This is a genomic window from Pseudomonas sp. GM50, assembly GCF_000282375.1.
GTDB lineage: Bacteria > Pseudomonadota > Gammaproteobacteria > Pseudomonadales > Pseudomonadaceae > Aquipseudomonas.
Map to the genome: position 1 here is coordinate 1 of NZ_AKJK01000059.1, position 57,671 is coordinate 57,671.

General features: G+C 57.1%; 51 protein-coding genes. 22 read left to right on the forward strand and 29 right to left on the reverse strand.

Translation table 11 applies throughout. The features are described 5' to 3' along the window. Positions 1–369: 369 nt before the first annotated feature. The 5 genes from PMI30_RS15015 (at position 370) to PMI30_RS14995 (ending at position 5,345) form a co-directional block, all read left to right on the forward strand. Positions 370–1,491 carry a beta-ketoacyl-ACP synthase III gene (locus PMI30_RS15015; RefSeq protein ID WP_008009866.1) on the forward strand — a complete coding sequence of 374 codons (1,122 nt, stop codon included), beginning with the start codon at positions 370–372 and terminating at the stop codon, positions 1,489–1,491. Positions 1,492–1,650: 159 nt separating this feature from the next. Continuing rightward, positions 1,651–2,265 (forward strand): RNA polymerase sigma factor, encoded by a 615-nt coding sequence (locus tag PMI30_RS15010; protein WP_008009867.1) that lies wholly within the window; start codon positions 1,651–1,653, stop codon positions 2,263–2,265. Beyond that, positions 2,259–2,495: an anti-sigma factor family protein gene (locus PMI30_RS15005; RefSeq protein ID WP_007898731.1), complete on the forward strand. Its 237-nt coding sequence runs from the start codon at positions 2,259–2,261 to the stop codon at positions 2,493–2,495. Before PMI30_RS15010 ends, PMI30_RS15005 begins: the two co-directional genes overlap by 7 nt. Before the next feature lie 232 nt (positions 2,496–2,727). Next, a complete protein-coding gene (locus PMI30_RS15000; RefSeq protein ID WP_008009868.1) occupies positions 2,728–4,071 on the forward strand; it encodes an OprO/OprP family phosphate-selective porin in 1,344 nt (447 codons plus the stop codon). Positions 4,072–4,220: 149 nt separating this feature from the next. Next, on the forward strand, positions 4,221–5,345 hold the full coding sequence (locus PMI30_RS14995; protein WP_007898733.1) for a GNAT family N-acetyltransferase: 1,125 nt from the start codon (positions 4,221–4,223) through the stop codon (positions 5,343–5,345). 20 nt (positions 5,346–5,365) lie between these two features. On the opposite strand, the gene aqpZ is transcribed toward PMI30_RS14995, so the two are convergent. The 3 genes from aqpZ to PMI30_RS14980 form a co-directional block, all read right to left on the reverse strand. Then, positions 5,366–6,064, reverse strand: a complete 699-nt coding sequence (gene aqpZ, locus PMI30_RS14990; protein ID WP_008009869.1) for an aquaporin Z — start codon at positions 6,062–6,064, stop codon at positions 5,366–5,368. Positions 6,065–6,411: 347 nt separating this feature from the next. Continuing rightward, complete coding sequence (locus tag PMI30_RS14985; protein ID WP_008009870.1) at positions 6,412–7,017, reverse strand: pyridoxamine 5'-phosphate oxidase family protein; 606 nt, start codon at positions 7,015–7,017, stop codon at positions 6,412–6,414. Between the two features lie 18 nt (positions 7,018–7,035). Then, positions 7,036–7,521: a GNAT family N-acetyltransferase gene (locus tag PMI30_RS14980; RefSeq protein WP_008009871.1), complete on the reverse strand. Its 486-nt coding sequence runs from the start codon at positions 7,519–7,521 to the stop codon at positions 7,036–7,038. A 140-nt stretch (positions 7,522–7,661) separates the two neighbouring features. On the opposite strand from PMI30_RS14980, the gene PMI30_RS14975 reads away from it, so the two are divergent. The 3 genes from PMI30_RS14975 (at position 7,662) to PMI30_RS14965 (ending at position 9,844) form a co-directional block, all read left to right on the forward strand. Beyond that, positions 7,662–8,087 carry a YybH family protein gene (locus tag PMI30_RS14975; protein WP_007898742.1) on the forward strand — a complete coding sequence of 142 codons (426 nt, stop codon included), beginning with the start codon at positions 7,662–7,664 and terminating at the stop codon, positions 8,085–8,087. 100 nt (positions 8,088–8,187) lie between these two features. Then, the gene (locus PMI30_RS14970) at positions 8,188–8,532 is read left to right on the forward strand and encodes a YciI family protein (protein ID WP_008009872.1); all 345 of its coding nucleotides are present in this window, start codon (positions 8,188–8,190) and stop codon (positions 8,530–8,532) included. Between the two features lie 76 nt (positions 8,533–8,608). Then, positions 8,609–9,844, forward strand: coding sequence for an RNA polymerase sigma factor (locus PMI30_RS14965; protein WP_008009873.1), 1,236 nt, complete (start codon positions 8,609–8,611; stop codon positions 9,842–9,844). A 123-nt stretch (positions 9,845–9,967) separates the two neighbouring features. Here the strand turns inward: PMI30_RS14965 and PMI30_RS14960 are convergent, their stop codons facing one another. After that, positions 9,968–10,822 carry a LysR family transcriptional regulator gene (locus PMI30_RS14960; RefSeq protein WP_008009874.1) on the reverse strand — a complete coding sequence of 285 codons (855 nt, stop codon included), beginning with the start codon at positions 10,820–10,822 and terminating at the stop codon, positions 9,968–9,970. Between the two features lie 89 nt (positions 10,823–10,911). Between PMI30_RS14960 and PMI30_RS14955 the strand changes: the two genes are divergently transcribed. Continuing rightward, positions 10,912–11,349 (forward strand): multidrug/biocide efflux PACE transporter, encoded by a 438-nt coding sequence (locus PMI30_RS14955; RefSeq protein WP_007898746.1) that lies wholly within the window; start codon positions 10,912–10,914, stop codon positions 11,347–11,349. A 154-nt stretch (positions 11,350–11,503) separates the two neighbouring features. On the opposite strand, the gene PMI30_RS14950 is transcribed toward PMI30_RS14955, so the two are convergent. From PMI30_RS14950 to PMI30_RS14935, 4 genes are all read right to left on the reverse strand, one after another. Further along, on the reverse strand, positions 11,504–12,226 hold the full coding sequence (locus tag PMI30_RS14950; RefSeq protein ID WP_007898747.1) for a TylF/MycF/NovP-related O-methyltransferase: 723 nt from the start codon (positions 12,224–12,226) through the stop codon (positions 11,504–11,506). Then, the gene (locus PMI30_RS14945) at positions 12,223–13,089 is read right to left on the reverse strand and encodes a hypothetical protein (protein WP_008009875.1); all 867 of its coding nucleotides are present in this window, start codon (positions 13,087–13,089) and stop codon (positions 12,223–12,225) included. The genes PMI30_RS14950 and PMI30_RS14945 overlap by 4 nt, the downstream gene beginning before the upstream one ends. 248 nt (positions 13,090–13,337) lie before the next feature. Beyond that, complete coding sequence (locus PMI30_RS14940; protein WP_008009876.1) at positions 13,338–14,954, reverse strand: inorganic phosphate transporter; 1,617 nt, start codon at positions 14,952–14,954, stop codon at positions 13,338–13,340. 279 nt (positions 14,955–15,233) lie between these two features. Continuing rightward, complete coding sequence (locus PMI30_RS14935) at positions 15,234–16,256, reverse strand: transporter (protein ID WP_007898751.1); 1,023 nt, start codon at positions 16,254–16,256, stop codon at positions 15,234–15,236. 275 nt (positions 16,257–16,531) lie between these two features. Between PMI30_RS14935 and PMI30_RS14930 the strand changes: the two genes are divergently transcribed. After that, positions 16,532–18,157 (forward strand): methyl-accepting chemotaxis protein, encoded by a 1,626-nt coding sequence (locus PMI30_RS14930; RefSeq protein WP_008009877.1) that lies wholly within the window; start codon positions 16,532–16,534, stop codon positions 18,155–18,157. 110 nt (positions 18,158–18,267) lie between these two features. Then, a complete protein-coding gene (locus PMI30_RS14925) occupies positions 18,268–18,705 on the forward strand; it encodes a hypothetical protein (protein ID WP_008009878.1) in 438 nt (145 codons plus the stop codon). Here the strand turns inward: PMI30_RS14925 and PMI30_RS14920 are convergent. The 3 genes from PMI30_RS14920 to PMI30_RS14910 all read right to left on the reverse strand — a co-directional run bounded on the left by PMI30_RS14920 (position 18,702) and on the right by PMI30_RS14910 (position 21,678). After that, entirely contained in the window at positions 18,702–19,880 is a 1,179-nt protein-coding gene (locus PMI30_RS14920; RefSeq protein ID WP_008009879.1) for a GAF domain-containing sensor histidine kinase, read from the reverse strand. The two genes, PMI30_RS14925 and PMI30_RS14920, sit on opposite strands and share 4 nt — an antisense overlap. Before the next feature lie 160 nt (positions 19,881–20,040). Then, entirely contained in the window at positions 20,041–20,346 is a 306-nt protein-coding gene (locus tag PMI30_RS14915) for a PepSY domain-containing protein (RefSeq protein ID WP_008009882.1), read from the reverse strand. 204 nt (positions 20,347–20,550) lie between these two features. Next, the gene (locus PMI30_RS14910; RefSeq protein WP_008009884.1) at positions 20,551–21,678 is read right to left on the reverse strand and encodes a glycerophosphodiester phosphodiesterase; all 1,128 of its coding nucleotides are present in this window, start codon (positions 21,676–21,678) and stop codon (positions 20,551–20,553) included. Positions 21,679–21,913: 235 nt separating this feature from the next. On the opposite strand from PMI30_RS14910, the gene PMI30_RS14905 reads away from it, so the two are divergent. After that, positions 21,914–22,240, forward strand: coding sequence for a DUF2025 family protein (locus tag PMI30_RS14905; protein WP_008009886.1), 327 nt, complete (start codon positions 21,914–21,916; stop codon positions 22,238–22,240). 144 nt (positions 22,241–22,384) lie between these two features. Here the strand turns inward: PMI30_RS14905 and PMI30_RS14900 are convergent, their stop codons facing one another. Beyond that, positions 22,385–23,101, reverse strand: coding sequence for a CTP synthase C-terminal region-related (seleno)protein (locus PMI30_RS14900; protein WP_008009888.1), 717 nt, complete (start codon positions 23,099–23,101; stop codon positions 22,385–22,387). A 15-nt stretch (positions 23,102–23,116) separates the two neighbouring features. Here PMI30_RS14900 and PMI30_RS14895 point away from each other — a divergent pair, with 15 nt between their 5' ends. Beyond that, on the forward strand, positions 23,117–24,058 hold the full coding sequence (locus tag PMI30_RS14895; RefSeq protein ID WP_008009890.1) for a LysR family transcriptional regulator: 942 nt from the start codon (positions 23,117–23,119) through the stop codon (positions 24,056–24,058). A gap of 6 nt (positions 24,059–24,064) precedes the next feature. On the opposite strand, the gene PMI30_RS14890 is transcribed toward PMI30_RS14895, so the two are convergent. After that, complete coding sequence (locus tag PMI30_RS14890; protein ID WP_008009891.1) at positions 24,065–24,610, reverse strand: DUF1003 domain-containing protein; 546 nt, start codon at positions 24,608–24,610, stop codon at positions 24,065–24,067. Positions 24,611–24,751: 141 nt separating this feature from the next. Continuing rightward, positions 24,752–25,360, reverse strand: coding sequence for a TetR/AcrR family transcriptional regulator (locus PMI30_RS14885; RefSeq protein WP_008009893.1), 609 nt, complete (start codon positions 25,358–25,360; stop codon positions 24,752–24,754). A 215-nt stretch (positions 25,361–25,575) separates the two neighbouring features. Here PMI30_RS14885 and PMI30_RS14880 point away from each other — a divergent pair, with 215 nt between their 5' ends. Both PMI30_RS14880 and PMI30_RS14875 read left to right on the forward strand, forming a co-directional pair. Beyond that, positions 25,576–26,652 (forward strand): MBL fold metallo-hydrolase, encoded by a 1,077-nt coding sequence (locus tag PMI30_RS14880; protein ID WP_008009895.1) that lies wholly within the window; start codon positions 25,576–25,578, stop codon positions 26,650–26,652. A 113-nt stretch (positions 26,653–26,765) separates the two neighbouring features. Beyond that, positions 26,766–28,277 carry an amidase family protein gene (locus tag PMI30_RS14875; protein WP_008009898.1) on the forward strand — a complete coding sequence of 504 codons (1,512 nt, stop codon included), beginning with the start codon at positions 26,766–26,768 and terminating at the stop codon, positions 28,275–28,277. Positions 28,278–28,309: 32 nt separating this feature from the next. On the opposite strand, the gene PMI30_RS14870 is transcribed toward PMI30_RS14875, so the two are convergent. Next, complete coding sequence (locus PMI30_RS14870) at positions 28,310–28,576, reverse strand: helix-turn-helix domain-containing protein (RefSeq protein ID WP_008009899.1); 267 nt, start codon at positions 28,574–28,576, stop codon at positions 28,310–28,312. Positions 28,577–28,627: 51 nt separating this feature from the next. Further along, a complete protein-coding gene (locus tag PMI30_RS14865; RefSeq protein ID WP_007898784.1) occupies positions 28,628–28,945 on the reverse strand; it encodes a helix-turn-helix domain-containing protein in 318 nt (105 codons plus the stop codon). Between the two features lie 338 nt (positions 28,946–29,283). On the opposite strand from PMI30_RS14865, the gene bglX reads away from it, so the two are divergent. Beyond that, positions 29,284–31,512, forward strand: a complete 2,229-nt coding sequence (gene bglX, locus PMI30_RS14860; protein WP_443216303.1) for a beta-glucosidase BglX — start codon at positions 29,284–29,286, stop codon at positions 31,510–31,512. 130 nt (positions 31,513–31,642) lie between these two features. On the opposite strand, the gene PMI30_RS14855 is transcribed toward bglX, so the two are convergent. Next, positions 31,643–32,410, reverse strand: coding sequence for an AraC family transcriptional regulator (locus tag PMI30_RS14855; protein ID WP_008009904.1), 768 nt, complete (start codon positions 32,408–32,410; stop codon positions 31,643–31,645). A 271-nt stretch (positions 32,411–32,681) separates the two neighbouring features. Between PMI30_RS14855 and PMI30_RS14850 the strand changes: the two genes are divergently transcribed. The 4 genes from PMI30_RS14850 (at position 32,682) to PMI30_RS14835 (ending at position 35,675) form a co-directional block, all read left to right on the forward strand. Then, positions 32,682–33,500 carry a sulfite exporter TauE/SafE family protein gene (locus PMI30_RS14850; RefSeq protein ID WP_008009905.1) on the forward strand — a complete coding sequence of 273 codons (819 nt, stop codon included), beginning with the start codon at positions 32,682–32,684 and terminating at the stop codon, positions 33,498–33,500. Between the two features lie 71 nt (positions 33,501–33,571). Next, complete coding sequence (locus PMI30_RS14845; protein WP_007898793.1) at positions 33,572–33,940, forward strand: hypothetical protein; 369 nt, start codon at positions 33,572–33,574, stop codon at positions 33,938–33,940. A 115-nt stretch (positions 33,941–34,055) separates the two neighbouring features. Next, positions 34,056–35,243 (forward strand): hypothetical protein, encoded by a 1,188-nt coding sequence (locus PMI30_RS14840; RefSeq protein ID WP_008009907.1) that lies wholly within the window; start codon positions 34,056–34,058, stop codon positions 35,241–35,243. A 198-nt stretch (positions 35,244–35,441) separates the two neighbouring features. Beyond that, positions 35,442–35,675 carry a hypothetical protein gene (locus PMI30_RS14835; RefSeq protein WP_032835467.1) on the forward strand — a complete coding sequence of 78 codons (234 nt, stop codon included), beginning with the start codon at positions 35,442–35,444 and terminating at the stop codon, positions 35,673–35,675. Positions 35,676–35,736: 61 nt separating this feature from the next. On the opposite strand, the gene PMI30_RS14830 is transcribed toward PMI30_RS14835, so the two are convergent. Then, on the reverse strand, positions 35,737–36,726 hold the full coding sequence (locus PMI30_RS14830) for a hypothetical protein (RefSeq protein WP_008009913.1): 990 nt from the start codon (positions 36,724–36,726) through the stop codon (positions 35,737–35,739). Between the two features lie 191 nt (positions 36,727–36,917). Here PMI30_RS14830 and PMI30_RS14825 point away from each other — a divergent pair, with 191 nt between their 5' ends. Continuing rightward, positions 36,918–38,696 carry a hypothetical protein gene (locus PMI30_RS14825; RefSeq protein WP_008009915.1) on the forward strand — a complete coding sequence of 593 codons (1,779 nt, stop codon included), beginning with the start codon at positions 36,918–36,920 and terminating at the stop codon, positions 38,694–38,696. A 197-nt stretch (positions 38,697–38,893) separates the two neighbouring features. On the opposite strand, the gene PMI30_RS14820 is transcribed toward PMI30_RS14825, so the two are convergent. The 11 genes from PMI30_RS14820 to PMI30_RS14770 all read right to left on the reverse strand — a co-directional run bounded on the left by PMI30_RS14820 (position 38,894) and on the right by PMI30_RS14770 (position 55,232). Then, on the reverse strand, positions 38,894–39,403 hold the full coding sequence (locus PMI30_RS14820; RefSeq protein WP_008009917.1) for a BRO-N domain-containing protein: 510 nt from the start codon (positions 39,401–39,403) through the stop codon (positions 38,894–38,896). A 390-nt stretch (positions 39,404–39,793) separates the two neighbouring features. Continuing rightward, positions 39,794–40,213: a very short patch repair endonuclease gene (locus PMI30_RS14815; protein ID WP_008009919.1), complete on the reverse strand. Its 420-nt coding sequence runs from the start codon at positions 40,211–40,213 to the stop codon at positions 39,794–39,796. Positions 40,214–40,505: 292 nt separating this feature from the next. Beyond that, a complete protein-coding gene (locus tag PMI30_RS14810; protein ID WP_008009921.1) occupies positions 40,506–42,311 on the reverse strand; it encodes an AIPR family protein in 1,806 nt (601 codons plus the stop codon). 1 nt (position 42,312) lies between these two features. Beyond that, entirely contained in the window at positions 42,313–43,317 is a 1,005-nt protein-coding gene (locus tag PMI30_RS14805; protein ID WP_008009923.1) for a PD-(D/E)XK motif protein, read from the reverse strand. After that, on the reverse strand, positions 43,301–46,168 hold the full coding sequence (locus tag PMI30_RS14800; protein ID WP_008009925.1) for a Z1 domain-containing protein: 2,868 nt from the start codon (positions 46,166–46,168) through the stop codon (positions 43,301–43,303). The genes PMI30_RS14805 and PMI30_RS14800 overlap by 17 nt, the downstream gene beginning before the upstream one ends. Further along, positions 46,165–47,631: an ATP-binding protein gene (locus PMI30_RS14795; RefSeq protein WP_008009927.1), complete on the reverse strand. Its 1,467-nt coding sequence runs from the start codon at positions 47,629–47,631 to the stop codon at positions 46,165–46,167. Before PMI30_RS14795 ends, PMI30_RS14800 begins: the two co-directional genes overlap by 4 nt. Before the next feature lie 37 nt (positions 47,632–47,668). Beyond that, entirely contained in the window at positions 47,669–49,903 is a 2,235-nt protein-coding gene (locus PMI30_RS14790; protein ID WP_008009929.1) for a sigma-70 family RNA polymerase sigma factor, read from the reverse strand. A gap of 782 nt (positions 49,904–50,685) precedes the next feature. Further along, a complete protein-coding gene (locus tag PMI30_RS14785; RefSeq protein WP_008009934.1) occupies positions 50,686–52,272 on the reverse strand; it encodes a DNA cytosine methyltransferase in 1,587 nt (528 codons plus the stop codon). Between the two features lie 413 nt (positions 52,273–52,685). After that, entirely contained in the window at positions 52,686–53,936 is a 1,251-nt protein-coding gene (locus tag PMI30_RS14780) for a ribonucleotide-diphosphate reductase subunit beta (protein WP_007905373.1), read from the reverse strand. A 529-nt stretch (positions 53,937–54,465) separates the two neighbouring features. Next, positions 54,466–54,780, reverse strand: coding sequence for a hypothetical protein (locus PMI30_RS14775; protein ID WP_008009937.1), 315 nt, complete (start codon positions 54,778–54,780; stop codon positions 54,466–54,468). Positions 54,781–54,968: 188 nt separating this feature from the next. Further along, the gene (locus tag PMI30_RS14770) at positions 54,969–55,232 is read right to left on the reverse strand and encodes a DUF2790 domain-containing protein (protein ID WP_008009938.1); all 264 of its coding nucleotides are present in this window, start codon (positions 55,230–55,232) and stop codon (positions 54,969–54,971) included. A gap of 381 nt (positions 55,233–55,613) precedes the next feature. Between PMI30_RS14770 and acs the strand changes: the two genes are divergently transcribed. Continuing rightward, complete coding sequence (gene acs / locus PMI30_RS14765) at positions 55,614–57,569, forward strand: acetate--CoA ligase (protein WP_008009941.1); 1,956 nt, start codon at positions 55,614–55,616, stop codon at positions 57,567–57,569. Positions 57,570–57,671 lie beyond the last annotated feature (102 nt).

Genomic DNA, 57,671 nt, shown 5'->3' on the forward strand with positions numbered 1-57,671 from the left:
GGAGCCGTAACCCCTGTGGGAGCGAGCCTTTGTGGCGAGGGGGCTTGCCCCCGTTGGGTGGCGAAGCCGCCCCAAACCTGCGGCCCCGGTGTATCAGGTATACCGAGTGCGTTGGTTTTACGACTGCTGCGCAGCCGAACGGGGGCAAGCCCCCTCGCCACGCTGTTGCTCTTGCAAAAGGCGCCAAAAGCCCACGTTTATGGCAAACTTCGCGCCTATAAACGCCAGCCCCGCGGTTTTGAGCCTTCACGGGCCCGGGCGGATCGGAATAAAGCGATGCCAGGTTTGCGTCCGGACCTGGAATAGACCCTTTGTGTGTTGGTACGTCGGTGCCAGCGCTTTCTGCCTGAACGGATTAGAGAAACGACCATGCATAACGTCGTCATCAGCGGCACCGGCCTGTACACCCCGGCCAACAGCATTTCCAATGAAGAGCTGGTGCAGTCTTTCAACGCTTACGTCGCGCTGTTCAACGCCGACAACGCCGAAGCCATCGCGCGCGGCGAAATCCAGGCATTGACCGAATCCAGCGCAGCGTTTATCGAAAAAGCATCTGGCATCAAAAGCCGCTTTGTCATGGACAAGGACGGCATTCTCGACCCGCAACGCATGGCACCACGCTTGCCCGAGCGCTCGAATGACGAGTGGTCGGTGCTTTGCCAGATGGCCATCGGTGCGGCCGAGCAAGCCTTGCAGCGCGCCGGCAAGACCGCCGCTGACATCGACGGTGTTATCGTCGCCTGCTCCAACCTGCAACGCGCCTATCCGGCCATCGCCATCGAAGTTCAGGAAGCGCTGGGCATCCAGGGTTTCGGTTTTGACATGAACGTCGCCTGTTCCTCGGCGACTTTCGGCATCCAGGCTGCGGCCAACAGTGTGCAACTGGGCCAGGCTCGGGCGATCCTGATGGTCAACCCTGAAGTCTGCACCGGTCACCTGAATTTCCGCGACCGCGACAGCCACTTCATCTTCGGCGACGCCGCCACGGCGGTGATCATCGAGCGTGCGGATCTGGCGACGTCCAAGTACCAGTTCGACGTGGTCAGCACCAAACTGCTGACCAAGTTCTCCAACAACATCCGCAACAACTTCGGCTTCCTCAACCGCGCTGCGGAAGAGGGCATCGGTGCCCCCGACAAACTTTTCGTGCAGGAAGGCCGCAAGGTGTTCCGCGATGTCTGCCCGATGGTCGCCGAGCTGATCGCCACGCACCTGGAAGAAAACCAGCTCAACGTCAGCGACGTGAAGCGCTTCTGGCTGCACCAGGCCAACCTCAGCATGAACCACTTGATCGTCAAGAAGCTGCTGGGCCGCGAAGCCACCGAAGAGGAAGCCCCGGTGATTCTCGACACCTATGCCAACACCAGTTCGGCCGGTTCGGTGATTTCGTTTCACAAGAATCAGGACGATCTGGTCAGCGGTTCGCTGGCGGTACTCAGCTCGTTCGGCGCCGGTTACTCGATTGGCAGCGTGATTCTGCGCAAGCGCTGAATTTGCCTGAAAAGACGCCTGAAAAGATCGCAGCCTGCGGCAGCTCCTACAGGATTGGATTTCAACCCGCTATCGTGGTTGGATACGATCGACATGTAGGAGCTGCCGAAGGCTGCGATCTTTTTCTTGTGTCCCCATTCATTCGGATAAGAGGCATCAATGGCTGCCGCTGACGACGCTCAACTGCTCGAACGCCTGCTGGCGGGCGAGCAGAGGGCTTTCAAGGAACTGGTCAGCACTTACCAGAGCGCCATGCGCGCGGTGGCCTATGCCATCGTCGGCAACCGACACGTCGACGAAGTGGTACAGGATGCCTGGCTGTCGGTGGTGCGCAATCTCGGCGGGTTCGAGGGGCGTTCGAGCCTCAAGACCTGGCTGCTGACCATCACCGCCAACTCGGCGAAGAGCCGCTACAAGCTAAACCGCCGGGAAGTGCTGCTCGATGACCTGCCGTCGCCTCACGGCACGCTCGATGACGATCGTTTTTCATCCACTGATGGTCATTGGCTGGTGGCGCCATACGCCTGGCACCAGGACACGCCAGAGGCCTTGTTGACCGAAAACGAGCTGCGCGAATGTCTGGAGCACACGCTGCTCAGCCTGTCGGAACTGCAAAGCAGTGTTTTGCTGTTACGCGAACGACAAGGGCTGGAGCTGGAAGAGATCTGTAATCTTCTGGAGATCTCGCTCTCCAATGTTCGTGTGCTGCTGCATCGGGCACGGTTGAAGGTCTTTGCGACCGTGGAGCATTTTGAGGAAACCGGCGAATGTTGACCTGCAAGGAACAAGTGGCGCGCTCCAGTGATTATCTCGATGGCCAGTTGAGTTTTCGAGAGCGACTGATGGTGCGGCATCATTTGATGTTCTGCCCCAATTGCCGGCGGTTCATTCGGCAGATGCGGTTGATGCAGGCCACCCTGAAAGTGATGCCCGAGCCGCCTGTTCCTGATCTGGATGCGCTGGCTGAACGGCTTGCCAACGAACATCTGAAGAACAAACCGTAGTTTTCCCGCCCGTAACATCCCCCTTCAGCCGCTCTGGTTTGCGGCTTGCAGCTGATCTTTTGCGGCTGTTTTTCTGTTATTTCAATTCGAAGTAAAAAAGTTCCCCTGTCATAAAATCTTTATCTATCAGCAACCCGGCTGAAATACCCCGCCTCCAAGATTCCCTCCCAACACAAGCGGGCCAGACCCGCGTGTTTCCAAGCTACAGACCACCAATTAGGGGAACTCTTCGATGATCCGTAAGCACTTCGCCGGTTTTGCCGCCAGCGCATTGGCCATGGCAGTAACCGCCCAGGCTTTCGCTGGCACCGTCACCACTGACGGCGCCGATATCGTAGTCAAAACCAAGGGCGGCCTCGAAGTCGCCACCACCGATAAAGAATTCAGCTTCAAACTCGGCGGTCGCTTGCAGGCTGACTACAGCCAGTTCGATGGTGTCTACACCCGAAACGGCGATACCGCCGACGCTGCCTACATCCGTCGTGGCTTCCTGGAGCTGTCTGGTGTGCTGTACACGGATTGGGCTTACACCATCAACTACGACTTCTCCCACAACAGCGGTGATTCCGACAACGGTTACTTCGACGAAGCGTCGTTGGCCTACAACGGCTTCAAACCGGTCTCGATCAAAGTCGGTCGTTTCGACCCGGACTTCGGCCTGGAAAAAGCCACCAGCTCCAAGTGGGTCACTGCGCCAGAACGCAACATGGCGTACGACATGGTCGATTGGGCGAACAGCCACCAGAATGGCCTGGGCCTGCAAGCCTCCAGTACCTTCGCTGATTCGTTCTACGCTTCCGCCGGCGTGTTCAGCAAAGACACCGACGATACCGATGGCAACAGCGTTAAACAGGTCAACGGCCGCTTTGTATTCGCGCCGATGCATGACGCCGGCAACGTGCTGCACTTCGGTGTGAACGTCGCGTCCCGTGATGTCTCCGACACCGCCTTCGATTCGCGTTATCGCACCCGCATGGGCATGCGTGGCGTTGAAACCCTCGGCGGCAACGATGCCGGTACCAACGGCAACCGTCCGGTGCTGGGCGGCAGTTCCACTTCGCCTGCCGGCTCTTATGACCGTGACGACGCTGTCGGCCTGGAAGCCGCATTCGCCATGGGCCCGGCCTCGATCCAGGGTGAATACATCACCCGCAAGACCAAGGCCGATGCCAGCAACGTTGAAGACATCAAGGGTCACGGTTTCTACGTTCAGGGTGCCTACACCCTCACCGGCGAAGCCCGTGGCTATAAAGTCGGCAAGTTTGACGCAATCAAGCCAGCCAACAAGTCCATCGGCGCCTGGGAGCTGTTCTATCGTTACGACAGCCTGACCGTCGAAGACGACAACATCACCACTGCCAGCCTGACCCGCGATGTCGGCGATGCCGAAGCCAAGGTGCACACCCTGGGCGTCAACTGGTACGCCAACGAAGCGGTAAAAATCACTGGCGCCTACCTCAAGGCCAAGACGGACAACGTGACCAATGCCACAGCTGCCAGCGGTACTACCCCAGCACGTCGCACGGGTGATGACAGCGGTGACGGCTTCGTGGTCCGCGCTCAATACGTGTTCTAAATTGCAGTAAACGCTGTAAGAGCTCTTTCTTCATCCGTTAAAGCTCCTCTCGTTTAACCCCGCTTCGGCGGGGTTTTTTTTGTTTCGGGTTAGGCAATCAGATAAGCGATACTCCTCCCATCTGTAGGAAATGATGGTCGGGGATACTGATGCCGCTGCAACGTCTGGAAAGTCTGTCCGAAATCGCGCCGCACACCTGGGACGCGCTGGTGCCGGAAACTCAGCCGTTTCTGCGCCATGCCTTTCTGAGTGCGCTGGAAGACAGCGCCAGCCTCGGCCCGCATTCCGGCTGGCAGCCCGAGCATCTGTTGCATGTTGAAGGCGATCGTCTGATCGCCGCACTGCCCAGTTACCGCAAATGGCATTCCTACGGCGAGTACGTGTTCGACCATGGCTGGGCCGAAGCCTGTGAGCGTGCCGGCATCGACTACTACCCCAAGTTGTTGACGGCGGTGCCGTTCAGCCCGGTCAGCGGGCCGCGATTGCTGGCGGCGACGATCGAGGACGGTTTCGAACTCCTGCAAAGCCTGCCGGGTTACCTTGAGATCGAAGGACTCTCCAGCGCCCATATCAACTTCACCGATCCATTCACCGACGCGGCATTGGCCGAACAACCTGGCTGGTTGCAGCGCATTGGCTGTCAGTATCACTGGCAGAATCGCGGCTATCGGGATTTTCAGGACTTCCTCGACGCCCTCAGTTCGCGCAAGCGCAAGCAAATGCGCAAGGAGCGTGAGCAAGTGGCCGGGCAGGGCATCGACTTCGAATGGCTGGAAGGGCGGCAACTGGATCAGGCGCAGTGGGACTTTGTGTATGCCTGCTACGCCAATACCTACGCGGTGCGTCGGCAAGCGCCGTACCTGACGCGGGAATTTTTCAGTCTGCTGGCCGAGCGCATGCCGGAATCGATTCGTGTGGTTTTGGCCAAACAAGGCTCACGACCGGTGGCCATGGCCTTCAGTCTGGTCGGAGGCGACAGCTTTTACGGTCGTTACTGGGGCTGCCTGGCAGAGTTTGATCGCCTGCATTTCGAGACCTGTTTCTATCAAGGCATGGACTACGCGATTGCCAACGGCTTTCAACGTTTTGACGCCGGCGCTCAGGGCGAGCACAAGTTGATTCGTGGCTTTGAGCCGGTGATCACCCATTCCTGGCATTACCTGCGCCATCCGGGCTTGAAGTCGGCGGTGAAAGACTTCCTTGAGCGCGAACGTGTCGGGGTCATGGGGTATGCAGAAGAAGCGAAAACCGCCTTGCCTTACCGGCAAGGCTGATCTTCGCGTTATGTCCCTTGTCAGCTGTCTTCTTTGCCCAGCCAGCGATACATCACACCGCCGATGACCGCACCCAGAATCGGCGCCAGCCAGAACAGCCACAGTTGTTGAATCGCCCAACCGCCGACAATCAGCGCCGGGCCCGTGCTGCGGGCCGGGTTGACCGAGGTGTTGGTGACCGGAATCGAGATCAGGTGGATCAGGGTCAGCGCCAGGCCGATGGCGATGGGCGCCAGCCCGGCCGGGGCGCGTTTGTCGGTGGAGCCGAGAATGATCAGGATGAACATGGCGGTCATCACCAGTTCACTGACAAACCCCGCCGCCATCGAGTAGCCGCCGGGCGAGTGTTCGCCATAGCCATTGGATGCAAGGCCGCTGGCCAGTTCGAAGCCGGGTTTGCCGCTGGCGATGAAGTACAGCAGAGCCGCTGCGATGATCCCGCCAATCACTTGGGCGATGATGTAGGCGGGCAGTTCTTTGGCCGGGAATCGTCCGCCGACGACCAGCCCGACCGACACCGCAGGGTTGAGATGGCAGCCCGAAATGTGGCCGATGGCGAAGGCCATCGTCAGCACCGTCAAACCGAATGCCAGGGACACTCCCAGCAAACCGATCCCCACGTTTGGAAACGCCGCCGCCAGGACCGCACTGCCGCACCCCCCTAACACCAACCAGAACGTTCCCACCAATTCTGTAGCCGAGCGTTTGAACAAAGACATAGCGAATTTCCCTGTCGAGATAACACTGTCGTTGTGCATCCGGCAGATGGACTACAGAACCATCTCCAGAACCTTGGCTGAGTACAGCAGGGTTTTTATGAAATTCCAGTGACCATAAAAACCGCCAGAGCCTGTGCCTAAAGGGTTATGGCGGTTCGCCGACCTAATATGTGCGGGCTCATGTGGCGAGGGGGCTTGCCCCCGTTCGGCTGCGAAGCAGTCGCAAATCCGGCGTATGCGGTATGCCTGGCAGAACGAGGGGTGCAGGTTTTAGGACTGCTTCGCAGTCCAACGGGGGCAAGCCCCCTCGCCACATGAGTCTGTTCCCACAGTGGCTAGTCATCGTGTCAGTAGAGACTGTCACGCACTCTCGCCGGTGCTTCCCGGTCATACGCTTCGGCATCGAACTGCCCGTCGTTCAGGCGCTTGTGAAACGCCCCGGCGGTCGGCAGGGCAGAGCGTTCGAGGTGTTTGTGCGGGTTCCACAAATCCGAACGCACAATCGCTTTCGAGCAGTGAAAATACGCTGCTTGCACCGTCACCAGCATCACCGTGCGCGCCGGTTTGCCATTGACCGCAAAACTTTCCAGCAACCCGGGATCGGCGCTGATCTGCGCCGTGCCGTTGACCCGCAACGTCTCGCCAATTCCCGGGATGATGAACAGCAGCGATACCCGCGAATCGAGCACGACATTGCGTAGCGTGTCGATGCGGTTGTTGCCCGGTCGATCCGGAATCGCCAGCGTGCGTTCGTCGACGATCCGCACGAAACCCGGCGTATCGCCACGCGGCGAACCGTCCATGCCGTCGGGGCCGACCGAGCTGATAATCACCAGTGGCGAGGCGCGGACCATCGCCTGATAGTCCTCGTTCAGAAACGGGATCTGCTTGCGCACCGCGCGGTCATGGGGCAGGCCGTAGATCGCTTCCAGCGCTTCGATTGAATTCAACATCGTTCATCCCTCTACGAATCAGAAAACCAGCCCCATCCGCCGTTCGTAACCGATCCGGCCCTTGTACGCTTCGCCGCTGTCGACAAAGCCAAATTTGGCATACAGCGCGATGGCCGACTCATTGTCCGCATCCACCGACAACTCCAGCCCTTTGATTTCCGGCCAGGCCTGGCGCGCAACCTCGGGCAGGGCTTGCAGGCAGGCTTTGCCATAGCCTTTGCCCTGGGCGCGGCGATCGACTTGCAGGGCGTGCAGGGTGGCGCTGTGTTCATCGGCCCAGGCCGGCAACACCGGCGGGCGCTTGAGCAGCAGGAAAGCCACCGGAACATCCTCCACCAATAGCGCAAATCCTTTGACGCCAGGGCCTGGCTTGGACAGCAAAGTGTGCAACGCACCATGAATGTCGCCGGAGAATTTGATCTGTTCGGCGTGGATTTCGATGGCCTCGACCTGTTGGCGCTGCAGGGCGTTCAGGCTTTCGTAAGGCACGAGTCGGGCAGTCACTGGAGGGTCCTTTTTCCAACGGAAATGAACCTCGGATTCTAGCGAATTTGCCCCCATGGATTATTTTTATTTCGGCTGTCGATTTGGCATTTCGCCAGACGACTAAGGGTGTCTTCAACAAAAAATCACGGAGAACCATCATGAATGCTCAAACACAAATCCATAACCTGATCGAGAACTACCGCCAGGCGGTCATCGCCAAGGACGTGGAAAAGGTCATGGCCCTGTACGCAGACGACATCGTTTCCTTCGATGCGGTCAAAGCCCTGCAATTCAAGGGCAAGGCGGCCTACCGTGCGCATTGGCAGGAATGCATGGAGATGTGCCCGGGCCCGCACATTTTCGAGTTCCACGAGATCGACATCGTGCCGTCGCAGGAGATCGCTTTCGCGCACTGGCTGGCGCATTGCGGCGGCACCAATGAAAAGGGTGAAACCCAGGCCTGCTGGATGCGCGTCACCGCCTGCTACCGCCAGGAAGCGGGGCTATGGCAGATCGTCCACGAACACTGGTCGGCGCCGTTCGACATGACAAGCGGCGCGGCACTGTTCAACCTGGAACCCTGATCGTCGGGCTGATCGTCGGGAAAGGGCGCCAAAATGCCAATCCGCAGCCATAGTTGATCCGTTCGATCAGGGTACAGTCCCCAAGAAATGGAGAGCCCCCATGAAGTATTTATGCCTGGTCTACAGCAACGAGCACGAATTGCACTCGCTGCCAGAAAGCCCCAATGACGCCGAGTGCATGGCGTACGCCGAGTCGATCCAGGGCAGCGGCCGGATGCTCGCCGCCGAAGCGCTGGAGTCGGTGCAGACCGCGACCACCGTGCGCATGCGCAACGGCAAAATGTCGGTCACCGATGGCCCGTTCGCTGAAACCAAGGAGCAGTTGGCCGGCTTCTACCTGATCGATGCCAAGGACCTCAATGAAGCCATCCAGGTCGCCGGCAACATCCCGGCGGCCCGGGTCGGCTGTGTCGAGGTGCGGCCCGTTCGCCAGCTCAATCCCTGAATAACCATCACGACAGGAGTTCTTTCATGAGTCCGCAACCCGTGCAACGAAAGCCCGCTGAAGGCATGCCGGACTGATGCCTGGCGAGTCAGTACGGGCGCGAGTCGAGCAGGTCTACCGCGAAGACTCGCGGCGGATTCTGGCGACCCTGATCCGTCTGCTCGGCGATTTCGACCTTGCCGAAGAGGCGCTGCACGAGGCGTTCTTCGTCGCGGTCGAACGCTGGCAGCGTGACGGTGTGCCAGACAATCCGCGCACCTGGCTGGTGTCCACCGGGCGTTTCAAGGCCATCGATGTGTTGCGTCGGCGTGCGCGTTTTAATGCGTCCCGGCCGATGTTGATCGCTCAACTGGAAGAGCTGGAGCAGGCTGACTGGAGTGATGAAGATGTGGAAGACGATCGCCTGCGGCTGATCTTTACCTGTTGTCACCCGGCATTGGCGGCGGATGCTCAAGTGCCGTTGACCCTGCGCGAAGTCTGTGACCTGACCACCGAAGAAATCGCCCGGGCCTTTCTCTCGGCGCCGGCCACTATCGCCCAACGCATCGTGCGGGCCAAGGCGAAGATTCGTGACGCGAAAATCCCCTATCAGGTACCCACCCTGACGGAACTGCCTGAACGTCTCGACAGCGTGCTGCGGGTGATTTACCTGGTGTTCAACGAAGGCTACTCGGCGTCTATCGGCAACGAATTGACCCGCGAAGACCTGACGCGCGAAGCGATTCGTCTCGGTCGGTTGTTGATGGAATTGCTACCCGAACCGGAGGTGATGGGGTTGCTGGCACTGATGCTGTTGCATGAGTCCCGGCGCCCGGCCAGGACCTCATCGAGCGGTGAACTGATTGTGCTGGATGAACAGGATCGCTCGTTGTGGGACGCCGAGATGATTGCCGAAGGCTGTGCATTGGTAGAGCGGGCGCTGACGACGCGGCGTTTCGGGCCTTATTGCCTGCAAGCGGCAATTGCGGCAGTGCACGCCGAAGCACCGACGGCGGCGGAGACGGACTGGCCGCAGATTGTTGGTCTGTACGACGTACTGCTGCGTGCCGTGCCGTCGCCGGTGATCGAACTCAACCGCGCCGCGGCGCTGGCCAAGCGCGATGGCCCGCTGGCCGGGTTGATGTTGATCGAAGGGATTCTGGCGCGGGGCGAATTGCTGGATTACCACCTGGCACACTCGGCGCGGGCAGAGTTTTGCCGGCAGTTGGGGAGGGTGGAAGAGGCGCGAGCGGCGTATGAGCGGGCGCTGGAATTGACGCAACAGGTGCCGGAACGGCGGTTTATCGAGGGGCGGCTGCGGGCGTTGGAGTGATGTGATCTTGCGGGCCCCTTCGCGGGCAAGCCTCGCTCCTACAGGATTGAGTTGATCACACCTCTGCGATTCGACCCGAATCTGTAGGAGCGAGGCTTGCCCGCGAAGGGGCCCGCAAGACCTTCACTCCAGCATCTTGCTCAACAACCAACTCCCCGCCGGCCCTGGCGGGTGCAGCCGCGACCACAGCGCATCGACGCACACCGGTTTCGGCCAGCCGCGCATATTCAGCTCCACCAGCGAGCCGGCCCCGAACCGCCCCACCAACCAGCGGGGCAGCGGCGCCCAGCCGAACCCGCCCTGGGCCATTTCCAGCAACATCAGATAACTCGGTGCCGACCAGACGCGCCCCTTCGCCCGGCTTTCGTACGGATTGACGATTGTCGCCAGACGCAACTCGCGGTGCTGTTGCAGCACGTCCTGATCGATTGCGTTCAGCTTCGCCAACGGGTGTGCATGGGACACGAACAGGGCGATTTCCGTGCGCTCGTCCACCGTCGAACTGACCAGATCCGGTGGATAACTGTCCTGCATCTCGGCGAAGGCGACATGCGCTCGACCGCGTTGCACCAGTGCCACCAGGTCATCGCATTCGGCGATCAGGCATTCCAATTCCAGGTCTGGGTAACGCTGCTCGAAAGCACTGAGCGCCGCTTCAAAACGGTCGGACTGATAGGTGTCGGAAATCGCCACGGTCAGCTTCGGCTCGACGCCTTGGGACAGCTGGCTGGCGGTCATTTCCAGGCGGCTGGTGGCGGCCAGAATCTCTTCGGCCCGCTGCAACATGACGTGCCCGGCCGGGGTCAGGCTCGGCTTGCGGCTGCTGCGGTCGAAGAGGACAAGGTTCAGGTCGACTTCCAGGCTGGCCACCGCGGCGCTGATGGTCGACTGACTGCGACCGAGCTTGCGCGCCGCGGCGGAAAACGAACCTTGAGTCGCCGCCTGGACAAACGCCAGCAGCACTTCGTGGGAAGCCATGAGCTATCGCCTTGATCGATGGTTATTGGTTATGAAGTATCGGCGTGATGACGGATCATGGCAACCATAGTCACTCAGGGAGTCTGGCCATGAACGCCAACAAATCCATCACTGAACGAATTTTCCAGGCCATCGGTTTCGAACTGCTGGCGATATTGATCTGTACCCCGCTACTGGCCTGGATCATGGACAAACCCATGCTGGAAATGGGCGCGGTCACCATGGCCATTGCAGCCCTGGCCCTGGCCTGGAACGTGGTCTTCAACGGCCTGTTCGACCGGCTGCTCAAGCGCTTTGCGATTGTGCGTAACGCTTGGGTCCGCGTGGTGCATGCGCTGTTGTTCGAAGGCGGGCTGGTCGCGTTCGGCGTGCCGTTGATTGCCTGGTGGCTGAAGGTCAGCCTGTGGCAGGCGTTCCTGCTGGACATCGGCGTACTGCTGTTTTTCCTGCCGTACACCTACGTCTATCACTGGGGTTACGACGTGGTGCGTGAGCGGTTGATGGTGCGCAGGGCTTGCGAGGTTTAAAAGCAAAGATCGCAGCCTGCTCATCCAATCCACAACCGGACCCGCCTTTTGTAGGAGCGAGGCTTGCCCGCGAAGAACGATAACGCGGTCATTCGGTTAAACCGCGGTGCCTTCTTCGCGGGCAAGCCTCGCTCCTACAAAGGCGGGTTGTGTGTCAGACGTGGAAGTAACCCACGCACGAATCGAACGGCAGGCGCTTGAGTTCGATCTTGTTCAGGTCGAGTACTTCGCGCAGGGCTTTGGTTTCGCCCGGGAAGTTGCGGTAAGCGACTTCGTCGAGTACCACGATCGCGCCTTTTGGCATGTACGGCAGGAAGGTTTCCAGAGCGACTTTGGTCGACTCGTACAGGTCGGTGTCGAGGATCAGCATCGCCACCACCAGGTCCGGGCGGGTCTGGACCCACTCCGGCACAGTCTTGACGATGTCGCCTTTGACCAGCTCGCAGCGCGGGATACGGTTGACCGGGCGCAGCAGGTCGTTGGCGTCGATCATGTCCTGGATCAGCGACTGGTCGGTGTCGGAGAACATGGTCTCGTTGACGTCTGCCGGGTCTTCTTTTTTGTCGATGCTCTGGAAGCCTTCGAAGGTGTCGAAGCCGATAATCGAACGGTTGATCGCGTAGGGTTCCAGGATCATCGACAGGTGCATGTAGAGCATCAACGAGTTGCCCTTGTACACGCCGCACTCAATGATCGCGCCCGGGATTTCGGCGACTTTCTTGAACAGCTCCATGCGCGACAGAGCAGCGGTCACGCCGATGCGGTTGGCGAAGACGAACGGCGCGTCGGCCACGTACTCGGCATCGACCCGTTTCAGGACATTGGCACGGGTTTCGTTGTACTGGGCCTCGGCAGGCGTGATGCGACGCTTGGTCATTGGTCGATTCCTTGGAAATTCGAAAAGTCGTGGGCGTGGAAATAGTCTTTGAAACCGGCGCCGACGTCAGGGCAGGCGCTGTCGACATTGATTGCGCCGCGCTTGTGCTTGAGGTCGTCGAGGTGCATCAGGCGGAAGTCCACGCTGAAGCGGGTTTGTTCGGTGTGATTGGCGACCGTGCCGTGCAGATGCGAGCCGGAGAAGATCAGCATCTCGCCGGTGTTGCCGGCGATGCGCATTTCAGACGCGGTGTTGATCGCCTCCAGCGGCACCGGGTGCACGCGGACTTCCTCTTTGAGGTTGTCCTTGGCCTTGTGCCGCTGGTTGTTGATCCAGTCGTTGAGGCTCCATTCGCTGGAGGTGTTCTTCACGGGCACGTCGAAGTAGCCAGCGTTGATCATCATGGTCTGGTCGGGGCGAATGGTATGCACCGGCATCCAGGTGTTGATCTGGCAATCGACGCTGCCGTACCACGTGTCGCGATGAGGCTTGTAGGCGTAGCTGACACCGGCGTGCAAGTAGTCATAGTTCGGCACCACGCGAATGCGCGGCACGTCGAAAATGTACTCACGCGGGTCGACACCGATCTCGTCGATAAACGACAGGATCAGATCCTTGGCGCGCTGGCTGTTGGTGAACTGGCCTTTGAGGCGCGTCACCAGTACCACGAATTCTTCCACCGGCATCAGCGTGTGCAGCGCCTGGTGATTGGTCTCGCCGTCGAAGGCGGCGGTGATGCTTTCCTGGGCGAATGCACACAGCTCTTTGGCGGCGCGTAGCTGGGTGTTCAGGAAGATGTCGCCGGCGTAGATGGCTTCTTTAAAGTCAGCTTTGTGCTGAAGCTGATTGATGTACAGATTCACGATCCCACTCCTGAATGCATCGAGTCTCTTATGAGTCGGCCACACGTTAGCAAACTGAAGTGCAATCCGGCGGGGGGTGGATCAATAAAGGCGCAATCCCCTGAATTTGCGACGAAATGCTTTCGCCAGGCAAAAAAACTCCCTGTAGGAGCGAGGCTTGCCCGCGAAGGCGTCTTCACATTCAACGATGATTTTGACTGTTAGACCGCTTTCGCGGGCAAGCCTCGCTCCTACAGGGGGCCGTGTGGTCAGAACAGCTTGGTGAACAGCCAGTACAAACTGCCCGACAACACAATTGCCGCTGGCAAGGTCAGCACCCAGGCCATCAGCAGGTTGCGGATGGTCTTCATCTGCAGGCCACCACCGTTGGCGACCATGGTCCCGGCCACGCCTGAAGACAACACATGGGTGGTCGACACCGGCAGGCCGAACATGTCGGCGGCGCCGATGGTCAGCATCGCCACGGTTTCCGCCGAGGCGCCTTGGGCGTAGGTCAGGTGCGTCTTGCCGATTTTTTCGCCGACCGTCACCACTATGCGTTTCCAGCCAACCATGGTGCCCAGCCCCAGTGCGATGGCCACCGCGATTTTTACCCACAGCGGAATGAACCGCGTGGCGTTGTCGATCTGTTGCTTGAACAATTGCAGCTTGCCGGTGGTGTCGGCGTCGAAGTTGCCGACCTTGTTCTTGTCCATCAGGCGAATGGTTTCACTGGTCAGGTACATGTCGTTACGCACGTTGCCCATCGCTTCGGCCGGGACTTTCGACAGCGAGCCATACCCCTTCACTTCGTTACCGATGTGGCCCGCCAGTGCGGCGAGGGCGGGGATCAATTGCGGCGTGGCTTCCTTGCTGCGCATGTAATCGGTCAGCACTGGGCGTGGATCGGCGGGAGCCGGCAGTGGCGAATTTTTCATCAATGCTTGCTGGGTGACTTCGGCCACTGCGGCGAATTGCAGGGACTGATCCGCTGGCATGGTCCGGTTCAGCGCATACGCCATCGGCAGGGTACCGACCAGGATCAGCATGATCAGGCCCATGCCTTTCTGGCCATCGTTGGAACCGTGAGCGAAGGACACACCGGTGCAGGTCAGAATCAACATGCCGCGAATCCACCACGGTGGCGGGGTGTCGCCCTTCGGCGCCTTGTACAGCGCGCGATTTTTGACGAAGGCGCGCAACGCCAACAGCAACAGCGCAGCAAAGGCGAAGCCGATCAGTGGCGACAGCAGCAACGCGTAACCGACTTTGGTCGCCTGAGCCCAATCCACGCCACTGGTGCCGTCACGGCCGTGCATCAGGGCATTGGCCACGCCGACACCAATGATCGAACCGATCAGGGTGTGCGACGAAGACGCCGGCAAACCCAGCCACCAGGTGCCGAGGTTCCACAGGATCGCGGCGATCAACAGCGCGAAGATCATTGCGAAACCGGCGGAGGAACCGACTTGCAGAATCAGCTCTACGGGCAGCAGGGCGATGATGCCGAACGCCACCGCGCCGCTCGACAGCAAGACCCCCAGGAAGTTGAAGAACCCGGACCAGGCCACGGCGAAATTCGGCGGCAGGGAGTTGGTGTAGATCACCGTCGCCACGGCGTTGGCGGTGTCGTGAAAACCGTTGACGAACTCAAAGCCCAAGGCAATCAGCAGCGCGACACCCAACAGCAGAAACGGCGTCCAGGTGGTGACCACCGTGCCGAGTTCGCTCATGTCGTGCATCAGGCTGTAGGCGGTGAATAACAGCCCACTGCCCAGCACCGCAAAGAACATCACGATAGTGAGCAGGCCGGGTTTTTTATCGAGCTGCGGCTTGGCGCTGCTGGCGGGAGCCTGGGCAGCGCTGGTGAAGGAAGGCGTAGCCATGCCGGATAATCCTGAGCAGAGAAGGAGTATTGGTCATGATCGTTGCTAAATATTACAGAGAGGCTGCGCTGGGTCAGTGTTTGGTTTTTTTGTGGGGCCGCGATCCGACGATCACACAATCCCCGTAGGAGCGAGGCTTGCCCGCGAAGGCGATCTAACAGTCAAAATCATCGTTGAATGTGAAGACGCCTTCGCGGGCAAGCCTCGCTCCTACGGGGACGGGGACGGGGACGGGGACGGGGACGGGGACGGGGACGGGGATGGTGGGGATGGTCGTGATCAATAATCCTGCCGCTTGCGAAACGCCCAGCGCCCGGCAATCAGGGTAAACGTCGCGACCAGCGCCACCAGGATCCAGAACCCCTCCGGATCACCGGAAAGCGGCACGCCGCCGACGTTCATGCCGAAGAAGCCGGCGATGATGTTGATCGGCAGCGCCAGCACCGTGACCACGGTCAGGGTGAACAGCGTGCGGTTGCTCTGTTCGTTGAGGTTGGCGGCGATTTCTTCCTGCAACAGCTTGATCCGTTCACCGAGGGCCGTGAGGTCGTTGATGATCAGCGCGAACTCCTCGGTGGACTTGCGCAGCTCCTTGACGTCCTCCTTCTGCAACCATTGCGGTGGACGATTGAGTAAGCGCAGCAACGAGCCCGGCTCCAGCGCCAGCAAGCGTTGCAGGCGCACCAGCACTCGGCGGTTGGCGCCCAGCTCAGCCCGGTTGGTCGACAGGCGCGAAGACAGCAACTCATCTTCGATCTGATCGACACTGAGGCTGGTCTTGCGCACGATCTGCGTCAGCACTTCACCCTGATCGCGCAACAAATGCACCAGCAACTCCAGCGGTGAGCGAAAGCACTCACCGGCCTTCACCGAAGAGCGCAGCTTGTCCACCGAGTGCAGCGGTTGCAGCCGCGCGCTGATGATCAGCCGACTGCGGGCGCAGACCCACAGCGTTGAGACATCCGAGGAGACCATGCTGCTGAGGTTGAACACCACATCGTTGACCACCGCCAGCAACGCCGAATCGACGTGTTCGATACGCGTCGAGCGAGAACCTTCGTGCAGCGCTTCGAAAAACTCATCGGGCAATGCCAGATGGCTTTTCATCCAGCGCTCGCAGGCGGCATGGGCCAGGTTCAGGTGCAGCCAGAGAAACTCATCACTGTCGTCCGGTTGTTGCAGGCAGTGCAGCGCCTTGGCCGAGTCGATCTCCCGGCCGCGCTCGCCGGGGCGAAAACTGAAACCGTAAAGCAGGCCGAACAGGTCGGAATCGCGATGGCGTTGGTCAATGCTGTGGTTCATGAGGTCTCGCTGTGAGGAGGCGCCTGTCGCAGGTTTCACAGGTTCACTTGTGCCCCATCATCGCAACGTATTTTGAAGGTTTTGTGACAGTTGAATGGCGCCGGAAATCCGCCTCCTACCGGTGGTCGGAGAACGCTCAAGAAAGGCTCTGGCACGCCGATGACGCTGATGTAGATCTTTCGATTCTGGTGGTGAACCAGCGTCGCTGACAGGGATGTCCAGACATCTTGCATGCCACTTGGGCGTGCCTTATCCCTGTCATGAGATATCACTCGATGTTTTTGCAAAAATCCCTGAGAGCGCAAATCCTCGCCCTGTTGAGCGGCAGCCTGTTGGCGATGTTGCTGATCGCTTTGGCTTGCTTTCACTTCCTGTCCAATGGCGTTCAGAACTACGCGAACCTGATTGAAGGTCCGTTGCACACCTCGCAATTGATCGATGAAGCCAACCTGCAATTCAAGGTGCAGGTTCAGGAGTGGAAGAACGTTCTGCTGCGCGGCAAGGAACCTGCGAACCTGGACAAATACTGGAAGCAGTTCGAGGACGGTCAGCGCGACGTGCAGGGCATCCTGAGTGAGCTGGCCGGGCAGAAGGGCATCGAGCCACAACTCAAGACCCGCATCGAACGCCTGCGTGAAGAGCATCGTGCATTAGGCGCGGCCTATCAGAAGGGCCGTGATGCCTACGTGGCGGCCGGTGCCGACCCAGCGGCCGGCGACAATGCGGTCAAAGGCGTGGACCGTGCCACCAGCGAACAGATGAATGAACTGGTCAGCGAACTGCGCAAGCAGAGCATCGAGCAATCGAAGCTGATCAGTGCCAGCGCCGATCAGACGGTGTTGCTGGGGCTCGTGGTGATGCTGGTGTCGGGTCTGCTGATTGGCTTGTTGAGTCTGTGGCTGGTCAACCGCAACCTGGTGGAGCCGATCCGCAAACTGATCGACTATGTGGCACAACTCAGCCAAGGGCGCTTCGCCGAGCGCGTGGCCAGCACCCGTCAGGATGAGTTGGGCAACCTGGCCAAGGCCGCCAACACCTTGCGCGATTTCCTCGCCGAAACCTTCAGCCGTTTGCAGCGCAGTGCGACGGACCTGGACAGCGCCAGCGGCGAGTTGAACTCGATTGCCGGCCTCATGGCCAGCGGCACCAACGAGCAATTCAACCGCACCGATCAGGTGGCCACGGCGATGAACGAAATGTCCGCCACCGCGCAAGAAGTCGCGCGCCACGCAGCCGACGCGGCACGTGCGGCCGATGACGCCGACCAATCCGCCCAGCAGGGCGAAAAAGTCATGCAGGGCACCATTCATACCATCACCCAAATGCGCGGCGAAATCGCCAATACGGCCACGGTCATCCGTCGTCTGGAAGCCGACAGCGGGCGCATCGGTAAAGTGCTGGAAGTGATTCGCGGCATCGCCGAACAGACCAACCTGCTGGCGCTCAACGCCGCAATCGAAGCGGCCCGCGCCGGTGAAGCCGGGCGTGGTTTTGCGGTGGTCGCCGATGAGGTGCGCAGCCTGGCCCAGCGCACGGCGGCGTCGATCATCGAGATCAACCAGATCATTCAAACCGTGCAAACCGGCGCAGTGGACGCGGCCCAGGCTATCGAAAGCGGTCAGTCGCGCAGCGAAGAAAGCGTCGAGCAAGTGACCCAGGCCGGCGCCATGCTCGAGCGCATCACCCATGCCGTGGAAGCCATTCGCGACATGAACCGCCAGATCGCCACCGCCGCCGAAGAACAGACGTCAGTGGCCGAAGACATCTCGCGCAACCTCACCGAAATCACCAGCATCGCCAGTACCAACCTGGACAACGTGCAGCGCACCGAAGCGGCCAGCCACAATCTGCATGGCTTGTCGGGGCAATTGAATGAAGTGACGGCGCGGTTGAGCGCCTAGTGAAATGGGCTGTGTATCGGTTCGGTTACCGAGTCGGTACACAGTCACTCTCAAGTTCGCGCCGCGCTCGTCGATGACGGATTTACCAAACTCCACACTGGATAAATCCCATGGTCAGCATCAGCTCCGTTTCGATCAATCAGACCCTGTCGACCTCTTCAAGCAAAGTCGCGATCAACGACAGCACCGAAGACACTTCAGTCGCGACAACTACTGAGGCGTCCGGCGACACCACCAAGGTTTCCGCTGGCGGTGCACCGGCGGCGTCGAGCGACAGCAGCTCCAGCAGCACGGAATCCGATACGGTGAAAGAGTTGCGCAAGCAGCTCGCCGAGCTGCAAAAGCAATTGCAGGAACAACAGCAACAACTGCAAGCGGCCCAGGCCAGGCAGGACAGCGCCGAAGCCAAGGCAGCGAACGTTGCGGCGGCTCAATCGCAGGTTGCGGCCACTTCAGCTTCATTGCAGACGGTGTCGGCGGCGTTGTTGCAGGCGTTGCAGGACGAGGGTGGCAGTACGTCGGGCTCGGTGGTCAGCACCACCGCTTAAGTCCGTGAGGGCAAGCTGAAGGTGAACGTCGTGCCCTGTTGCTCGGTCGATAGCACCTGCAGTTTCCCGCCATGGGACTGCGCAATCTGACTGGCAATGTACAACCCCAACCCGAGGCCGACCTGCGGTGTTCCGCCGGCTGGTTTCGAGTAGGGCAGGAACAGATGCGGCAGCGCATCTTCGGCAATCAGCCCCTGGTTTTTTACGCTCAACACAAAGTGTCCTTCCTTGACCTGCGCACTGACCTCGACCGGGCCATCGGGAGTTCCGTGGACAACGGCGTTCGCCACCAGATTGGATAGCAATTGCGCGACCCGTTCGCGATCGCAATGGATGTTGCTCAGGTCGCCAATCGACGACTGAATGATGCGTTTTGGGTGAATGCTCTGGATCTCGGAAATCACATGCCGCAATGCGTCCGCCAAGTCCGGGCACGGTTCAATGTTCACCGGGATGCCTCGGCCCAGTGAACCCCGCGCGAAGTCCAGCACATCGTCCACCAGTTTGGTCGCCCGTCGAGCGCTGGTGAGGATGTGCCGGGCCCGTTGCTCATTCGCCGGGTCGCAGACTTTGCGCAGGAGCATTTCGGCGCCGGCGCTGATGGAAAACAAGGGGTTGCGCAGGTCATGGCCGAGCACGGCGATGAATTGTTCACGCATTTCGGCGGTTTGGCGTTCCTTGATCAGTGCCGTTTCGGTTCGTTGCAGGTTTTCTTCGGCCTCGATCTGTAGCGCGAGCATCCGGGCGAACGACTCCATGGTGCTCTGGATCGTGCTGGACTTGAGCGGCGCCGGATTGGGATCAAGGGCACAAATGGTGCCGAAAAAGCGTCCGTCGGTGCGCAAAATCGGGACGGCAATGTAGCTTTCGAATTGATAGGTCTGAGGCGTGTGGTGATCGCGGTAGAGCGGATCTTCACTGGCCTTGTCGATCACCACCGAGTGGTGGCCCTGGCGAATTTCGTTGCACAGGGTGGACACCAGGTCCAGCTCATCGCCAACCTGCAAACCGAAATTCAGTCGATCAAGCACCGCGCAGGCAGTCCAGGCCTCTTCGGTAACACGGGCCACCGCTACGAAGCGCAAACCGGTCAACTCACTGATCACCTGAAGAATCGCCGGCACCGCGCTGATCCGGTTGATTGTGGCGATGTCTGCTGCCGCTGTTTGCCCCATATCCTTGGTTCTCTGCTTCAACATGCCAAATGGTTTTGAGGGATTCTAGCGGGCTTGCGCGAATTGTCGCGGCTTCGTTCGTCGCCTCAGTCAACGGCCAGACGCCGAACGCAAAAAAGCCGCACGACCCGAAAGTCGTGCGGCTTTTCTTGCAGTTGAATCATGTGTCTTGTTTGTTGCTCAGAACCTTGCCGGTAGTGGCATCGAAGTCCACGTCCCACTCGGTGCCGTCAGCCATACGCAGTTCAACTTCATATTCGTAGCCGTTGAAGTGGTTATCGAGGTCGGTGTCGGTAATCGTGGCACCCGGGTGCAACTTCAGGGCGGCCTGGTTCAGTTCTTCCAGGGGTTTGATCTTGCCACTCTTGACCAACTCAGGGATCTGGTCGACGCGAACGTCTGCCTGGGCCAGGCCAGCGGTGAGGGTCAGGGCAGCAGCGGTGAACAGGGCAGTTAAGGTTTTCATGAAGTTCTTTCCTTGGATGAGCTGTTTAAGTGGCGTCAGGTTAACCAGCGCAACTTAATTCACCCTTAATTACCTGTGGCGTCTGTTTTAGAGCTTCGCGGGCAAGCCTCGCTCCTACAGGTTTTTTGTACGCCACGATATTGTGGTCGCCATGTAACTTGTGGGAGCGTGGCTTGCCTGCGATGCAGGCGCCACGGTCTCGAATCAATACCCGTTGTTCTGCAACAACTGCGCAACGCTCGCCGCCGCCGGACGCTTATAGAACTTCAGCAGTTCGCTGGCGCGGTTGGTGAAGATGCCGTCGACGCCGGCATTCGCCACCTTCTGATAATCCACCGCATCGTCGATGGTGTAGACGTGCACCAACAAGCCCTGATCGTGGGTGTACTGGTTCATCCACGGTTGCACCAGGTCCGAATAGCTCTGATCGCCACCCTTGGTCAGTGCGGCCGAAGGGCCGGTGCCGATTGCGCCCTGAGCCTTGGCGTACTCGACCCATTGCTGGAACTCGGCTTTGTCTTTCGGTTCCTGCTTGGCGTAGTAGGTCGCTTTGTCCTTGTCACCGGACTCGGCGAACGTCACTTTGGATTTCGGTTCGATGCTGCCTTCACCGACCCACAGCAGCAGGATTTTCGGCACTTGCGGCATTTCCTTCTCGAGCAGTTCGAGGCTGCTCTTCTCGAAGGTTTGCAGCACCACCTTGCCTTTACCCTGGCCGACCGCCAGTTCGCTCTTCGCCAGTTTCGAACCGACCGGGCTCAACCAGCCGCGATCCTGGAGTTTCTCCTTGAGGTCGCGCTCGATGCCGGGAAACTGCTTCGGCTCTTTGGTTTCGATGTACAGGCCCGGCTTATGCAGCGGATTGCCTTGGGCGATGTCGATGATTTCATCCAGGGTCAGGATCTTCAGACCTGCGTAGCTCGGACGCGCACGATCCGGGTAAGCGCTGTTGAACCAGCTGCCGGCATCCAGGGTTTTGAGTTCGGCGATGGTGAATTCGTTGGCCAGGCTGTCCTTGCGTTCAGGGAATTTGCTGGCGACGTCGGTGGTGCGTTGCAGGTTGTTGTCGTGCAGGGCGAACAACACGCCGTCCTTGCTGCGTTGCAGGTCCATTTCCAGGTAGTCGGCACCCAGGTCGCGAGCCAGTTTGTAGGCTGCCGCGGTGGATTCCGGTGCATCGAAAGACGCGCCACGGTGAGCGATCACCGCCGGGTGCGGAATGCCCAGACGGGTCGCCAATGCCGTGGGGCTTGGCTCGTTGGCGGCCTGTGCCTGGCCGAGGCCGAGCATCAGGCTCAGCAGCAGGGCGCTCTTGGTGAAGGTGACAGGCATGGTCGAAGTCCTTTTGCGATGGGTTTTCAAAGACGTATCTTTTAACAACTGAGCGCCGCTTGCGCTATCGCCAGACCGACATAAACGTGTTTAAAGGAGTTTTTTCAGCGCTTTTGTGCGGTTCTTTGCAGTACTCTTGGCCCCGGTAATTTCCCCGGCAGAGGGAAACCCGTTCGCTTGCCCTGCGTGTAAACCATCGATCACCGGTCCTTTGCGACCTTTTGTGAGGTTTATCATGCGCATCACTTCCCAGCTCATTTGCCAGGCCGCCGACCAACTCAAAGGCTTCGTCGGCCTCAATCGCAAGACCGGCCAGTACATCGTGCGCTTCAGCGAAGACTCGTTCGGCATGGACGTGGCTGATGACGGCATCATCCCCACCTGTGAATTCGTCTGGGCTCCTGGCCCCGGGCAGACCATGACGCTCAAGCGTGAACTGATCCAGTTGCTGCTGGACCAGAACATCGACGACCGGATCAACATCACCGAGCCGTTGCGGGTGTATATGAATCGGCGGGAAGTGCCGCAGATTTCGGCGGTGAGGAGTTTGGTGCGGGGTTGATGTTTTGTGGTGTCTGTTCGGGCCTCTTCGCGAGCAAGCCCGCTCCCACAGTGGATCTTATGCGTACACAAAATCCGTGAACGCCCGAGATCAAATGTGGGAGCGGGCTTGCTCGCGAAGACGGCCTCCAGAACACCGCATCATTTATTGCTTGAACGCATACGCCCGCGCACAGGCCTCGATCAACGCTCGGACCAACGGCGGCAGAATGCCCTTGAGCGCGGCGCGTTCCGGTTGGAACAGCGTTGCGACAAAGAACGGATGATCTTTTAGCTCCACCGCCCGCAGCCCTCCGGTCGAATCGTGGCCCACCGCGTGCAACTGTTGTTTCAGTAGCTCCCGTTCAAACTCAGGATTCACACCATAACGGCAGCGATATCCCTCGCGAATTTCAGCGTTTTCGTACGCCTTGGCGATCAACGAGCCTTCAACCAAATGAATGCTGTCGACGGCTTCCACCAGCGAACAGGTCAGCGGCGTGAGTAACGCCCGCGTCGCATCGGGCGAGGTCTCGCCGTGTTCGGCATCGCTCCAGCCCAGAACGTTGCGGGCAAATTCGAGTACCGCATGCTGAAAACCGCCGCAAGTGCCGAGGAAAGGTCGCTGCTGCTCGCGGGCAAAACGGATCGCCCGTAACGCGCCGTCCATGTCGCGATAAGGGCTGGCGGGCACGCACCAGAAACCATCGAAGCCATCCAGTGGCGTATCGGCGTTGATGCCGTCGGTGGCCAACCATTGAAACTGTATGTCTTGGCCTGAGTGTTCGGCGGCCATGCCGAGGGCGACGGGGATGGCTTGGTGGGCGGTGACCTGTGGGTCATGATCGCCGATCAGGGCGATGCGGATGGCGCTGGTTTCCATGAGTGATCTCGACGCTTGTTGATTCCTGGCACCCACTATAGATTGGCGTTCACGCAATCAATATTGGCGTTATCCCAAGTGATCAATGCATCAGCGCACTATCGACTGGACTACCCGGACCTGTCCCTGATCCTCGCCCTGGTGCGCGGTGGCTCTCTGGCCCGGGCATCGGCGTTGTTGAAAGTCGATGTCTCGACGGTGTTTCGCGCCGTCCGCCGACTGGAAGCCGCGTTGGGTCAGCAACTGTTTGAAAAGAGCCGCGCCGGTTACCTGCCGACCACGCTGGCGCAGACCCTGGCCGAGCAGGCTGAGCGCGCCGAACAAGCGCTGGAGGCGGCGCGCATTGGCGTGGAGCAGGGCGGTGAAGTCATCAGCGGCACTGTGCGCCTGACCTGCACCGATTCAGTCCTGCAAAGTTTGTTGTTGCCGGCTCTGGCGCAGTTCATGCCGTCTTACCCGGCGCTGACCATTGAACTCTGCACCTCCAACGACTTTGCCAACCTCAGCCGTCGCGATGCCGACATCGCCTTGCGGCTGACCCGCACACCGCCCGAGCATTTGGTTGGCCGGCGGCTGGCGGATATTTCCTACCGGGTCTGTGCCAGCGCGGCCTATCTGCAATCGGTTGATTCCCACGACCTGGCCTCATTGACCTGGATCGCTCCGGACGACTTCCTGCCCGATCACCCCACCGTCGCCTGGCGTCGTCAACAATTGCCTGGCGTGACACCGGGTTATCGCTGCAACAGCATGTTATCGGTGACCGAGTTGGTACGGGCCGGGCTGGGTGTCGCGGCGTTGCCGGACTTCCTCATCGGTGATGGACTGCAACCGTTGACCGATCCCTTGCACGGTTACGACACCGCGCTGTGGTTGCTCACACGCCCAGACTGCCGTGCTTTGCGCTCGGTGGTGACGTTGTTTGATGAGTTGGGGCGTGCGCTGAAGTTGCCTTGAGTCGGATCACGCCTTCGGCGGCTCTTTGCCTACGAAGTGTTGATGCATTTCCGACGTCAGGCTTTCGATGCGCTCGGTCAGGGTCTTGGTGATTTCGGTGAGTCGGGTGTTTTGCTCCAGCAGCTCCATCAGTTGCGCGGTGTTTCGCGCGGCCTGGGCCTGACGTTCGCTGTTGGCCACGGCCAAGGCTTCACGATGTCGCGCATCGGCGTCTGACTGGGCCTTGTCCCGCGCCGCCTGACGCGTCTGGGCCAGCAGAATCAGCGGTGCGGCATAGGCCGCTTGCAGGCTGAACGCCAGGTTGAGCAGGATGAACGGGTACACATCGAAATCGGTCACGCCGGACAAGTTCAGGCAAATCCAGACCACCACAATCAGGGTCTGGGCGCCGAGAAAAGTCGGCGTGCCGAAGAATCGCGCAAAGGCCTCGGCGCGCAGGGCAAAACGGTCGGTACCGAAAGTAGGTGCCAGATGAGCGTGAGGGCGATGGAAGCGCAGGTGATCGACGGGGCCAGTGGGTTCGGTTTCGATTTCGCGGGTCGGGGTGCTCATGGTGCTCTCTGCATGGCCGCTGGGACTGAAGCTCACTATAGCCCCGGCGCCAGTTTCATTCTGAAACACATTTCGGTGTTTCTATTCAGAGCGATCGGTCAGCGATAAAACCGCGGACATTGTCATTTTTTGCAGCTCGATTCAGAGCTCATAACAGGCCAGGAACATGTCTAGCGCCGATTCCACGACGGTGTGCTGCATCTCGGGTGACAAGCCTGGCTGGCCCATGGATATCTGCGGCCAGAACGCAAAGGACTTGAGCAATCCATGGATCTGTTGCGCGGCGAAGTCAGGTGCGACCGGTTTCAATAGGCCATCGGCCTGGGCTGCGCGAATCCACACGGTCAGGCTTTCTTCGCGCGCTCCCATCCGGGCGACCATGTTTTGCGCACGCTCGGGAGAATGGATGGTGGCGGCAATCGCCACCCGTGCCAGATCGAGGAAATTGTCATCGGCCAGCATCTGCAGTTTCGCCTGCAACATCAGGCGCAACTGATCGCGAAGGGGCAGGTCAGGGTGGTAGGACATTTCCTGTTCGGCCGTCGCCCGCGTCCATAATTGATTAAGGATTTCGGCGAACAACTCTTCCTTGCTCGGGAAGTGGTTGTACACCGTGCGCTTCGACACGCCAGCGGTGGCGGCGATCTTGTCCATGCTGGTGATGTCGAAACCGTTGGCACGGAATTCGGCAATCGCCGCCTGGATGATGGCTTCGCGTTTTCGGTCGGTGAGGCGCTGTGGAGCTGTCATAAATACGCTTAAGCAGGAAGAAATGGGGAACTACACTTGGTAGTTTACTTGTGATCAGCTTTGATGCAACCTTGAAACTACACTGTGCAGTGTAATGTTTCGTTAATCCTGCGCAGCGAAAAATAGAATCTCCGGCTGATGCGTGCATGCCTTGGCCATTTATCGTCCCAAACGGAAAACCGTCAATCGTGCGGTTTTTCTGGAGTCATTCAGTCATGGCCACTTCAACTTCTCCAGCGGATAACGCCTCAACGCCTCAAGCTTCACGACAGGCTCAGGGGCAGTACCGAAATCATGCGCCCGTAAAACGCGAAGGATTTCGCAAAACCGTGCGCATCCTGTGGAACTTCATCTTCCACAAACCGCGCGACACCCGGCCATCCGCCCCGGTCCCGGTGCAAACCCTGACCCAGGCTGCGTTGATCGCCGCGCCCAACCACAGCGTCTATCGCCTCGGCCATTCCACGGTTCTGCTGAAGCTGCGGGACAAATTCTGGATCACCGACCCGGTCTTCGCCGAGCGCGCCTCTCCGGTGCAATGGGCCGGCCCGAAGCGTTTCCACCAGCCACCGATCAGCCTCGAAGACCTGCCGCCGATTGAAGCGGTGATCCTGTCCCACGATCACTATGACCACCTCGATTATCAGGCCGTCCTCAAGCTTGCGGACAAGACCCGATACTTCCTCACACCGCTGGGTGTGGGCGACACCCTGATCAAATGGGGTATCGATGCCAGCAAAGTGCGCCAACTGGATTGGTGGCAGAGTACCGAGGTCGATGGCCTTCAATTCGTCGCGACACCTTCGCAGCACTTTTCCGGTCGTGGCCTGTTCGACGGCAACAGCACCCTTTGGGCGTCGTGGGTGATGATCGACGGCGACACGAGGATCTTCTTCAGCGGCGACAGCGGCTACTTCGACGGCTTCAAACGCATCGGCGAACAGTACGGTCCATTCGACCTCACACTCATGGAAACCGGTGCCTACAACGTCGAGTGGCCGCATGTTCACATGCAGCCCGAGCAAACCCTGCAAGCGCACATAGACCTTAAAGGGCGCTGGTTGCTGCCAATCCACAACGGCACCTTCGACCTGTCGATGCACTCCTGGTACGAACCCTTCGACCGCATTTTGGCGTTGGCCTGGGAGCGGAACGTGTCAATCACCACGCCGCAGATGGGCGAAGCGTTCAATGTGAAGTATCCGCAGCGTGGTCGTACCTGGTGGCTGGATCTGGAAAATGAGATGAAGGAAGAAGGGCGCATGGCTTGTAGCGGCTACAAGTCTGGATGAACTTTCGTACAGCCCTAGCTCCTTGTTGCTGACAGTCGTTTCCTACGGCTTCGGTAGGCTGTTCGACGAGTGAAATGACTCACTCGTGATTAGCCATAACAAGGACGTGTTACATGAAAGGCATTTTCAAAAACCGCATGACGGTATTGGCGCAGACCCTGCTGCTGTCGGTCGCAGGTTCCGCTTACGCGGATAACTCCGCGCTCGAATACGCGAGCGTCAACGAACTCACTGCACGGATGGAGCGTCACGAGCTCACTTCCGTAGCGCTGGTGAAATACCTGCAGGCGCGTATCGAAACACTGGATAAACAAGGGCCGGCGATCAACGCGATCATGGAGCTCAATCCTCAGGCCATCGAGATTGCGACGGCGTTGGACAAGGAACGTGCGGACGGAAAGGTTCGTGGTCCGCTTCACGGCATTCCGGTTCTGCTTAAAGACAACGTCGACACCGCAGACAGGATGCAAACGAGCGCGGGTTCACTGGCCATGGTCGGTCAACCCGCGGCAAGCGATGCGTTTGTCGTCAAGCAACTGCGTGACGCCGGCGCGGTCATTCTCGGCAAAACCAACATGAGCGAATGGGCATACGTTCGGGAAATGGGCTTGCCCCATGGCTGGAGTGGCCGAGGTGGCCAAGGGAAAAATCCCCACGTGTTGGGCGCCGAAATGTGTGGCTCCAGTTCCGGTTCGGCCGCAGGCGTAGCCGCCGGGTTTGCACCGCTGGCCATTGCCACCGAAACCAATGGCTCGATCACTTGCCCGGCCTCGGCCAACGGCGTGGTGGGTGTGAAACCGACACTGGGGCTGTTCAGCCGCTCCGGCATCATTCCGATCACACGCCTGCAAGACACTCCCGGCACCATGACGCGCACCGTCCGTGACGCTGCGCTCATGTTCAACGCCCTGCAGGGTATCGATGCCTCGGACGCCGCAACCGGCGACACACCGGTGGGTATCGATTACACCGCATTGCTCGCTACGGACGCATTGAACGGCAAACGAATCGGTTACCCGATCGAGTACACGGGGCCGAACGGCACCGTGCTTCATCCCGATGTTCAATTCCAGAAGGCCCTGACCACGCTGCAAGAACAAGGCGCTACTCTGGTGCCATTAAAAGTCCGGCTGCCGGACATTGACGGTTACTTCAACGCACTCATGGCGGGCATGAAACATGAACTGCCCGAGTACCTCGCCAGCCGCCCCGGGCTGCCGATCAAAACGCTTCAAGCGTTGATCGACTTCAACGATCTCAATCCGGGCGCTGAAGGCTACGGTCAGCAGATGCTTAAAGAGATCAACGAACTGGACATGACCCGCGCGCAGGCGACTGAACTGTTCACGGCGTTCATGGCCGACTTCAAGGGCGCAATCGATGAGCAACTGACCGAGCACAATCTGGACGCCTTGGTCGCCGATGCCGATGGCTACTCGCAATTCTTTGCCGCAACGGCGGGCTACCCAGCGATCACACTCCCGTCGGGCATGAATGATGAAAATCTGCCCACCTCCGTGTTCTTTTACGGGCCGCGCTGGAGTGAACCTAAACTGCTGGCGTTGGCTTATAGCTATGAACAGGCTTCGTTAGCGCGCCAGAATCCGGCGTTTAAACAGCAGTAAAGGGATGTAACCGGGCCAGTGAGTTTGCGGTGTCACTGGTCCGGTATGTCATGCTCAAGCAGGGAAAGACATTCCTTCATCCTGGCTTCACCGACGTCGCGGAAGTCTCCACGCAATATCCCAGAAATAGTGGCTTGCGACAGACCCATAATTTCAGACGCCTGAACGTGAGTCAGGCGACGAGCCTTGATGACTTCATTCATTTTCGTGGCAAGTTCTGATTTGGCGCTCATATCGATTGCGTTATCCATTCCGAGATCGTCATAGACGTTCCCGCTGCTTTCTTCTATTTCAATCATTTCCTGATTCCATTTGTGTGATCCGCGCAACCCTTCAATCGATAACTTCACTCACTCAACCATCGCATAATCCGCCCGCCCCACCGGATCCGGCGTCGACCCTTTCACATTCATCCCTCTGCCCGGTGCAAACCCCGGGAAGAACACCAGACCTTGCGACTCAAACCGATACGCCAACGCCAGCCGGGTGACATCCAGCACATCACGTTCCGCTTCGAAGCGCTGAATGGCGTCAACCGAAACCCCGGATTCCTCGGACAGCTCTTCAACACTCCAGCCCAGCATCGCTCGGGCCTGGGCGCAGTGGGCGGGGGTGAACTGGAAGAGGGCGATACGTTCCAGGGTGATTTTCATCGCAAGAGTGGCCATGGTGTTCTCCGGGCTCGAGAGTGCTGATTCAAAATGTACTGTGTTTTTGTACAGTTGTTTTGAGCGCGGATCAAACTCATTTTTTTGATCGATTCTATTTTTCGCTCCGGCAGGAGCCTGGGAGCGACTACGCTGTTTCTATGCGGGATCCTGAACGCTCACGGCTTTCAGCTCCCGCAGCGGCAATGATTGAACGTCAGCTTTCTGATTTTCAACACAAGGAAAGGTGGCGTTTATGACGCAGTGCGTCACAGCGTTATGCGGGGAAGGGAATCATGAAAAGACTACGTCTGCTATGTGCCCTGATTGGTTTTACAAGTCTGCCCGTCGTGGCTGATATGGCATCGTTGAGCAAAGAGGCCTTTGTCAGCAACCTGATAAATCAAATGACCCTGGAGGAAAAAATCGGCCAACTGCGGCTGATCGCTATTGATGAAAAGATGACGCCCGAAAAAATACGCGAAGAGATCGCCGCCGGGCGAATCGGTGGGACGTACGGCTCTGTGAGCCGCTACGTGAACCGACCCATGCAAGACGCGGCTCAACAAAGCCGCCTGAAAATACCGATGTTTTTCGGCTGGGACGTGATACACGGCCATCGAACCATTTTCCCCATTGGCCTGGCATTGGCTTCCAGTTGGGATATTGGCGCTATCGAGTTGAGCGGTCGAACAGCGGCGAAAGAAGCCAGTGCGGACGGTATCGATCTGACCTTCGCCCCGATGATAGATATCGCTCGGGATCCTCGCTGGGGGCGCACCTCCGAAGGCTTCGGCGAAGACACCTATCTGGTTTCGCGCATTGCCAAGGCGATGGTTCAGGCCTATCAGGGCGCAAGCCCGAATGCACCCGACAGCATCATGGCCAGCGCCAAACACTTTGCATTGTATGGGGCTGTCGAAGGTGGACGCGACTACAACAGCGTCGACATGGGCCTGGCCAGGATGTACCAGGATTACCTGCCGCCTTATCGTTCGGCGATTGAAGGTGGCGCGGGGGCGATGATGGTGGCGCTTAACTCGATAAATGGCGTGCCAGCCGCTTCCAATGCATGGTTGATGCAAGACCTGCTGCGCAAAGCATGGGGCTTCAAGGGGCTGGTCATCAGCGACCATAACGGGATAAACGATCTGGTTCAGCATGGTGTCGCGAAGAATCACCGCGAAGCGGCCAGGCTCGCGATCAGGGCTGGCGTTGATATGAGCATGAACGACTTCTCCTATGGTCCGGAGCTATCGGGGCTGCTTGAGTCGGGTGCTATTTCCCAGAGCAATATTGATAACGCGGTGCGGGAAGTGCTGGGTGCCAAGTACGACATGGGGCTGTTCGAAGACCCTTACCGACGCATCGGCATTGCCAGTGAAGACCCGGCCGATAACAACGCCGAAAACCGTCTGCACAGAGCGCAGGCCCGAGAGGTGGCACGCAAGACATTGGTGCTGCTGAAGAATGAAAACGGGCTCTTGCCGCTAAAAAAAGAGGGCACGATCGCACTTATAGGCCCGTTGGCAAAAAGTACCGTCGACATCATGGGCAGTTGGTCCGCAAGCGGCGTGGCCGCGCAATCGGTGACGATCTACGATGGCCTGAAAAACGCGATGAACCAGGGCTCGCTGATCTATGCCCGAGGCGCCAATCTCGAGGAGGATCAGGAGGTCGTTAAATACCTGGAATACCAGGGCGTGTCCGAAATCGCGAACGACCCTCGTCCGGCAGCAGAAATGATTGACGAAGCGGTCAAGGCTGCACAGCAAGCCGATGTCGTGATTGCAGTGGTGGGCGAGCCACGCAGTATGTCTCATGAGGCGGCCAGTCGAACCAGCCTCGATCTGCCTGGGAGGCAGAGTGAATTGATCACTGCCCTGAAAGCCACCGGCAAGCCGCTGGTACTGGTCTTGATGAACGGCCGGCCACTGTCCATCGGCAAGGAGCAGAAACAGGCCGATGCGATTCTGGAAACCTGGTACAGCGGCTCCGAAGGCGGCAACGCCATTGCCGATGTGTTGTTCGGCGACTACAACCCGTCCGGCAAGTTACCCATCACCTTTCCACGCTCCGTGGGACAGATCCCCAATTACTACAGCCACTTGAACACCGGTCGCCCCTACATAGTGGGTGCGCTTCGTAACTACACGTCTCAATATTTCGATCAATCCTATGGGCCGCTTTATCCCTTCGGCTATGGACTGAGTTATACCGATTTCAGCCTGAGCGACATGGCGTTGTCTTCGACCACACTGAGCAAGACCGACAACCTCGTCGCCAGCGTCATGGTCAAGAACATCGGCCAGCGCGACGGCGAAACAGTGGTTCAGCTGTATATCCGCGATGTCGTTGGATCTGTCAGCCGACCGGTCAAAGAACTGAAGAACTTTCAAAAAATCATGCTCAAGGCCGGAGAGGAAAAAGCAGTCCACTTCAGCATTGATGAGAACGATTTGAAATTCTTCAACTCCCAGTTGGAATACGCCGCCGAGCCGGGCGAATTCCGGGTGCAAATCGGCCTGGATTCCCAGGATGTGAAGGAGCAGAGTTTTGAGCTGCTGTCAGAACAAGGCAGTGGTTAAGACCAAGCGCAGAACCTGTAGGAGCGAGGCTTGCCCGCGAAGAATGCACCGCGGTTTCTCAGGTATTACGCGTCATCGTTCTTCGCGGGCAAGCCTCGCTCCTACAGGTTCTGCGCTTGCCGCGAGCTCGCTATTTCGCCCCCTCCAACCAAACGGAAGGTGCCTGCCCCAGCACGCGACGAAACATCGTCGAGAACGCCGCCGGGCTGTCATAGCCAAAATCCAGGGCAATCCGCGTCACTGGCGTGCCCACCGCCAGCCGCGCCAAAGCCAGTACCACACAGGCCCGCTGCCGCCATTGGCTGAAACTCAACCCGGTCTGTTGGCGAAACAGGCGATTGAAAGTACGCAAACTGATGTGCAACTGATCAGCCCATTGTTGCGGCGATTGATGAGCGTTCGGATGCTGGAGAAACATCTGACACAACCCAAGCAGCCGCGAATCCAGGGGTAGCGGAATGTGTAACGGCAAGTGAGCACTACGGGCCAACTCGTGCAGCAGCAAGTCGATCAACGCACCATCGCGCCCGGCTTCGTCGTACTCCAGCGCAACCTCCACCGCCTCCATCAGCAAATGCCGCATCAACGGCGAAACACTGATCACCTGACAGCGATTGCCCAAATCAACCGCCCCCGGTTCGATGTACAAGCTGCGAGTGCTCACCCCCAGCATCAACACCTCATGCGCCACCCCCGGCGGAATCCACACCGCCCGCTGCGGCGGCACCACCCAATTGCCGTCGTGCGTACTCACCTGCATCACCCCGGTGGCGCCGTACAACAACTGCGCCCGCCGATGGGTATGGCGCGGCAATAGATGACCGTCGGGGTAATCCGTGCCGATGGCCACCACCAGCCGTGGCGTAGCGTCCAACAGATCAATCGAAACATTGCGCATCAAGCGGTATCCAGCGGTTGGCGTAAACGCAAACATTATTGGCTGACTTGCTGAGGCAGGCCAAGCCCGAATACCAATAAGTTAAGAGCACTCCATGTGGGAGCGGGCTTGCTCGCGAAGACGGCGGCACAGCCAACATTAATGTCGCCTGACACACCGCTTTCGCGAGCAAGCCCGCTCCCACAATGGATTGCTCTTACTTAACTTACCGGCGATAGGCCAAGTCCCATCGCTCTATCGTCGGCCACTCTCAACCAACGGACGATGCGCGATGTTCTTCTACCTCTTGCTGGCACTCTTCGGCTGCATGACCGGTGTCACCGCCGTGCTGTTCGGCTTCGGCGGCGGATTCGTCGTCGTGCCCTTGCTGTATCGCATGCTCACGGCCAGCCACGGCGCCGACGACCCCATCAGCCAATCGGCGATGCACATCGCCGTAGCCACCTCGACCTGCGTAATGATCGTCAACGCCCTGATCGCCACCGCAAAACACCACCGCGCCGGTAATCTCATTCGCCATTACGTGTGGCCGTTGGGCGGGTTCATCGGCCTGGGTGCCATCGTCGGAGCTGTTGCAGCGATGTGGGCAAGTGGTGAGCTGATCCGTTTTGCGTTCATCGCCTACCTCGGCGTGACGATTCTGGATTGCCTGTTCCGACGCGGTTTTCTCACACAGTCCGACACCGTAATCCCACGGCGATTGGGCAGGGCAGAAGTGTCGGGCGGCGGTGTAGGCATCGGCACCATCGCCACGTTTCTCGGCGTAGGCGGCAGCGTCATGACCGTGCCGCTGCTGCGGCGTTGTGGGCTGAGCATGTCCAAGGCGACGTCCATGGCCAATCCGTTGAGTCTGCCGGTTGCGCTGGCTGGGACGCTGACTTACATGGCAATGGCGGGGGTTACCGAGTTTGATCTTGGGGTGTGGTTTGTCGGTTATGTGGATTTGCTGGCATTTGCGGTGTTGACGCTTGGGGCGTTGGTGGGGATTCGGCTGGCCACGCCGTGGATCGGGCGGATACCGGATCGGGTGCATGCGCGGGTATATATTGGTCTGTTGGTTTTGGTGATGCTCAGTATGTGCGCCAAGTGAGGTTGGAATCAGTCGGCTAATTCGCAAGAATAGGCCTTCGCACTGTTCAAGATTTCACGCAGGAGAATGTCATGCCGATCCTCGAAAGCGACTGGAAGAAATTCAAGGAACTGCGCAAGATTGCGCTCGATCGATTCTGCCAAGGTGTTCTTGCCGATGCCAAGACGATTGCACAACATGGTGCTCTTTCGGCACATGCTCGCTATGGGATGCTTTACGGCCTGATCCAGGATCGGAACAAGGACATGGCCCAGGCCTTTGACCATAACAGTCAATCCCGTTCCAGTGCGCTCAGAGGCTTGTGGTTGATGGTCATGCACGACTTGCTGACCGACGCCGAATTATCAGTTCTCAGCGAAGGTGCGCTGAACTACATCTCGGAGGTTGTTCGCCAACCCTATGAGCTTGAATGGGTTGACGAGATCGTGAGACAGGACTGATCTTCAACTGCAAGCGGCCAGCACCTTCTTAAGCCGCGGATTCTCGGACGTTGATTCACCATAATTCGCGGCAATATTTCGTGAGCAGACGCTCACTTCTTTCAAGGATGATTTGATGTTCAAAGGATTGCGCTTCGCCCCCTGCGCCACGTTATTACTCGCGTTCTGTTCGACAGCCGATGCCGAAGGCTACAATCGCGTCTTCACCGGCACCCTGGGCAAGATGCCGATCGTGCTGGAACTCAACACCAACCAGCCGGACGAAGTCACCGGCCGCTACTTCTATGAAAAGTACCATCGCGACCTGGAGCTGAGCGGCTCACTGCAAGAAGAGACCCTGACGCTAACCGAAGGCAACAACCGCTACGGCGAAGACAAACCCCAGCCAACCCTGAAGCTGCAAGAAACGGCCAACGGCTGGCAAGGCGAATGGAAAAGCCACAAGGGCAAAGTCCTTCAAATGCAGTTGACCGAGGCCACGCTCCCAACACCGGCGGCAGACGCCTTGCCCTTCATCGCCGCGCTGCCGAAAAGCGACCCCTACGAATATCTTCGCCTGCAAGGCTTGAAGCTCAAACCGGGCAAGAAAGAGTCCTTCATGGGTTACGACCTGCAATGGTGGACGCAGCCCGAGTCCAGTCTCTCCATGTTCAGCGTTGAGTCCGGCTACCCCAAAGCCGACCAACAGCGGATCAATCAGCAATTGTTGGAGCGGCTCTGGAGCGAAGTCATCAGCTATCACGGCTGTTTGCTGCAAGGTGGGCAATATGCCGAGTTCGACCAAGGTGTCACCCCCAAATTCCTATCGCCCGATGTGGTCAGCCTAAGCATCGCCACCAGCTACAGCTGCGGCGGCGCTCACCCGGATTTTGGCGATTCACCGATCAACCTCGACGTTCACACCGGTCATAGCCTGTCGCTGGACGACGTGTTGTGGGTGGGCAACGGCAAGCCACTGCTGCACGCCGATCGCGACAGCGCGGGCGATACATCCTTGACCGAGGAAGAGGGGAACACGCGATTCACCTATCATCGCGAAGTGTTCGTACCGTGGCTGATCAAGCAATTCACCGCGCTGTACCCCGACGATATGCAGAAGCCGGTGGACGAGGACAGTTGCGACTACACCGACGAAAGCGTTTGGGGTTATTCCAACTGGCACTTCACCGCGAAAGGTCTGTACCTGGGCCCGTACTTCGCCCGCGTGCAACGCAATTGCGATGATCCGGGCTGGTCAGTGCTGCCGTACGCCGTGGTCAAGCAACATCCTGGCGCGGTCAAACTCGAACTGCCTCAGGACTAATCCCTGGCCCGCCGCCAAAAGATAAAGCCGAAGGACTTCGAGGATGATCTTGAAGGGCAGCAAGGCATCATTTTCTTCAAAGACCTCTGGCGCCGCGGAAGCGAGACCATCGGCAATCGCAGTGGCGATCATATTTTCCATTGAGGGCAGTTTCTCCGACTACCACGAGTCGAAGGAAATATGGTTTTGGAAGGTCATATGAAAATTGTTAAAGGGGCATTGTTCGTCATCCTTATGGTTGCCTTGGCCGTTGGGGCATTTAATTTGTTATTCGTGGCAGTGTCTGACTACTTTGGGCCGTTCTACGACAGTGAAGCGGACCAACGTCGGAACTTTGCAATTTGGCTTTTGGGTAATGCGGGGGTTGGGATGCTTTCGATTGTTATGGGGGGTGTTTTGTATCGGCGTCATCTGCGCAGAGCACGTGTTTGAACGACACGATGGCCGCCGTCCCCACGCAATATCAGCCACAGCAATAACGCTGTGACCCCGATTACTTACCCGCCAACCCCGGCGCTTCACGAATGATGAAGTGATCCAGGTTCTCAATATTGGCACTGAACACCCCGAACGTCTGTTCGGGGTTTTTCTTGCTCGGCACCTGCTTCAACTCCGGCGTCACGCCATAGAAGAAGCAATACAACTCGGCGTCACTGTCGACCGCGTGCTTGATCTCTTCCAGAAACGCCTTGCGCTTGCGGTAGTTGTCGATCAGCTTCTTGCTCAAATAAACGTTCACCGAGTAAGGCTTCTTCTTCGCCTCGTCCGGTTGCTTGAACCAGACCTTCTGCTCGAAATCGATGCGAAAGCTCTGTGTGTAATCCTTGATCTCCTTGATCTTGCCCCAGTAAATCAGCCCCTTGTTGTCCTGCAGATACTCGATCTTCTTGAAGAACGACCCATAAGGCGCCGAGTGCTCGCCAATCTTCAGCGGCATGCGCTTGAGCAGCTCCTTGTCCTCGAAGTTCGACACAAAACACTCCACCGGGTGGGCGAAGACACTGGTCTTGTCCGGCGCCGACTCCCGGCTCGGATGCTCGACGTTACTGGCCGCTGAAGCTGGTTTTGGGTCATCCCGCATGACATCCGCCGCCACCGCCGGGCTCGCAGGCTTACGCACATACTCACGCCGAGTCAGCAGCAACTCCGACGGAAAATGCTCCTCGCGACTGTCATCCGATTCCGCACCGTCCATCTCCAGGCCTGACGCCGGCGTCCTCAGACTGACATAAGGACAACCCTCGACATGCCGCGTGCTGGGAATGTTCTTGAAGTGCGGCGTGCGCATGTAATTCACATTCTTGGCGTTGAACGTCCCCAACACGTTGGCCGCATCAAACGCCGAACGGCAAGCATCGTTGGGGCACTGGAAATGCTCCTTGGCGGAATCGAACTCCATCGTCTCGTCGAAATTCAAATCGCGCACGTCATAGATCGACAGCTTGTCGTCGAGGCTGAGGCAGTAGGCGAGGTCGAATTTCATGGCGGGCCCGGGTCCAAAAATTGGGAAATCTGTTATACCTTCTGCAGAAGCCTTTTACGAGGGGGTGTATATCAATTGAGGTATTAACTTGTTTTGGTGAGTAATCTATCTGATTTATTTTGTTCGGGGGGGCTGTATTTTCGTTAGTTAAGGTCTGGTCGGTGGTGGTTTTTTATTTTGAGGGGGGGTGAATGAAAGAGTTTGTATTGGATATTGCTGGTAAGGAGCTTGCTGAGGTTCTTAGTGTTACTCCTCTAGATCCTTTAGCGAAGCATCTATTTTTTTTTGAGATGACACGTGTTTTAGGATATTGGTCTACTTATAATTCAGGTTTGTCTAAAGAGGCGCAATTGCCTGGACCGATTTTTACAATGATTGGGTGGGGGTGGAATTTAGCAGCTGAATATTATTTCTCAAAGCTGTCCAGGCCCGGTTTTCCGATGTTTGAAAGTACTAGTAAAACAAGGGCGGATGCCTTGGCGGTCTTGCACAAATTTGGAAGGTGTGTGCTCCTTCGGCGTGTAGCTGATATGTTGGGTTCGGGAATGTTAGAAGGAGAGGTTGTTGATGGAAGATATGTGTTTAGAAGGGTGGGTGTATCTGATGCGCAAGTTGTAGATAATCTAGAGTATGAATTTCTTAATGAGCTTAATTTGAGTTTGGAGGGGAAGCTCGGTGGGTTCTATAATGGATGGAATCTCACGGAGTTTCCTGATGTTGATATTCTGCCGAAAGAACTTGGGGCATTCCATGGCAAGGTCGTTATGCCTGAGTTGAAGGCAATGCGATCAGAGAATATAAGGGAGTTAATGTCTCCACTAGTGAGACCCTGGGACTCTGGTTTTGGAGTGATGATGGCCTATGATGCGATTCCGGAAACAGACGCTCATTTTTTTTCTGTTGCATTAGAAATGGTTATAGCGTGGCGCGATGAGGCTGGAATACATCCTGCTGTTAAACTAGATATTGGGGCTGGATACGAGTTAAGTGTTGTTGTTGCGGCTGTCCTCAGTTTGCATTTGAAGCACTTAAGTTTTCTGGGGATTTCAGTAGAAAAATATCCGGAAATATTACTGGAGCAAAGTTTAACTATATGGAAGTCAAGGAGTGAGCTGATAGAAACCGTTGAGATTTTGTCCCGGCTTGACGGGAATGTTGTGGCTAGAGTGGTCGATGGTATTACGTTTTTTCCTGAGGATATTGGCTGTCTTAAAGGTAACACAACACCTTTTTCACCTCTGCTTATTGGGTTGGGGAATGAGCAGATAATAATGCCTGTTTGGTGTGTTAACAGTAACCCTTTTGCATCGCTAATAAAGTTGTTTCAATGGCGAAACTCTAGAGTTGAGAATTCTTTGGCTAAGTATCGCGAAAATTGGCAGAGGTCAAATCTTTACTATATTTTTGGCGGTAATAGGTATGAGCTTGTCAAGGGGAATGTAAATTTACGAATCGATGGTGTGTTTTTGACTGATGTTGACGGAGCTATATTTGATTCAGTGACCGGGGAATTGGCTTTGTTTCAATTGAAATGGCAGGATTACTTTACGAATGATGTTAAAAGTCTAAGAAGCAAAACTAGTAATCTTGCTAAGGAGTTGGAAGGATGGGGGCATAAAGTTTCGAGCTGGATAGATCGATTTGGGAGCGAAGGGGTTGCTAAAAGTTTGCGATTGAAACTGAAAGGGGGGCAAGGTATTACAGGGATTTACTTGTTTGCGATTTCTCAGTCGGTCGCGCGTACTGGTGCTTACGGATTTAAAATGAGAGATAGTCGTGTTGCGGTAGCGACTTGGCCACAATTTGTGAGGTTGAGAACTGAGGTTGGGCCGGCTTGTAATGTTTTTAGTGAGCTTCACTCTCGTATTAAAGAGGAGGTTGAAGTAATCTACCCATCTGTCGCCATACCCTATACTTCGAAATTTTCTTCTGTAGAAATAAGTTTTGAAGATGTCTGGCGTGGATACTAATTTAATTATTATGATTTTCTTTGTCAGGGGTATTCGCGCGGCGGTATCACTCGTTCTCAATTCTTACACCGACTTGGTATGCAAAACATCTAACTGTGGCTAAGGAACTTGCTCATGCTGGGCAGCGAAGCAGCCCAGCATTCTGATTCATTGAAAAATCAGCTGCTTGAAAACTCAAACAGCGGATTTAGAAACAATTAGAATCCACTTAGCAATCGTGAAGCCCTACGCCACCAGGATTCCCGCCGATTGAATGGATCGTGCGTCAGCAAGCAAGGCATATCCCGCAATCGAATCCACTGCTCATCCTGCCAGTGCAACATGCTGAGCGACATCTGCGGCCAATTCAGAACGCTCAACGTCGGACGTTCGACCGAACGCAACGGGCGGGCATCACGCAACGCAGGCACAACCTGATGCGTTAGCCACTCGCGAAGCTGTCGGTATTCGGGGCAGTAATGATAGACGAGAAGCGCATACACACCGGACTCACTTACCATCAAGCGTTCTTTGGCTTCGCCGTAGGTTTGTACGCACATCATCTGCCGCTGATCGGCGTCGAGTTTGCTCAACATGCGCCCATCAAGATATTTGCCCATCAAACGACCCAGTTCATGGGCGCAGAGCCAAGCTTGATTCTCCACCAGAAGCGCGTGGAGGTGAGTTTTGTTGCGGGTAAACCGAGTCGGTAAAAATGGCTCAGACATGATGTGCCTCCCGAATCGGAAGCGCGGGACACGATCTGCGGCTACGGCGATTCACCTTCAGCGTGAAGGTTGCGTACTTAGGCATTTCCTTTACCTCTGGCTGCTTTCTTAGGGCATTCGTTATGGGTGTCGGGAGCTAAGAAACCCACCAGAGACGGGCCGGACATATTCCCCTTTCGGGTCTTGTATTCGCCCACTCCCGACATAACGGGGATTTTCTCGCAGGCGTAGAGGAACCGCAGACGAAAAAAAGCCGCATGACTGTCGGGTGCGGAGGGCCGCTCTGGTTTAGGCGTTTCTTAGGCGCCGAAGTAAGAGCCTAGAGGGTCAATACCTGGCGGTCAACCCTTCAAAATTATTCATCATTTTTCCGTCGAGAAGGTGTAGGGCTTAATCACTCAAGCCGAATGTTTTCTGGATTTCATTGCGTAGGAGTTCTCTGTTTTTGGTGTGGCATTCCCAAATGATTACTACATTCCATCCTTCCGCGAGTAGCGCGTGCTGTACATTAAGGTCCCGCTCGGCGTTCTTCGCCAGTTTTGGCAGCCAGAAATCGAGCCTGCTCTTGGGCGTGTATGCAAACTTGCAGTCTGGATGTCGATGCCAAAAGCAGCCGTGGACGAACATGCACAACCGGTGTTTCGGGAAAACCAAGTCAGGTTTGCCCGGCAGATCCTTCCTATGCAAACGGTAGCGAAGCCCCAACTCATGACACACCGATCTCACGAGCATTTCAGGCTTCGTGTTTTTGCCCTTGATCATCGACATAATCTTGGAGCGGTGTTCTGGGGAAACTATGTCTGCACTCAACGCATGCGTCCTGGCTTGTCAATCAACTCGACTTTTTTGGATACTGCTTCACTCGATTTTAGCTTTTTCTCTGCCGAAACTCGCTCGCACCACTGTCCATCGCGAACGAGATCACTGTGCAATTTACCCTTGGGGATGTTCCCGGGTACCATCCCACGGCGCCAGGCTGGAAGCAGAAATACGCTGGTCGCTGAAAGCGGTACAGGACTGTACAGTGGCATATCTCGTGGCCTGCTTATCCGTAGTTTGGCTCAGAAAAGAAGTCGGTTGCTTTTGAATTAGGTAGTAGAACTTATTGATAGTGCAACTCGATTATTCCGTTCGCTGGGGGTGAGAAATCAGCCAACCTGACTTTTGTCCAAGTGTCCGCTCGCTTGGCCACTTCTGAAATTTGTTGACCAGGGGCAACCCTATTGAACTCGGCGTTCACGACCACGGCCCAGTCCCAAAGCAGTTCGCGCAGACCGCCGGAAATCCCTTGCCTCATCCAGATCTGATCAAAGTCGAGTCTGTCGCCAAGTCTATCCGCCACTACGGAAACGACATAGGTGGCGATGTTCACCCATCCTTGGCGGAAGACCTCCTTTGCCTCCTTCGTCTTGATCATGCTCTCGATCGCCTTGAAGAGAATAACCTTGGCAATCATTGCACGATACCAAGGAGCATCGAGTGGGTTGGGAACTACTCCCGGAACCTTGTCTAGCTCTTCCATGAACAAGACAAAATTCTTCTCACCACCCCTTGCCACGACATCCGGCTTGCTGCGCCACGCTTCGTGATACTTTGCGATGTCGTTCTTGGTCAGCTTGCGCTTCGGCGGAACCATCTCCTGCAGCTTTCGACGCTTTGCTGGGGTATTTCCGTCTCTCAGCAGCATGACATTGTAGGCACCTGCGGCTCGTTCGTAGAACCACCGCGTGGCACCATCAGGGCACCAAGTCTCGTTTGCTAGCTTCTCAAGCTGAACATGGAACGGCCGGTTCGCGGACAGGTCGGACATCTTCACAGCGTTCTGGCTGTTCGCATAGCGCGAGACGTTGCAGATCAGTCGCTCGCGCGCTTCATCTTGCGATCCCTTGAGGATGATAATTTTTGCCGGGACCATGACGTGGCTCAGGTCGATGGACCTATCATCGCGCGATGCGAAGTAGATGGACGAAGTCGTCTGTCCACCATTGACGATCTGGAGTCCCTTCAGGAAAGAGAGCCCCAGACTACCGTCATCGGCGCGCTCAAATGCCGCTTCGTCACAGACAAGGACGAGGCCGTTGTTGAAGGCAAGAAAGTGCTCCGGCTCCTTGCGGAGCGTTTCGACAATACCTTTGTTCACAGCCTTCTTGTTGCCAAGGAAAGTTCGCACGTTGGCTTCCAGCAACCGAGATCCGAAGCGTAAGTAAAGGTCACGAATGAGCTGACCCGGAATTGCAGTCAGCGCATACTCGTAGTCGGCATCCGGATCAGGGACATGGACGCAGGGAAGTGGTCGCCCGATTGACTGGACAAAGCTTAGGGCCAGTTCGTCCCGAGGTTTTCCATCGGTGTGACGGAACAGTCTTTCCAAGTCCATGGACTCGACGGCCACCATCTTGTCATGGACCTCCTTGTTGGAAAATCGCTTAGTCTTAGTCTTTCCGTCGGTGATAACGAACACCCGAAGTCGGTCAATGTCACTCCAGCGGGATCGAATGGTCGCGACTAGGTCTCGGACCGAATGGGTTGGATCAATTTTTGCGTCGAGGTTTCCGCTCGCCGCGCGAAACAGAAAGCGAACTCCTTCACTGGCGGTGGCTGTTGCATCCGAGTCTGCAAGATCTTGAAGTTGCTCAGTTCCAAAGTAATGACTGACAAACAGGTCGAGGGCAGTTTCATCAGCGCTGAGGGCATAGCCAGTGATACGCAGCTTCGCGTTGCCGACCTTTCCGTTCCAGTGGCAGACCACGGACTCTTCGCAAATCCCTGTCTCAGCAAGATGCTCCATGACCTTTTCAGCAAAGACGAGCTCCTCCGAAGGGAATGGCCCTTCACCTGCCTGAACTCGCTCTGCAATCGTCGTATACAGGTCGGAGCGGAAGTTGCGGTGAAATTCTTCGAGGCTCATTTCAATCCAGTCCAAATTCGTTAATCAGCTCCGAGAGTCCGATGGTGGGGACTTCGAGGGCGTCAAGGTCGAGCACATAGGCCGCCGAGCGGATGGCCGCTGGCAGCGCGGCACGAGTGAGGCGTGGCATGTCACCTTCCGCGTGGATCGCTCTCGCGTCCTTCAATGTCAGCGTGCGGCCATAGAGCGCTGCATGCTCGTCGAGGTATCCCATCACCATGAGCAACGCCTCGAATCCGCGTCGCACTCCGGCCAGTTTGAACCTTTCGCGGAGTTCGGACACGAGACCGGCGAGCGAGGCCCCATCAGTGTTTTCCTCAAAGCGAAAGGCGCAGAGGAAGATGGGTGCCCTGTCACTATCCAGCTGCTCGATACTGTTAATCCGAGCAAGGAAACTGCCGGTTCGAACAGTGCTCTTTACCTCTATCGCGCCACCCCGAACATGAAAGTCCTGCGCCGCCCGCAAAGGTCCCTGCCAGCAGTCGAGAGCACCCGATCCGAGGGGAGTGTTTGCAAGCAGATTGAGCAACCACAGTTCACCGAACAGGCCGATCTGCGCATCAGACGAAAGTGGGCGGTGCGTTCGAGCCATAAATGCCTGCCACTCCCTGACCCGTTCAAGGAAGGCATCCATCACGTCGCGGCTCGCGTTCTCGGCTGCAGCCTCCAGCGTCCTCAAGATATCAACAACCATGATGGCGAAGATATCCGGTGACCCTTCAGGCCGCCTCACCAGAGCGATGGCCGTCTTTCCGGCGAACACAAGCTGACCTTCTATGTTGGATACGTCGAACCCCTTGCCTTCGGGCAGCCGTGCCGGATTGACCGACCATGATCCGGGAAAGGAGACGATCAGCGCTTCACGACCTAAGGGAAAGTGACATCCCGCCTCGACCGAGAGAACGCCAATTCTCGTGAGGTGGACGAATCGCCAGTCTTCCCCTGCTTCCTGGCGCGCGAGCGCTCGCCACGCACGTGCGAGCCCCTCTTCAGTCCACCCACTCATTGAGACCTCCCCATAGTACGCTGTTGGCGATATACCTCGAATTGGAAACCCTTCTCTCGGAAGTGCTTGACGGAAAACTGATTGACCAAGCGACGATGGGATCGGCATCCTTCAGCTCATCGACGCCAGCACCCTCTGGATCCAGCAAATAGAGCATCAGCAGGCCGCGTTCCCGGCGAGGCGGGATGCCTGCTTCGGCGACGCCTTCTCCGAGAACCCGACGGATTTGGGGTCCTCTTGGTTCTGACGGAGGCTCCTTGCCTTCGTTGCGATCAGTGTCGTTGCGCCAGGCTTTCTGGCTGAGCTCTAGCGCAGCCTTCCATTCCGCTTCCGTCAGATCAATGGCCTGATCTCGAGGCGATATCAGGGTCTTAATCGAGTATCGATCCTCATGTTCGGTCGTTCGCTTCCGCTGCAGCATGTTGACCGAACAACCACCTACCGTGCGGTCTTTGTCGTCGGGGCCGCTGTCCTTTCCGATCAGCGCGACCGTCCAGCTTGTGAGCTCACGCCCCTTGTTCATCTCCTCGATGAAGTCAGCGATCAACGGACTCATAATCCGGAAGCTAGCCGGGTGCGTTCTATAGTCCCGAAGGAACGAGATTATGCTCAGAGCTGGCACATCGCGCCAAAGGTGACCGTTCCAATTCTGGCCATCCGGCACGAAGAACTGGTGGTTCAGGTCCTTTGATGGACCGAGTTCGGCGATGAAGCGATTAGTAGCCTTGAAGTTCGCAGTGATGTCGTCCTTGCGATTGGGAAAGACGATGGTCTGCAGCAGATCGCCGGAGTAGGTCAACTGCATCGCGCGAGCGTTCCTCATCTTGGCCCGCGACGTCACCGTGAGGACAGAGTGCGATTTCACGCGCAACCCGAACTGTTTGGGCGTAGCTCCGGCCGCAAACATGTTGTCGAACTCTTGGCGCAACTCTTCGGCGGCATCCGCGATGTGGCCGAACCACTCCACCATTTCCTGCGACGTGTAGAGGCGGCAGACATCGAGGTAACCGTCGCGGTAGCCAAACCAGCGCCCCATCTGCATGAGCGTGTCGTACATGCGTGCAGTTCGCAGAAAGTAGCTCGTGCAGAGACCTTCGAGCGTTAGACCGCGGGCAAGCTTGTCACCGCCGATGGCAATCACCTTGAGGCCGGTGACATCGTTCTCAGCATAATCGAGCGCGTCCTTGGCACTGCCGTTGATCTCGCGCACGCGTATGTCGGACAGCACATTGGGGAGGACGGCACGAATGTCCGCCCACGAGAAGTCCTCCAACGCTTCGCCTTCGACGAGCGCAGAGCGGATCCCCTGCATGCCCGGTAGGAAAGTCTCTTCATATTCCTTGCGCATGAACGCCTCGAGCTCCGCAAGCTCGATGCCGCGGGTATAGCGGCCCTTCAGATTCCGCACGTACGTCGCAACTTGGTTAACGACGGCATTCTGTACCGAAGTGAAGCGGGTAACGTGGATGAGCATCGAGGAATGCTTGCTGCCCTGTCCGCGCAGCTTCCTCACGGAACAGGCATAGACAAAGGAACGGATCGCTTCTGCGAGTGAATCTGGCACACGGTCCTCTCCCTGGCACCGCGGTCGGTATCCGTTCTTGTGCCGTTGCGGCATCCACGTCTGGAACTCGTTGTCCGACAGGGGGCGCACCATGGGTAGATCTTCAGGCGTGCTGGAAGCCGATCCGAAGACACGGCCAGGCCCGACATAGTTCGATGGTGCCGCAAGACTGGTGATGAAGGCTGCTGGGAATAGGTCTGGTCCGTGCTCCTGTGTCTCCCCGCGGTCATGAATGAAGATGTTTGCGAAGGGCGTCGCCGTATAGCCGACATAAGCCTTCCTCGAGAAGTGGTGGAGGATCGAGCGGATCAACCTGTTGATGGTCTTGGGTTTATGTTCGAGATCCGGGGCGCCGAACTCATCCACGATGTCTTCGCCCGTGTCGACCGATCCATGATCGGACTCGTCGTCGATCACTAGGAGAGGCAGGTTGGTGACGAGCTTGCTACCGGTTTCAGGGTCAACGTGGTTGGCGACACGGTTGCGGATCCAGTGCAGCAGGAGCTCGAGTACTGTCTTGTTCTTTTTGACCACGAACAGCCATGGCCGCTGTTCCGGGCTGATGTTCATCCTCGACGCAGCAACCGTGTTGAAGTCGCCATTGTCGTTTCGATTGGTTGCAGCGTTGGGACGGACAGACAAGTCCTTATCGATCAATCCCACCCCGACCGCAGGGAGCTCTTCAGCGTCAGCGATGGTGGCAAAACCCAAGAACCCCTCGTCGAGGCGGATCTGTGTCTGGGCTCTCAGATTGTTGTGCAGGCCGGCCAGCACGATAATGATCTTGTAACCTGCGTCGGCGGCCTTGCAGATCAATCCGGTGTAGTTGCCGGTCTTTCCCGACTGAACGTGGCCCACGACCATCCCGCGACGATCCCATGCGCCTTCCCGGGTCGGGTCCTCGAGTTGCGACAGAACTTCATCCGTAGCAAGGTCGAGGGCATCGAGGGCCGTCCAAGGGATGCGTGCTTCCATGTACTCGGAGTAACGCTGCCAGTAGGTCCAGTTCTTCTTCCTTTCCGCCTCGAGCCAAACGACATGGTCCTCACCGCTCGAAAGAGTAGCGTTCTTACCCACCGTACGGCTTGATCGGCGGATCAGTTCATCGACGAGCGCGTCGCGATCGACGAGGGCAAAGTCGTCCTCCATCATGATCGCTAGCTTGGTCAGCTCCTTTTCGATCATTTCCGGAGTGACAGGGCTCTGAGCGCGCTCTTCGGCGAGGCGGAGCATGTTCTGCGCCATGGATAGAATTGAATCGAAAGCTTTCAGGTTCGAATTCGTCATTGCGTATCTTTCACTCCAAGGGCTGCAACCAGTTCGAGGTGCCGGTCGAATGGGGGCGTGCGACCAAGCCGTTCGCGCGCCTCGGTCGGGTTGAGTCCGCGAAACTTCACCAGCGCTTCGAATATTGAGGACAACGTTTCCATCACTTCATTGTTAGGTGCTCCGGCGAAACCTGTTCTCGGAGTTTCCTTGTCTTCCGCCGTATCAAGCCAGATGCGCTGAACGGGAACAGTCTCCTCGATGAGCCTTAGTAGAGCGAGAATATCGGGCTTGAGCGCACCGGCGCGATTCAGGATCGAGGCGACTAGGTCATGGTCACGCGCGATTCGGTAGGATGTCCCTTGTGCCGAGCGGCGCACCTGCCAGGCCTCTGCTACGGCGTTCGAGCGCGCGCCCGACACCTGCGCAATGTGCCCCCTGTGGGCAAAAACCCGCCTCGCTGTGTCGCGTGTTTCCGATGCCAGACGGTTAAGCTGAGATCGAAGTCGTACCGGCGGGCTGGCCGCCGACTTCAGGACATTGATCTTCCAATCGGCGTCCGCGCTGTTCGGTATGTCGAGGCGGATGCGGGCAAGCCTGTGGGCTTCATCGCGTGTCCATGGCTTGCCTCCATCTCCGAGGCCAAGCCAGCCCCCAGCGAGAAGGAGACGCTTGTTGCGGTAGACGTAGAAGCCCTCCTGCTGCGTCCATCCTCCGGGCCCGGCTGCGGCTTCCTGTTCGGTGGGCTTGAGCATGTCGCGATGAGGAAGGACGTGGCATTGAACCGTCACACCTGTGGTGTGGAGGATGCGATACTCAGGGCTTTCGAACGCCTTGCCGGGATGTCCCATCAGGTATGGGTCCCACGGCTTAACCCCTCTGCCGTTCAGAAGGAGGCGAAGCGTTGGCTGATAGCCGTCGAGGAGACGATGAAAGGTCATCGCAAGATGCGCTTCAACGCGATCCGCGAGCTCGATCATGTCTGTGGCGCCGAATCCATCGGTCACGATGCGGTCGAGCTTCTCCCAGAGGACAACCGTGCCGTGTTCCATCTGTTCGAGTGGCGCAAACAGCTGCTCCGATCCCGAAGCTGGCCCTTCGAAGATTGGCCATTCGGGGCCCGACTCCTGACCGATGAGATCTAGGTCCCAGTGCAGGCACACGACAGGTCCACCGTTCTGCCGACTGGCGACGGTCAGTCGCCGCGCCTGCGAGAAACTCGCGGTCTTCAGACCCAGCCCGAAGCGCCCGAGGTCACTGGCAGCGCGTTCAGCCCTCGGATCGCGCGCACCGAACCGCATACCGGCCTCCAGACTAGCATCGTCCATGCCGTCGCCGTTATCAACGATCCTTACCCAGCTCTCCGGACCGGCCCATTCGAGATGAACGGCGACCTCGCTCGAATTCGCCGCGATGGAATTGTCGATGAGATCGGCAAGTGCAGTAGGTAGCGAGTAGCCCAGCCCGCGAAGTGACTCGAGCATCGAACCAGCATAAGGAGGTGCATTTCTAACTCCCACGCTATTCAATCCCCATTAATTCTTTCAAGCGGGCCTTGCGTGCTGGAAGAGAAAGACGTTGAAGCGCCTTAGTTTCGATCTGTCGAATGCGTTCGCGTGTCAAATCGTAGTACTTGCCAATTTCTTCGAGGGTCATTTCTTCGTCGCATCCTATTCCGAAGCGCATTTTAATCACAGCCGCTTCACGCGAATCCAACTCAGCCAATGCATCCACTACAATCCTCACAGTTTCTGCATTGTCGAAGATATCTTCATGTTCCTGGGCAGGTAAGAGCTCATCCCAATCCTCGATGCTTTCGGGATATTCAGCATTACGGGGTATTCTGCGAAACTCTCGCACTTGATCAGTTGTCCACCCTAGCTCAGTGGCAAGTTCATTGTCCGAAACAGCGCTGTCAGAGCGAGCGTCGAGCTTGTCTAGCACGCGATCAAGCATCGTCAAGTTGTGATACCGATGCGCAGGTACACGGACCGATGCACTTTCATCTGCACGCCATCTCGTTAGCGCCTGTTGCATCCAGAAGGTGCAATAGATAACGAACCTATCCCCACGCGCTGAGTCAAAACGCCTCGTCGATCGCTGCAGCCCCGTGAATACCACTTGGAAAACATCCTCCGGGTCTTCGCCTTCCTCCACGTTCCTTGCCGCAAAACGCCTCGCAAAGGGAAGATGCTCACGGATAAGACGCGCAGTGGCAGCCTCATAGACCGAAATCAGTTTGTCTAGCTGAATGGAGTGCCCGATGCTCCCCATATTTTGCTCTAGGGAACGGACCAAATCCTTGTGGAACGCCAGAGAGATATCGAGCGCATCGAGCGCATCAAGCGCTTCTCTTCGCCGCTTACCTTCCATCCTGCGACCATTGGCCTGCCAAGACTTAAGGGTTTCCACGGCGGCCATGACTTCGGCCGTCTCAGTGTGGTTCAAGCGCGAGGGAATGATGATCCTCAGCGAGACAGAATCGGGAGCTCGGTACCCGTCGCGGATGCTGTCGAAGACATCGACGATCGTTCCGACGGCGGCTTCGGAGGCGAGAATCCCTAGCTGAAGCTCCTGTTTTGCCCTCGCTATTGGCCCCAGCAGCTGCTGTTCGTAGGACTTGTCCATGCTGAATTTTTGCGTCCCTGGCAGCCTCGTTTCACGCGTAAGGGCTGCCTCAATCGCTTCGGCTAGCTCGCCGGACGATATGTCTGAAATGTCCGATCTGGCGTCCCATAGCACAACATCATGCTCGTCAGAATGATCGAAAAGATCGAAGCCAGCAGCTTCTAAGTTGCGCTGGAGATTAATGCGTAGCTCTTCGAAATCACCATTGCCCTCACAATGGGCGACCAGCCGGTCGACATCATCGAAAGAGCACCATCCCTTCATCAGGGTTTCCTTCGCCCAGGTGGTGCATATCTCCGGATTAATCGACAGCCGCGTGCCTGTCTGGAGGACAGCGCGTTTAACCGATTTTCGGCCGCGGTTACGGACCTTCAGGAAGTCATTCTCTGCGCCGTGATCGGCGGCTACTGCAACGTTAGTGCTGATACCATCACCGGCAATCTGTGCAGTTGACAGGTCGAGATCCCAATCCACCTCCTTGCCATCCCAAACCACAGGTTCCGAACTGAGGATCGCAACGAATGACCCCGAAGCCGATTCGCTATTGGATCGGGCGAAGAACTCTTGTGGTTCTATCGCGGACTCGAAATTGAGCAGGTCATCTAGTTCGCTATTAGTGTTCTCCAACTTCGCTTCTTGATGCGCCGTGCCTAGGCAGATTTCGGACATGGCTATCTCATTCTGAGTCGCCACTACCGCCGTTTCATCCTCCGCTTCATAGGTAGCCTGAAATGCTTCCGTTATCGTCGCAACGCCCGGAGTGGACTCACTTGGCAGTGACAAACTGTCATCAGATATCCTGCTCTCATTTACTTGGCCGAAAGCGTCTAGAGCCTCTCTTAGTAGAGCAATGCATTCAGGACATCCACCCTTCTCTGCGTAGACTATGACTCCCCGGCCCTCGGAGTCGAGCAGCTCTGGGTTTGCTCCAGCAACCAAAAGCAGCCGCACAATGCCCTTCTTCCTTCGTGCGGAAGCAAGCATCAGGGGGGTGGCACCTCCACTGTCCCGGGCATCTAGATCGTCACCCCGCGCAACATGGAGTTTGACAGCGACCTCTACGCCAGCAATCACCGCCATACGGAGCAAAGGGTTCAGTTTCACCACAGTGCTACCCACATGCCCCATGCGTCTGCATCATGAAGCGCTTCCGCAGCAATGACCTGAGAAATAAGCTTACTGCATGCTTTTGTTTTCACGGGCGATTCCTTGTCCATGTTACAGCTCTCTTAGGCATGCAAATCATGACCACCCTCAAGGCTGACATTAAGATGTCCTTGTCGGCCAGTGAGCAATGTGGAGTGAAACCTAACGAAATCACTTACATTGATATGTCGCCAAGAGCTTTGTAGTGGCAATCTGTTCACAATATCGACTTGTCATAAGCACGTAAAGGAAGAGCGGCGCCGCTGTTGGATCCGACAGTAATAACTGACCATGGCTCACTCGGGGCAAAGCGGGTCGGTCGTGGCTTGGCATAATGAGGTTAGTGCCGTCGTACCGAGGCTGGAAAGGCGCCGGCGTTGCGAACATGAAGCCCAATCGCTGCAGGTGATCAGCGTGAAGCGGGTTTACCAAGTGATGAGCGGCCACCACAGACTTTTCAAGTATTTGATCTGTGAGTACGGCCAGCGCGATATTCCACCTATCGCGAAATAGGGAGGCATGAACAGAAACCCTGAGTGGGCGAAGCATCCAGAGTGTCGAGAGGCTATGTTCTCTCGACCAGCTATTCCTGAGACGCACTGACCCCCCCATTACCCAGATAGAAAGTTCAAAACTATGGGCGCTGGGTACGTAGGTCGCGAATTCATTGGCGGAGGCAGGCAGAAAACTTGCCGTCGTTGCGGATGCCTGCCCCCGATACTATCTGGCGCCGATTGCGTTGCTCGATAGTCAGTCCGGTTCGATCAAATGCCAAGTGACGCTTGGCGGTTTTTCCCTGAACGATAGGAGTCGATGATCTCAGCGACAACGGCTGCGATTTTTCTAGCAAGAAGCGGCGGGACGGCGTTTCCAATTTGTGTGTACTGCTGTGTTCTATTCCCCTCGAAGAAGTAATTGTCAGGGAAAGTCTGCAGTCGTGCGGCTTCGCGAACAGTCAAACTGCGGCACTGACTTGGATCCGGGTGAATGTAGTAATGGCCATCTTTAGCTATGTGGGCGACGACAGTGGTAGACGGGCCATCTTCCATTTGAACTCTGAAACGATCACTAAAGGGGACGGAGTCGGAAGAAACGTTTTCATGAGCTGGGAGGAGCTGAGCAGGAAATTGATGTATTTTTGGCGAGGTGCCATTCAACTTTGCGTAGCTTGCTGCAAAGATATATCTATGCAGGTCAGAGCGCATATGGCTCCTGGCCTCATGCTGTAGTACCCCTTTCAGTCTTGGGTCGAGGAACCACTCACGTTGCTTGGTATTCATTTCTGGAACTACTTTCCAAGGTATGAACCCACCTCCACTAGATTTCAGCCTCTGTGCGTCTTCAGCAGCACTTTTCATAGCATCTATTAAATCTCCCCGGCCAGTTTCATAGGATCGAAAAAGCATAGAACTGGCCTCCTCCAAAGCTGAAAGCCAGGCTTCGGGAGAATCTCCTCCCCTTGAAATTTTGCTCCGTATTGGAGGGAGTCCTGATAAAGCCTGCCCAACTGTGAAAACCGTTTTGCTGCGTTCCATTACGAGCTTGTGCGGACGCTCCAATAGAGCAGGACAGTTCGAGGCAACGTCAGAGCGAACCCCAAGCAGGATAACCCTGTGTCGAGCCTGCGGAAGACCGTGACGTTCTGCTTGAATGACAAAGTCATGTGGATCTGGTTTCTCCACATCTTTAGGGACGACCAAGGAGCGGATGTTGTACGAAAGATCGCCACCAGGATTCGAGAGGTCCCCGAGAATTTGCTGGAAGATGTTCGAGCCGCTGTGCTTCGAGGACAATATGCCTTTCACATTCTCCATGACGAAGATAGTAGGTTTGAACTCGCGAATAATCCTCAGATATTCTTTGTAGAGGAAGTGTTTCTCATCGCTTTCAAACTTCTCTTGGCTCTCGCGTGTCCGACGGGCTCGGCCTGCTACAGAGTATGCTTGGCACGGTGGACCGCCTATAAGAACCCATTCATCTGCGCCAATCAGAGCTTCCCTGATCCAGTTGTCAACCTCGTCTGGCGAAATTTTGCCAAGCTCTGCAAGCTTAGCTTCTTTCGAGGCCTCCACGGCTTCCGCCGGGATATCCGGATGTTTGAAAAGTTCGTCCCGAGTAATTTCGCCCCGGACGTATTGGTAGTAAGCGTCTGGCGCTTCACCTTTAGGAAAAGCGCGAAACAATGCGCGGAGAGATAAAGTCGCGTGAGCGAGAGGGTCTTTCTCGATCGAGACACGTAGCTGGAACTTACGTACTCCCTTCTCAGGGCCGCCGATTGAAGAGAATCCCTCCCCTAGTCCGCCCGGGCCGGCAAAGAGGTCGATGACCGGGATAGAATCCTTATATTTCATTGATTTAGTCGATGCGCCTAAGACGAAAGTAGAAAAAGCGCACTGTCGCGCTCAGGTGATTGCGGCCCAGAAGCGGCAGGCCCGTTGCTCGATAAATGGTAACGGTTCACTAGGTACCGGGCAAGAAATGAACTTTAAGTAGAGGTGCCGAGTTCCACCGAATTTAGGTATGCGGCAAGGCTTTCGGTCCACTTCATTTTTTTAGCAAATGCCTCAACGGTCGGGCTGTCATAATGGTTGGAGTTTTGACTGGCCGTTGAGGCGGAAACTGCTGTAAGTGTTGTAGGAATTTTCTAAGTGAGGAGGGAGTGAACATCCACGACCGAATAAAAAGCCCCGATCAGATCGAGGCTTTCAGTTTTTCGATTTTTCGATGTATGACACCATCGTCAAATCGCGGAGAAACTAGGAAATCAATCCCAGCTCAACGCCCCACCAGTCTGATACTCAATAACTCTCGTCTCAAAGAAATTCTTCTCTTTCTTCAAGTCCATAATCTCGCTCATCCAAGGGAACGGGTTAGTCGTCCCTGGATACTCTTCTTTCAAACCAATCTGCGACAGACGACGGTTCGCGATGAACTTGAGGTAATCCTCCATCATCGCCGCATTCATACCCAACACCCCACGAGGCATGGTATCCCGTGCGTATTCAATCTCCAGCTGAGTCCCCTGCAGGATCATCTGGCTCGCTTCTTCCTTCATTTCAGCATCCCACAAATGCGGGTTTTCGATTTTGATCTGGTTGATCACGTCGATGCCGAAGTTCAGGTGCATGGATTCGTCGCGCAGGATGTATTGGAACTGCTCGGCGACGCCGGTCATTTTGTTGCGGCGGCCCATGGAGAGGATTTGGGTGAAGCCGCAGTAGAAGAAGATGCCTTCCAGAACGCAGTAGTAGGCGATCAGGTTGCGCAGCAACTCTTTGTCGGTTTCGACGGTGCCGGTTTCGAACTTCGGATCGGAGATCGAACGGGTGTATTTCAGGCCCCAGGTGGCTTTTTTCGCGACCGATGGGATCTCGTGGTACATGTTGAAGATCTCGCCTTCATCCATGGCCAACGATTCGATGCAGTACTGGTAGGCGTGGGTGTGGATCGCCTCTTCGAAGGCCTGGCGCAGGATGTACTGGCGGCATTCCGGGTTGGTGATCAGGCGGTACACGGCCAGGACCAGGTTGTTGGCAACCAGGGAGTCGGCGGTGGAGAAGAAGCCGAGGTTGCGCATGACGATGCGGCGCTCGTCGTCGGTCAGGCCTTCCGGGTCTTTCCAGAGGGCGATGTCGGCAGTCATGTTGACTTCTTGCGGCATCCAGTGGTTTGCGCAACCGTCCAGGTACTTCTGCCAGGCCCAGTCGTACTTGAACGGTACGAGTTGGTTGAGGTCGGCACGGCAGTTGATCATGCGCTTTTCGTCGACAGCAACGCGGGCGGAGGCGCCTTCGAGTTCGGCGAGGCCTTCGGCGACGTCGAGGGTGTCCAGGGCAGCTTTGGCACGGGCGATTGCGGCAGAGTCAGTCGCGGTAACAGCGCGAGCTTCTTGAGCGGCGACACCACCAGCGGTGTCGAGTCGGTCCATGTTGGCTTCAGTCGCGTGGCCGGCGTTGGCGCCTTTTACCACGGTCTCGCCGCTGTCTTCTTTGTCGAATTCGTCCCAGCTCAGCATGACGTGTCGTCTCCTGCGTGAGGGCCAGATTGCCCGTGTGAAAACTGATAGGTTGGTTTTTCACACAGCCGTTTCTGGCCGCGTTGGATCTAAAGGAAATCGTTTTTTGCAGCAGTACAACGCAGGCAATAAACAGAATTTTGTACGGGTGTTCTGAGGCCACTGACGGGCGCAGAAAGTGTGAACAGCTTCTGCGTGGGCTTCAGACTGGCGTGTTCCCCTGTAAGGGAATATTGCAGGCCCGATTTACGCCGCATTATAGGGAAATTTTTGGCCGCGTGGTGCGACGAAATGGCACTGAGAAGGGGAGGCAGGAGGCGTTTTTAGGCCGGAGTGAGGGTTTACAGGGCTTTGGCTGCTATCAGGGGTGCAGATTTTTTTTTCATAAATTTTAGCGCTCGATTATTTTTGTTCAAAAAACAATCAAAAACTGCCTTTTTCACTACATGTTGTGTTTTGAGTCGGTTTTCGGTAGCTCCAGACACAACTAAGCCCGACCAGTGTCGGGCTGTGAAGTCGTTCTCATTTATTAGCTGAGACGAGCCGCGCCAACGTGATCTGCACCATCCGCAGCGACCTTGGCTGCACCGGTGTGATCGAAGCCATCCGCAGCGACTTTGGCGGCACCAGTGTGATCAAAACCGTCAGAAGCGAGTTTGCCTGCACCAACGTGATCAGCACCATCGGCAGCGAAGGAGGCCGAGCCGGTATGGTCGTAACCATCAGAAGCGACAGCCGCTTCAGTGGTGAAAGCAGCCGAGCCAGTGCGGTCGTAGCCATCGGCGGCGAAGGTGTTAGCGGCCAGGACGGAAAGGGTCAGGGCGAGGATCAGTTTGGTTTTCATGGTAGTGGCTCCAGGTTCGTTGGCGTTTTGTGCCTTGGGTGTGGAATTCAGACTACGCCAGTTAAATTGATTAAAAAGCGCAAATATACGCTTAAATAAATCGTATAAATCGATATATAAGGTTCGGCGCTTCATCTGCCTTAATTGCGGGCGGGTGGGTCGAACCTTGGGAGGGGGAGAGCGGGTGATCAGCCGTTAGAGCAGCCGTTACCCATGACGCTGTAGCGCAGAATGTGTCGCTGACCTTTGGAGTCGTCGTATTCCATTTTGGCTGGAACCACTTCGCAGACATTCGGGATTTCGCTCATCGATATGACTTTGGCGATGTCCAGGTGGGTGGAGTAGGTGTATTCCTCAATGGCGGGTTGTTGCTGTGCGGCATCAGTCGGGACGTCATCCGCCATGGCGGTTGCGCACAGACTGCTGAGGACCAGAACCCATAAAGCTTTCATTTCAAATTTACCTTTCTGAGGTCGAATGGGGTCACGCAATCTTTTTGGGATTGCGTGTGGAGCTTTGATAAAAGAGTCTTGGATTAACTGCCTTCGTGGGGGCTGCAACTGGGTTAATCACGTTGCCTTGTTGGCGAGACCGATTTTAGGCCTGGGGGTGGCGTGCATATAGCCGTGCTTTTGATAAACACCTTTGGCAAATTCGGTAACAATCCCCGAATACGCTGTACGCCCCCTGTAGATAACCGGGGTTGAGCGCCTTGTTGCGGTATAGCCACATTTTGTAGGGGCTTGTTACTACCATCGTCGAATGGTTCTATAGGCCCCGCCCGGCTACAACTGGGGGCATACAAAAACAACTATTCCACCGAGGTAAGAAAGATGAGTGCGGCTTCTTTGTATCCCGTTCGTCCCGAGGTAGCAGCCAACACGCTGACTGACGAGGCCACCTATAAGGCCATGTACCAGCAGTCGGTCGTCAACCCGGACGGCTTCTGGCGCGAACAAGCCAAGCGCCTCGACTGGATCAAGCCTTTCACCACGGTGAAGCAGACGTCCTTCGACGATCACCATGTCGACATCAAGTGGTTCGCCGACGGCACGCTGAACGTTTCCTACAACTGCCTCGACCGTCATCTGGCCGAGCGCGGCGATCAAATCGCGATTATTTGGGAAGGGGATGACCCTGCCGAAAGTCGCAACATCACCTACCGCGAGCTGCACGAACAAGTCTGCAAGTTCGCCAACGCCCTGCGCGGCCAGGATGTGCACCGCGGCGACGTGGTGACTATCTATATGCCGATGATCCCCGAAGCCGTGGTCGCCATGCTGGCCTGCACCCGGATCGGCGCGATTCACTCGGTGGTGTTCGGTGGTTTCTCGCCGGAAGCCCTGGCCGGTCGGATCATCGATTGCCGCTCGAAAGTGGTGATCACTGCCGACGAAGGCATTCGTGCCGGCAAGAAGATCCCGCTCAAGTCCAACGTCGACGACGCGCTGACCAACCCGGAAACCAGCAGCATTCAGAAAGTCATCGTGTGCAAGCGCACCGGTGGCAACATCAAGTGGAACCAGCATCGCGACATCTGGTACGAAGACCTGATGAAAGTGGCAGGCAGTGTCTGCGCGCCGAAAGAGATGGGTGCTGAAGAAGCGCTGTTCATCCTTTATACCTCCGGCTCCACCGGCAAGCCGAAGGGCGTGCAGCACACCACCGGCGGTTACCTGCTGTATGCGGCGATGACCCACGAGCGCGTGTTCGACTACCGTCCGGGCGAAATCTACTGGTGCACCGCCGACGTCGGCTGGGTCACCGGCCACACCTATATCGTCTATGGTCCGTTGGCCAATGGCGCGACCACGCTGCTGTTCGAAGGCGTGCCGAACTATCCGGACATCACCCGGGTGGCGAAGATCGTCGACAAGCACAAGGTCAACATCCTCTACACCGCACCTACCGCGATCCGCGCGATGATGGCGTCGGGCACCGCCGCTGTAGAAGGCGCCGATGGCAGCAGCCTGCGTCTGTTGGGTTCGGTCGGTGAGCCGATTAACCCGGAAGCGTGGGATTGGTACTACAAGAACGTCGGCCAATCCCGTTGCCCGATCGTCGATACCTGGTGGCAGACCGAAACAGGCGGCAACATGATGAGCCCGCTGCCGGGCGCTCACGGTCTGAAACCGGGCTCTGCGGCACGGCCGTTCTTCGGCGTGGTGCCGGCGCTGGTGGATAACCTGGGCAACATCATCGAAGGCGTTGCCGAGGGTAACCTGGTGATTCTCGACTCGTGGCCAGGCCAGGCGCGCACGCTGTATGGCGACCATGACCGCTTCGTCGATACCTACTTCAAGACGTTCCGTGGCATGTACTTCACCGGTGACGGTGCGCGTCGTGATGCCGATGGTTACTACTGGATCACCGGTCGCGTGGATGACGTACTCAACGTTTCCGGGCACCGCATGGGCACCGCCGAGATCGAAAGCGCGATGGTCGCTCACCCGAAAGTCGCCGAGGCGGCGGTGGTCGGTGTGCCGCACGACATCAAGGGGCAGGGCATTTATGTCTACGTCACGTTGATCGGTGGCGAAGAGCCAAGCGAGCAGCTGCGTCTGGAGCTGAAAAACTGGGTGCGTAAAGAGATCGGCCCGATTGCTTCACCGGATGTCATCCAGTGGGCGCCAGGGCTGCCGAAAACCCGTTCGGGCAAGATCATGCGCCGGATTCTGCGCAAGATTGCGACGGCGGAATACGATGGGTTGGGGGATATTTCGACCCTGGCCGATCCGGGTGTGGTGCAGCATTTGATTGATACGCACAAGACCATGAACGTCGCGTAAGCGCCGATTCCTGAGTCATCGAAGCCCTGTCAGGTGTTGAGCCTGGTGGGGCTTTTTGTTGCCTGATGATTTTGTGTTGTCTGCTCTGGCCTCTTCGCGAGC

Coding starts and splice junctions, on each gene's coding strand:
- PMI30_RS14865 (WP_007898784.1), bottom strand. CDS start 28,945: ATGGCCACTCTTGCGATGAAAATCACCCTGGAACGTATCGCCCTCTTC.
- PMI30_RS14800 (WP_008009925.1), bottom strand. CDS start 46,168: ATGACGAATTCGAACCTGAAAGCTTTCGATTCAATTCTATCCATGGCG.
- PMI30_RS14995 (WP_007898733.1), top strand. CDS start 4,221: ATGCCGCTGCAACGTCTGGAAAGTCTGTCCGAAATCGCGCCGCACACC.
- PMI30_RS14820 (WP_008009917.1), bottom strand. CDS start 39,403: ATGTCTGAGCCATTTTTACCGACTCGGTTTACCCGCAACAAAACTCAC.
- PMI30_RS14955 (WP_007898746.1), top strand. CDS start 10,912: ATGAACGCCAACAAATCCATCACTGAACGAATTTTCCAGGCCATCGGT.
- PMI30_RS14985 (WP_008009870.1), bottom strand. CDS start 7,017: ATGTTGAATTCAATCGAAGCGCTGGAAGCGATCTACGGCCTGCCCCAT.
- PMI30_RS14970 (WP_008009872.1), top strand. CDS start 8,188: ATGAAGTATTTATGCCTGGTCTACAGCAACGAGCACGAATTGCACTCG.
- PMI30_RS14965 (WP_008009873.1), top strand. CDS start 8,609: ATGCCTGGCGAGTCAGTACGGGCGCGAGTCGAGCAGGTCTACCGCGAA.
- PMI30_RS14855 (WP_008009904.1), bottom strand. CDS start 32,410: ATGCGCAATGTTTCGATTGATCTGTTGGACGCTACGCCACGGCTGGTG.
- aqpZ (WP_008009869.1), bottom strand. CDS start 6,064: ATGTCTTTGTTCAAACGCTCGGCTACAGAATTGGTGGGAACGTTCTGG.
- PMI30_RS14875 (WP_008009898.1), top strand. CDS start 26,766: ATGAAAGGCATTTTCAAAAACCGCATGACGGTATTGGCGCAGACCCTG.
- PMI30_RS14950 (WP_007898747.1), bottom strand. CDS start 12,226: ATGACCAAGCGTCGCATCACGCCTGCCGAGGCCCAGTACAACGAAACC.
- PMI30_RS14795 (WP_008009927.1), bottom strand. CDS start 47,631: ATGCTCGAGTCACTTCGCGGGCTGGGCTACTCGCTACCTACTGCACTT.
- PMI30_RS14920 (WP_008009879.1), bottom strand. CDS start 19,880: ATGGGGCAAACAGCGGCAGCAGACATCGCCACAATCAACCGGATCAGC.
- PMI30_RS14915 (WP_008009882.1), bottom strand. CDS start 20,346: ATGAAAACCTTAACTGCCCTGTTCACCGCTGCTGCCCTGACCCTCACC.
- PMI30_RS14940 (WP_008009876.1), bottom strand. CDS start 14,954: ATGGCTACGCCTTCCTTCACCAGCGCTGCCCAGGCTCCCGCCAGCAGC.
- PMI30_RS14845 (WP_007898793.1), top strand. CDS start 33,572: ATGCCGATCCTCGAAAGCGACTGGAAGAAATTCAAGGAACTGCGCAAG.
- PMI30_RS15015 (WP_008009866.1), top strand. CDS start 370: ATGCATAACGTCGTCATCAGCGGCACCGGCCTGTACACCCCGGCCAAC.
- PMI30_RS14770 (WP_008009938.1), bottom strand. CDS start 55,232: ATGAAAGCTTTATGGGTTCTGGTCCTCAGCAGTCTGTGCGCAACCGCC.
- bglX (WP_443216303.1), top strand. CDS start 29,284: ATGGCATCGTTGAGCAAAGAGGCCTTTGTCAGCAACCTGATAAATCAA.
- PMI30_RS14900 (WP_008009888.1), bottom strand. CDS start 23,101: ATGGAAACCAGCGCCATCCGCATCGCCCTGATCGGCGATCATGACCCA.
- PMI30_RS15000 (WP_008009868.1), top strand. CDS start 2,728: ATGATCCGTAAGCACTTCGCCGGTTTTGCCGCCAGCGCATTGGCCATG.
- PMI30_RS14925 (WP_008009878.1), top strand. CDS start 18,268: ATGGTCAGCATCAGCTCCGTTTCGATCAATCAGACCCTGTCGACCTCT.
- PMI30_RS14930 (WP_008009877.1), top strand. CDS start 16,532: ATGTTTTTGCAAAAATCCCTGAGAGCGCAAATCCTCGCCCTGTTGAGC.
- PMI30_RS14850 (WP_008009905.1), top strand. CDS start 32,682: ATGTTCTTCTACCTCTTGCTGGCACTCTTCGGCTGCATGACCGGTGTC.
- PMI30_RS14775 (WP_008009937.1), bottom strand. CDS start 54,780: ATGAAAACCAAACTGATCCTCGCCCTGACCCTTTCCGTCCTGGCCGCT.
- PMI30_RS14780 (WP_007905373.1), bottom strand. CDS start 53,936: ATGCTGAGCTGGGACGAATTCGACAAAGAAGACAGCGGCGAGACCGTG.
- PMI30_RS14885 (WP_008009893.1), bottom strand. CDS start 25,360: ATGACAGCTCCACAGCGCCTCACCGACCGAAAACGCGAAGCCATCATC.
- PMI30_RS14840 (WP_008009907.1), top strand. CDS start 34,056: ATGTTCAAAGGATTGCGCTTCGCCCCCTGCGCCACGTTATTACTCGCG.
- PMI30_RS15005 (WP_007898731.1), top strand. CDS start 2,259: ATGTTGACCTGCAAGGAACAAGTGGCGCGCTCCAGTGATTATCTCGAT.
- PMI30_RS14910 (WP_008009884.1), bottom strand. CDS start 21,678: ATGCCTGTCACCTTCACCAAGAGCGCCCTGCTGCTGAGCCTGATGCTC.
- PMI30_RS14890 (WP_008009891.1), bottom strand. CDS start 24,610: ATGAGCACCCCGACCCGCGAAATCGAAACCGAACCCACTGGCCCCGTC.
- PMI30_RS14880 (WP_008009895.1), top strand. CDS start 25,576: ATGGCCACTTCAACTTCTCCAGCGGATAACGCCTCAACGCCTCAAGCT.
- acs (WP_008009941.1), top strand. CDS start 55,614: ATGAGTGCGGCTTCTTTGTATCCCGTTCGTCCCGAGGTAGCAGCCAAC.
- PMI30_RS14810 (WP_008009921.1), bottom strand. CDS start 42,311: ATGAGCCTCGAAGAATTTCACCGCAACTTCCGCTCCGACCTGTATACG.
- PMI30_RS14960 (WP_008009874.1), bottom strand. CDS start 10,822: ATGGCTTCCCACGAAGTGCTGCTGGCGTTTGTCCAGGCGGCGACTCAA.
- PMI30_RS14790 (WP_008009929.1), bottom strand. CDS start 49,903: ATGGGGCATGTGGGTAGCACTGTGGTGAAACTGAACCCTTTGCTCCGT.
- PMI30_RS14805 (WP_008009923.1), bottom strand. CDS start 43,317: ATGAGTGGGTGGACTGAAGAGGGGCTCGCACGTGCGTGGCGAGCGCTC.
- PMI30_RS14905 (WP_008009886.1), top strand. CDS start 21,914: ATGCGCATCACTTCCCAGCTCATTTGCCAGGCCGCCGACCAACTCAAA.
- PMI30_RS14835 (WP_032835467.1), top strand. CDS start 35,442: ATGAAAATTGTTAAAGGGGCATTGTTCGTCATCCTTATGGTTGCCTTG.
- PMI30_RS14935 (WP_007898751.1), bottom strand. CDS start 16,256: ATGAACCACAGCATTGACCAACGCCATCGCGATTCCGACCTGTTCGGC.
- PMI30_RS14785 (WP_008009934.1), bottom strand. CDS start 52,272: ATGAAATATAAGGATTCTATCCCGGTCATCGACCTCTTTGCCGGCCCG.
- PMI30_RS14975 (WP_007898742.1), top strand. CDS start 7,662: ATGAATGCTCAAACACAAATCCATAACCTGATCGAGAACTACCGCCAG.
- PMI30_RS14830 (WP_008009913.1), bottom strand. CDS start 36,726: ATGAAATTCGACCTCGCCTACTGCCTCAGCCTCGACGACAAGCTGTCG.
- PMI30_RS14870 (WP_008009899.1), bottom strand. CDS start 28,576: ATGATTGAAATAGAAGAAAGCAGCGGGAACGTCTATGACGATCTCGGA.
- PMI30_RS14825 (WP_008009915.1), top strand. CDS start 36,918: ATGAAAGAGTTTGTATTGGATATTGCTGGTAAGGAGCTTGCTGAGGTT.
- PMI30_RS15010 (WP_008009867.1), top strand. CDS start 1,651: ATGGCTGCCGCTGACGACGCTCAACTGCTCGAACGCCTGCTGGCGGGC.